The organism is Enterobacter sp. SST3, from assembly GCF_000286655.1.
In the GTDB taxonomy this organism is placed as follows: Bacteria; Pseudomonadota; Gammaproteobacteria; order Enterobacterales; family Enterobacteriaceae; genus Enterobacter; species Enterobacter roggenkampii.
The window spans coordinates 1-50994 of record NZ_ALNS01000035.1; the positions used below are offsets into that span (position 1 = coordinate 1).

Consider the following 50994-nt stretch of genomic DNA (forward strand, 5'->3'; position numbering starts at 1 on the left):
AGCGCCACCCGGCAAGAAAGGCGATGACGTTATTTATGATTAGCGGTAATCCTCCGCATCCACATCATACCCCGACGGCTCCCAGCGGATCGCCAGCAGCGAGGCCAGGCCGATAAATGGCGCCAGCGCAATCACCCAGAACACGGCGGTATCCAGCGAGGCGACCAGCAGCGGGAACAGGAACAGCGACAGCGTCGAGCTGCTGCGCATCAGCGTCTGGTTAAGGCCAACGCCGACGCCGCGCAGCGAGGTCGGGTAGCTCAGTGAGGCAAACGTCATGGTATGCGCGCCCGGGCCGAAGCCCTGGCCGAACAGGAAGAGCGCCAGCATTGCCACGGCAAGCACGCCTTCGGTGGCGCCTTCCGGACGACCAATCAGCCCCAGGCCCAGCAGCGCGACCAGCTGGCAGGCGTAACCCGCCAGCGACATCCGCCATGCGCCGAAGCGCGGCACGTAGCGTACCGCCAGCAGTCCGCCGACGAAGGCAAACAGCAGGTTAAGCGCCAGAGAAATCAGGATGGTGGTCAGCATCGACTGGACAAAGAAGCTGGAGATGATCACCGGCAGACCAAACGCCACCGCGTTATAGGCGAACGAAGAGACGACGGACAGCAGCGTGGCGAGCGTCGTGCGGCGTAAGTAGACGCCGCGGAACAGGTTCAGATAGTTGGACCATTTCGCTTTATTCACGACGGGAGCTGGCTGGCTGAGCGCATCCTGCGGCACGTGGGCATTGATGTTATACGACTGACGCAAAATAGACGCCGCCTCCTTCAGGTTGCCCTGATTTGCCGCCCAGACCGGCGATTCGCTCATGTAGCGGCTGCGGATGGCGATAATCACCAGCGCGGGTACCGCGCCGAAGCCAAGGATCAGGCGCCACAGCCAGTCGCTGTGGCTTTCCGGCAGCACGGCGTAGAAGAAGAGCACCAGCAGGTAGGAGATACTGATGGCGGCATACCAGGTGGGGCACCACATGGCGACGCTGGAGGCCTTATTGCCGGGGCCTTTTAGCCTGGCGAACTCGCTTAAAAATGCCATCGCCACGGGAAGGTCGATCCCGACGCCAAGCCCCATGACAAAGCGGGCACCCGCCAGCACATATTCGTTCGGGGCCAGCGCACAGGCGATGGCGGCCACCACGAAGAAGAGCATGTCGGCCATAAAGACGCGATAGCGCCCGATTTTATCCGTGAGATAACCGCCGAGCAGCGCCCCGACAATCGCGCCAAACGTAATGGCGGACGCCACCATGCCGGTACCGGCGGGCGTCAGGTTAAATTCGCGGGTGATATCTTTTATGCCGAAGGCCAGCGCGCCCAGATCGTAGGCATCGAGGAAAATCCCGCCCAGCGCGATACCGATCACGATGCGAGCATTGGCCCGGCCCTGAGAACCATCATTAACGAGGCGTGAAACATCCGATGCGCTGCGCACCCACTGGATGTCGCCATCGGAACGTTTTCCTGCCGTTGAAAGGGGAGTTGTTTCTGTGATTTCTGCCATTTTCTTCTTATATGGTTGTATTGTGTCATTAACAGTTACCACAGGCAGAAGGTGACCAAAATCACATTTGGCTATAAGGCATAACTAACCTTACGGAGCGTCTTTTTTCTTCCTCTTGAGCTTCGTCCAGATTTTGGTCTCCTGACGACGCCACAGGCGCTGAATATTGTCGTGATGACGCAGCAGGATAAGGCAGGAGAGCATCGATACCGGGAAGGTGAACTGAGGTTTGAACCACCAGACGTAGAACGGGGCAATCAGCGCGCTGACGATCGCGCCCAGCGACGAATAGCCGCTCAGCAGAATGGTGAGCAGCCAGGTGCCAGCCATCACGCCGGTTAAATCCCAGCCGATAGGCGCAATGGCACCAAAGGCGGTTGCCACGCCTTTGCCGCCTTTAAAACCGAAGAATACGGGCCAGATGTGGCCGACACAGGCAGCAATGGCAATGAGCCCCAGCCAGAACGGCGTGACGCCCAGCGCATACGCGCCCCAGACGGGTAGCATCCCTTTCAGAACATCAAAAATCAAAACCGCTACGGCTGCTCCCTTGCCGCCAATTCGTAGTACGTTGGTCGCTCCCGGATTCCCGGAACCACTTTCACGCGGGTCAGGTAACCCGGCGATGCGGCAGACCAGAATGGCGCTGGAGATTGAGCCGCAAAGATAGGCGAGGAGGATCATTCCAGGCGCGATTGCACTCATAACGCTGTTCCGTTTTGAAAATGTATCTGTATTCTCAGCATCTGTGGATAATACGCATAATTCGCCGGAAGTGGTATCCGGTTTAGCCAAAAAGCAGGCAGGTCGTGATGGATATTGTATTTATAGAGCAACTTTCGGTAATCACCACTATTGGTGTTTACGACTGGGAACAGACCATCGAGCAGAAGCTGGTGTTCGATATCGAAATGGGCTGGGATAACCGCAAGTCGGCAAAAAGCGATGACGTGAACGACTGTCTCAGCTACGCCGACATCAGTGAAACGGTCATCGGCCACGTGGAAGGGCAACGTTTTGCGCTGGTCGAACGGGTGGCGGAAGAGGTCGCAGAATTGCTGCTGAAAAAATTCAACTCACCGTGGGTGCGCATCAAGCTGAGCAAACCGGGCGCGGTGGCGCGCGCGGCCAACGTGGGCGTCATTATCGAGCGTGGCACAAATCTGAAAGGGAAGATTTAACGTCATAATAGCTAAACCATTTTAGGTTATACCGGTCTTAAAGCTGTATCTTTCACGGTAGCCGTTGGGGCGACCGTTTTTTTATATTTTTTTAGGGGTTTATAGATGAGCGATATGCACTCGCTGCTGGTGGCGGCAATACTGGGTGTGGTCGAAGGATTGACGGAGTTTTTACCGGTTTCCAGTACCGGCCATATGATCATTGTTGGTCATCTGCTGGGCTTTGAAGGCGATACTGCAAAAACGTTTGAAGTGGTGATCCAGCTGGGTTCGATTCTGGCGGTGGTGGTGATGTTCTGGCGCCGTCTGTTTGGCCTGATCGGTATCCATTTTGGCCGTCCGCCGCAGCACGAAGGGATGAGTAAAGGCCGCCTGTCGCTGATCCATATTCTGCTCGGGATGATCCCGGCGGTGGTGCTGGGGCTGGTTTTCCACGACGCCATCAAATCGCTGTTTAACCCGATTAACGTGATGTACGCGCTGGTGGTGGGCGGCTTTCTGCTGATCGCCGCGGAAGTGCTGAAGCCAAAAACGCCGCGCGCGGAAGGGCTGGACGATATGACGTATCGTCAGGCGTTTATCATTGGCTGCTTCCAGTGTCTGGCGCTGTGGCCGGGCTTCTCCCGTTCAGGCGCAACCATCTCCGGTGGGATGCTGATGGGCGTAAGCCGTTACGCCGCGTCAGAGTTCTCGTTCCTGCTGGCGGTGCCGATGATGATGGGGGCCACCGCGCTTGACCTCTATAAAAGCATCGGTTTCCTCACCACGGGCGACATTCCGATGTTCGCCGTCGGCTTCATCACCGCGTTTATCGTGGCGCTGATTGCCATCAAAACCTTCCTGCAGCTGATTAAGCGTATCTCGTTCATTCCGTTCGCGATCTACCGCTTTATCGTCGCGGCTGCGGTTTACGTGGTCTTCTTCTGACCGACTGCCCTCAGTCTTTTGGCTGAGGGCAATGCTTTTCCTTCCACTCTGATACCGCCTGAATCCGCCGTTTCGTCAGTTCTTCGCGAATGTCCGGGCCTTTGAATCCCGCCTCGACAACGTCCTTCGTCGGCACCGCTTTGGCTACCTCCCAGGCTTTACGCAGTAAACGTCCCTGCGGGTAGTCACAGGCTTCAAACCCGGTACGCCCGCGCACGTCAGCCTCGCTGGTGAGCGCGATCTGCTCCACGCGCTGGGGTTTGCGCCAGGCGTCGATGTTATCGAACAGCTTAACGATGGTGGCCGGTTTCAGGATCGGGAAGGTGTGGATCAGGTCGTGGAATTCGGCCACCAGTTTCGCCAGATCGCGGATTTCGTTCGGCACGCGCAGGCGCTGGCACAGCCCTTCGACCAGCTTCACCCCTGCCGGACCGTGCCCGTGGTGCCGAGGCCAGAGCTCTTTTGGCGTTAAGCCTTTGCCGAGATCGTGGCACAGGGTGGAAAAGCGCACGTCCACGTCAGGGCTGAGCATGGCCGCCATGCTCAGGGTCATCAGCGTGTGCACGCCGGTGTCAATCTCCGGATGCCATTTCGCCGGAGCCGGTACGCCAAACAGCGCGTCTATTTCCGGGAACAGCACCTTCAGGGCGCCGCAGTCGCGCAGCACCTGGAAAAAGACCTGCGGGTTACGCGTGGTGAGCGCATTCTCGGTCTCTTTCCAGACGCGCTCTGGCGTCAGGTGTTCAAGCTCGCCCGCCTCGGTCATGGCGGTCATCAGCGCCATGGTCTCATCGGCAATGCGGAAGCTGAGATGGGCGTAACGCGCGGCAAAACGCGCCACGCGCAGCACGCGGAGCGGATCTTCAGAAAACGCAGGGGAGACGTGACGTAAGAGACGGTTGCGCAGATCGTCCTGGCCGCCATAAGCGTCAATAATCTGGCCGTGCTCGTCCTGCGCCAGCGCGTTAATGGTCAGATCGCGACGCAGGAGATCGTCCTCCAGCGTGACGTCCGGCGCGGCGTAGCAGGTAAAGCCCGTATAGCCCGAACCTGATTTCCGCTCGGTACGCGCCAGGGCGTACTCTTCGCGGCTTTTCGGGTGTAAAAAGACGGGAAAATCGCGGCCTACCTGCTGGTAGCCCGCGTCGAGCATCTCTTCCGGGGTGGCGCCAACCACCACCCAGTCTTTATCTTTGACCGGCAGACCTAACAACGCATCACGTACCGCACCACCGACCAGATAACTCTTCACGCCTGACACTCCCGTTTTCTCTTTTCCAGAATGATACGTAAGTCTGGCAGAGAAGACGAATTAGTTCATCCAGCGATCTTTACGTTTACGGCTTGGGATCAGGTGCGGCAGAACCAGACCCAGCACCAGACCGACGCCCAGCACGCCGCCGCCATACATAAACCACTGCATGATGATGGTGCGCTGTTTGTCATCGAGCTGCAGGTTGGCGGCATTCACTTTCTTCTGCGCGACAATCAGCTCGTTTTTCAGCTTCTGGTTCTCTTCTTTCAGGCCGTTAATCACCCCGTCGCTCTGCGCCACTTTCTGCTGCATCTCGGCGGTACGCTGGTTCCAGGTTCCGTCGATATTGTTCAGCTTGTCGGTCAGGGTTTTCACCTGATTTTCCAGATCCGGTACGCGGGTGCGCAGGCTTGGCACGGTGCTCAGCTCTTTCAGCGGGATCCAGGACGTGCGACCAGAACTGTCGCGAACCTGACCGTAGTTGGTGTCCGCGTTGGTCTGTAACAGGGTGACTTCCTCGCCGGCATTTACCGTGCCCACGAGGCGATAATTATCTCCGGGGCCACTGCGTACCCAGGTGTTCAGTTCGTCAGAAACGTAACGCTTCTCTTCAGCGTGCACTGCGGTTGCGGCGCTAAAAGCGAGTAAAGTAAGTCCAATCAGGCGTAATTTAAGCATCATTAGTCGTTATTTTCATAAATAGTGGAACGATAGTAGTGGCAACAGTGTCTCTACGCAAAGCATTCATCAGCAATCAGAATCATCTGTGTCACGACTCTACACATTTACGCCCGTCAAATTGCTCATTGCATGGCAATTTGGCGCAAAATACTATGTACTGACAAACAAATGGCGAGGAAGTTCGCCCTCATTGACGCGTCTGTGACGCCCGCAAAAGTACAAGGCTATGGCTCAGGAAATCGAATTAAAATTTATCGTCGAAAAAGACAGCGTTGACGCACTCCGCCAGCATCTGCATACGCTCTCCGGCGAACACCATGCACCGGTACAACTGCTTAATATCTATTACGAAACGCCGGATAACTGGCTACGCCGCCACGATATGGGGCTGCGCATCCGTGGCGCGAGTGGGCGCTACGAGATGACGATGAAAATTGCCGGCCGCGTGGTCGGCGGGTTACATCAGCGTCCGGAATACAATATCGACATCAGTCAGCCAGAACTTGAGCTGGAACGTTTTCCGGCGGAAGTCTGGCCGGAAGGCGAGCTGCCTGCCACGCTGGCGGAGCAGGTGCAGCCGCTGTTCAGCACCGATTTCTGGCGCGAGAAATGGCTGGTGACGGAAGGTAAAAGCCGCATCGAAATCGCCCTCGATCTGGGTGAGGTGAAGGCGGGTGAGTACCAGGAGCCGATCTGCGAACTGGAGCTTGAGCTGCTGGAAGGGGACGCAAATGACGTGCTGAAGCTGGCGCGCAGGCTGGTGAACCAGTCTGGATTGCGCCAGGGGAGCCTGAGCAAAGCCGCGCGGGGTTACCATCTGGCCGCCGGAAATGCGCCGCGCGTGCTGAAAGAGACGACCATTTTGCGCGTTGCGCCGAAAGCCAGCGTTGAGCTGGGGCTGGAAGCCGCGCTGGAGCTGGCGCTTTCTCAGTGGCAGTACCATGAAGAGCTGTGGGTGCGAAATGTGAAAAACGCCAAATCCCACGTGCTGGCGGCCATTGCCCTGGTGCGCCATACCCTGACGCTCTTCGGCGGTATTGTTCCTCGCAAAGCGAGCGCTCACTTACGTGATCTCCTGACGCAAACCGAAACGCTGATGCTCTCGGACGTATCTGCGCAGACGGCGATCTACAGTCCGCAAGCCGCTTCGGCAAAACTGGCGCTGACCGAGTTTCTGGTGACGCGCGGCTGGCGCGCCTTCCTGGATGCGAAAGCCGAGGCCAAAATCGCGGAAAACTTTAAGCGTTTCGCAGACATTCATCTTTCCCGTCATGCCGCTGAACTGAAGAGCACCTTTGCGTATCCGCTCGGTGATAAGTATGGCGATCAGCTTCCCCGTCTTTCGCGCAACATCGACAGCATGCTGCTCCTTTCCGGTGCCTACGACGGGCCACAGGCGCAGGCGTGGCTGGAAAACTGGCAGGGGCTGAAGAATGCCATCGAAACCCGTCAGCATATTGAAATTGAGCATTTCCGTAATGAGGCCATTTCGCAGGAGCCGTACTGGCTGCACAGCGGAAAACGTTAACTCTGGCAAGGAACCCCTAGAATGCCGCTTTCTTCACCGTTACAGCAGCAGTGGCAGACCGTTTGCGAACGTCTGCCTGAGTCATTACCGGCGTCATCGTTAAGCGAGCAGGCGAAAAGCGTGCTCGTCTTCAGTGATTTTGTGCAGGAAAGCATTGCCGTCTACCCGGACTGGCTGGCGGAGCTTGAGAACGCACCGCCGCAGGCGAACGAGTGGCGGCACTATGCCGGCTGGCTGCAGGCCGCGCTTGAAGACGTCACGGATGAGGCGACGCTGATGCGCGTCCTGCGTCAGTTCCGCCGTCGTGTGATGGTGCGCATTGCCTGGGCGCAGGCGCTGGAACTGGTGAGTGAAGAGAGTACGTTGCAGCAGTTAAGCGAGCTGGCGCAGACGTTGATTGTCGCCGCGCGCGACTGGCTCTACGCCGCCTGCTGTAAAGAGTGGGGCACGCCGTGCAGCGAGGAAGGGGTTCCTCAGCCGCTGTTGATTCTGGGGATGGGCAAGCTGGGCGGTTGCGAGCTGAACTTCTCCTCCGATATCGACCTGATTTTCGCCTGGCCTGAGAACGGCTCCACGCGCGGCGGCCGTCGCGAGCTGGACAACGCCCAGTTCTTTACCCGCCTCGGTCAGCGTCTGATTAAGGCGCTGGATCAGCCGACGCAGGACGGCTTTGTTTACCGTGTGGACATGCGCCTGCGTCCGTTCGGCGATAGCGGGCCGCTGGTGCTGAGCTTTGCCGCGCTGGAGGATTATTACCAGGAGCAGGGGCGCGACTGGGAGCGTTACGCGATGGTCAAAGCGCGGATCATGGGTGACAGCGATGACGCCTACGCCAACGAGCTGCGCGCCATGCTGCGCCCGTTCGTGTTCCGTCGCTATATTGACTTCAGCGTCATCCAGTCCCTGCGCAATATGAAAGGGATGATCGCCCGTGAGGTTCGCCGTCGCGGGCTGAAGGACAACATCAAGCTCGGCGCGGGCGGCATTCGCGAAATCGAATTTATCGTCCAGGTCTTCCAGCTGATTCGCGGCGGACGCGAACCGTCGCTACAGTCCCGCTCGCTGCTGCCGACGCTGAGCGCTATTGAGCAGCTTCACCTGCTGCCGGACGGCGACGCGCAAACCCTGCGCGAGGCCTATCTTTTCCTGCGCCGTCTGGAAAACCTGCTGCAAAGCATCAATGACGAACAGACTCAGACCCTGCCGGCGGATGACCTTAACCGGGCGCGTCTGGCCTGGGGGATGCGCGTGGCTGACTGGTCAACGCTGACCGAACGGCTCGATGCCCATATGGCAGGCGTGCGCCGCATCTTCAACGAGCTGATCGGTGATGACGAAAGCGAATCGCAGGACGATGCCCTTTCCGAGCACTGGCGCGAGCTGTGGCAGGACGCGCTCCAGGAAGATGACACCACGCCGGTGCTGTCGCACCTAACCGACGACGCGCGCCATCGCGTGGTGGCGCTGATTGCCGATTTCCGTCTTGAGCTGAACAAGCGCGCCATTGGCCCGCGCGGCCGTCAGGTGCTGGATTACCTGATGCCGCACCTGCTGAGCGAGGTCTGCTCGCGGGCGGATGCGCCGGTGCCGCTGTCGCGCATGATGCCGCTGCTGAGCGGGATCATCACGCGCACCACGTACCTTGAGCTTTTGAGCGAGTTTCCGGGGGCGCTGAAGCACCTGATTTCCCTCTGCGCCGCCTCCCCGATGGTGGCCAACAAGCTGGCGCGCTACCCGCTGCTGCTGGATGAGCTGCTCGACCCAAACACCCTGTATCAACCCACGGCGACGGATGCCTACCGTGACGAGCTGCGTCAGTATCTGCTGCGCGTGCCGGAAGAGGACGAAGAGCAGCAGCTGGAGGCGCTGCGACAGTTTAAGCAGGCCCAGATGCTGCGCGTGGCGGCGGCGGACATCGCTGGAACGCTGCCGGTGATGAAAGTGAGCGATCACTTAACCTGGCTCGCGGAGGCGATCATCGACGCGGTCGTGCAGCAGGCGTGGGTGCAGATGGTGGCCCGCTACGGCCAGCCGAAGCACCTTGCTGACCGTGAGGGGCGAGGGTTTGCCGTGGTCGGTTACGGCAAGCTCGGCGGCTGGGAGCTGGGATACAGCTCCGATCTGGATTTAATTTTCCTGCACGACTGCCCGGTTGACGTGATGACCGACGGCGAGCGTGAGATTGACGGGCGTCAGTTCTATCTGCGCCTGGCCCAGCGCATCATGCACCTGTTCAGCACCCGCACTTCGTCGGGCATTTTGTATGAAGTCGATGCGCGCCTGCGTCCGTCCGGTGCGGCGGGTATGCTGGTCACCTCAACGGAGTCCTTCGCCGATTATCAGAAGAATGAAGCCTGGACCTGGGAGCATCAGGCGCTGGTGCGCGCCCGCGTGGTGTATGGCGATCCGCAGCTCAAAACGCAGTTCGATGCCGTCCGTAAGGATGTGATGACCACCCCGCGCGAGGGCAGTACGCTGCAGACGGAAGTGCGCGAGATGCGCGAGAAAATGCGCGCGCACCTGGGTAATAAACACCGCGATCGCTTTGATATCAAAGCCGACGAGGGCGGGATTACCGATATTGAGTTCATTACCCAGTATCTGGTGCTGCTCCACGCGCACGACAAGCCGAAGCTGATCCGCTGGTCGGATAACGTGCGCATTCTGGAGCTGCTGGCGCAAAACGACATCATGGACGAGCAGGAGGCGCAGGCTTTAACCCGCGCCTACACCACGCTGCGCGACGAGCTGCATCACCTGGCGCTACAGGAGCAGCCCGGGCACGTGGCGCTGGACTGTTTTGTCGCAGAGCGCGCTCAGGTAACGGCCAGCTGGCAGAAGTGGCTGGTGGAACCGTGCGTAACAAATCAAGTGTGATATTATCGCGCGCAAATTGTGAATCTTTCTGGAGTCAGGAATGAAAGTAACACTGCCAGAGTTTGAACGTGCTGGAGTAATGGTTGTTGGGGATGTAATGCTGGATCGCTACTGGTATGGGCCGACCAGCCGCATCTCTCCGGAAGCACCGGTACCGGTGGTTAAGGTCGACACCATTGAAGAGCGTCCCGGCGGCGCGGCAAACGTGGCGATGAACATAGCCTCTCTGGGCGCGCACTCGCGTCTGGTTGGCCTGACCGGTATCGACGATGCGGCGCGCGCGCTGAGCAAGTCGCTGGCGGACGTGAACGTGAAGTGTGACTTCGTTTCTGTTCCGACCCACCCGACCATCACCAAGCTGCGCGTGCTGTCACGTAACCAGCAGCTGATCCGCCTCGACTTTGAAGAAGGGTTCGAAGGCGTTGATCCCGAGCCGCTGCACGAGCGCATTAACCAGGCGTTAGGCAATATCGGCGCGCTGGTGCTGTCCGACTACGCGAAAGGCGCGCTGGCCAGCGTGCAGACGATGATCCAGCTGGCGCGTAAGGCCAGCGTACCGGTGCTGATCGACCCGAAAGGCACCGACTTTGAGCGCTATCGCGGCGCAACCCTCCTGACGCCAAACCTCTCCGAGTTTGAAGCGGTGGCGGGCAAATGCAAAACCGAGGAAGAGCTGGTTGAGCGCGGCATGAAGATCATTGCTGACTTCGAATTATCTGCGCTGCTGGTGACCCGCTCCGAGCAGGGGATGACGCTGCTGCAGCCGGGCAAGGCACCACTGCATATGCCAACCCAGGCGCAGGAAGTGTATGACGTGACCGGTGCCGGTGATACGGTGATCGGCGTGCTGGCGGCGACGCTGGCGGCGGGGAACTCCCTGGAAGAAGCGTGCTACTTCGCCAACGCCGCGGCAGGTGTGGTCGTCGGTAAACTCGGTACCTCAACCGTGTCCCCAATCGAGCTGGAAAACGCGGTGCGCGGCCGTGCGGATACCGGCTTTGGCGTCATGACCGAAGAGGAACTGAAAGTGGCCGTTGCTGCCGCGCGCAAGCGCGGTGAAAAAGTGGTGATGACTAACGGCGTGTTCGACATCCTGCACGCGGGCCATGTCTCTTATCTGGCGAATGCGCGAAAGCTGGGCGATCGCCTGATTGTGGCGGTGAACAGCGATGCGTCCACGAAGCGCCTGAAGGGTGAAACGCGTCCGGTGAACCCGCTTGAGCAGCGTATGATCGTGCTCGGCGCGCTGGAAGCCGTGGACTGGGTGGTGTCGTTTGAAGAAGACACGCCGCAGCGCCTGATTGCCGGTATTCTGCCGGACCTGCTGGTGAAGGGGGGGGATTACAAGCCGGAGCAAATCGCGGGCAGCGAAGAGGTCTGGGCCAACGGCGGCGAGGTGATGGTGCTCAACTTTGAGGACGGGTGTTCAACCACCAACATCATCAAGAAGATCCAGAAAGACAGTCAGTAAAAAACGGGCCTATTGGCCCGTTTTTTTATGTCGGGTGGCGGCTGCGCCTTACCCGACCTACGCGTTCATTCAGGCCCGGTAAGGCGTAGCCGCCACCGGGCACAACAGGCCGCACTTACTCCTGGTTATCCACCGGCGGAATGGCTGGCGCTGGCTTCACTTCTTCCGGCGCATTGCGGTTTTCCAGCTCGGTCAGACGCTGTTCCAGCAGTGCCAGCTTCTCGCGGGTGCGCAGCAGAACCTGGGTCTGCACGTCAAACTCTTCGCGGCTGACGAGATCAAGGCGAACCAACTGCGCCTGCAGCGTCTGGCGGATTTTCTTCTCAACGTCATCACCAAATTCACGAATGCCTTTTGGCATAGACTCGTGAACCTGACGCGCAATTTGCTCAATTTTCTTCGGGTCAATCATTGTCGTTTCCCTTGATGAAAAGGTGTTAGTGTCCATTGTAGCGCGTCATGCCCGGGGTAAACAAAATTGTTTGATGCTTATGCATTGCCCAGGATAATCAATAGCGTTATAGTTATCTCGCTTATTCTCAGGGCGGGGCGAAATTCCCCACCGGCGGTAAATCAGCTTAACGCTGAAAGCCCGCGAGCGCTTTGGGTGAATTCTCAAAGGTCAGCAGATCCGGTGTAATTCCGGGGCCGACGGTTAGAGTCCGGATGGGAGAGAGTAACGATCCAGTCGGGCATGGGCCCGCTCACGTTATCTTTTTGCCGCTTATACGGCGCTCCTAAGACTGCCCTGATTCTGGTAACCATAATGTTAATGAGGTTTTTTTTACCATGAATCAGACGCTACTTTCCTCTTTTGGCACTTCAACTCAACGTGTTGAACATGCACTGGATGCACTGCGCGAAGGCCGCGGTGTGATGGTGCTTGACGATGAAAACCGTGAAAACGAAGGCGACATGATTTTCGCCGCCGAAAACATGACCGTTGAACAGATGGCGCTGACCATCCGTCACGGCAGCGGCATCGTATGCCTGTGTATTACCGAAGATCGTCGTAAGCAGCTCGAGCTGCCGATGATGGTCGAAAACAACACCAGCGCCTTTGGTACCGGATTTACCGTGACCATTGAAGCGGCGCATGGCGTGACCACCGGTGTGTCTGCGGCTGACCGTCTGACCACCGTACGTGCCGCGATTGCTGATGATGCGAAGCCATCCGATCTGCATCGTCCAGGCCACGTCTTCCCACTGCGCGCGCAGGCGGGTGGCGTGCTGACCCGCGGCGGTCACACCGAAGCGACGATCGACCTGGTGACGCTGGCAGGCTTCAAACCTGCGGGCGTGCTGTGTGAACTGACCAACGACGACGGCACCATGGCGCGTGCGCCAGAGTGCATCACCTTCGCACGTCTGCACAACATGCCGGTGGTAACGATTGAAGATCTGATCGAGTATCGCCAGGCGCACGAGCGCAAAGCCAGCTGAAATGGCTGATGTGAAAAAGCCGGGGAAACCCGGCTTTTTTGTCTCTAGTGGTAGTTAATTTTGAACAGCACCACCGTTTCGAACGGGCCGGACTGGATCGCTTTTCCTTCGACCGGCGACAGCTCTGCGGTGTATTGCTGCTCATGCTCAAGCGTGCTGCCCGTAAAATCCACGTATTCGTTGTAGTGGTTAAAGGTGTAGGGCTCGGTTCCGTTAATGATCCTCAGCTTCAGGCCATTGCCTATCAGCAGTGCGGTATCGTTGGCGGTAAGCGCTTCATTTGTATAGAACGACGAGTCCATTTTGAAGCCATCTGAACATTGGGCATCCTGCACTTTCGTCGTCTTCACCGAAAAGGTCCGTTTACGCGTCTGTTGATTCACGATATCGCGTGCGCTAAAGGTGCCGAAATCAATCTCCTGGTTCTCAGGGTAAATACTGAACGTTGCCCCGCAGTCCAGAACGGTAATATTTTGCAGCCCGTTGATGTGATATTTGAGGTTTTTCGCATCCGACATCTGGTTCACGCCGCCTTTTCCGTCAAACTGGACAACGATGTAATCGCTCAGCGAGCTGACGTAGCCGTGAGGCGGCATGGCTTTAATTTTTACGTATAAGCGCAGACGAGCAATGAAGGTTCGTGAAGTGTGGATATCATCCGGGTTACCGGAACAGATACGATTTTCCCATCCCATTTGTCGGATCTGCTCGGGGGTATAAATCGTGATGTTTTGGTTGTCCAGACACTGTCGGGTATCGACGCCGTTAGGCTGGCCTTTTGCATCGTAGTCTATCCCTTCATAGGTTACGCCCAGTTCATAATAGGGATCGGAGGTTGAAGGATAAGGATTCACCCAGCCAAAAATATCCTCCGGTTGAAAGCTGCTTGTGACATTGTGGTTGCATGTCACCGGGATTTTGATGTCATCCGATTCCCAAATTTTCTCACCTGCCTGTGCATTACTGGGGATAGCAAACGGCGAGATCGTTTTAGTTTCTTCTACGGGGCCGCCCGAACCGCCCAGGTAGCAGTCGAGCGCCAGCGCTTCTCTTAAAGGCATCACTGAGAGCAGCACTATGAACAATACGTTAGCGAGATTGCGCATCTTTTTCGATCTTCCGTTCGGTGAGCGAGCACTGCGCCGTTCCCGCGCACTGTACGTCGACCTTTTTCAGCGCGCCGTAATCGTCGATATAACCGATGCTGTAATAGTTACCGTGGTAGTCACCGGTAGAGGTTGTTGCTGTCGCGAAAGGCGCAAGCATCAGGCTGTCGAAGCCTGGCAGCATGGTTCTGGCATTCTTACTGAGCCACGCCAGCGTGATGTAGTACGGCGTCGGGTTATGTATGGTCAGCCCATTCGCAGTGGCTGAAACTTCCATCCGCATTTCCGCCTGCTCGCCGGGTTTTTTGGTAATCGCTTTAGGGCGCCAGAACAGCTTGATCCTGCTCTGCATCGCCACCTGCATGACGCTGCGTTCATCGCTGGCGCTGGTGCTTTTCGGCGGCACTTCGCGCAGGTTGAAATAAAACAGGGATTCTCTGTCTTTCGGTAACTGACTGGTGGCCGCTTGCTTAACGATCCTGACCTGTGATGCGGAACCCGCTTCAATGCGTTGAATCGGAGGCAGCGCCATGAAATGGCTGTCTTCTTTACGGCCTTTCTCATCTTCAATCCAGGAGAGCGCCAGATAGGGCAGCGCTTTACTCTGGTTTTCAATCTTCAGGCTGCTGGCCTTGTCGCTTTCCGGAAAGACAATGCGCGTGCGGTCCAGGTTTACGGCCGCGTGAGTGGTGAATGCTGTGCCGACCAGCATCAGGCACAGGCTTTTGAGTAAGGTTAATTTCATCATGATTTCTTACTGACATGGCAGTATCAACTGCATACTGTTTTCAAGGTGTGAAGGTAACGTGAAGCGGCACTGCTGATTGTCTCCCCACGTCACGCGAAACTGTTGTTGTGGCTCTACGGCGCCGAGCCAGACGTGGCCGTCATCGGCGACCATGGCAATCTGCCGATCGTCTTCCAGCTGGCGAACAACGGCGCCCAGCGGCGGCGTGCCAGAGGCAGTTCGTAAGATGCCTGCGATATCATTGCCTGCACGCGTCGCGATCTGACGGTACCCGATGGCACCTTCCGTCCAGGTTGAGGTGACGACGCGGGTGTCAACGTCTACGCCATCGGGCAGGTTGTTCATATTGACCTGCACGCTGGAAGGCGAATAGCTGGAGATGGACGGTAAAACGCCAATCCCGAAGCGATTGGTTTCATCCCGCGACATGTTCAGCGGGATGTTGCCTACGCCATCGGTACTGACCATCACGCGCGGCTCGTTACCGTAGCTGCGGCGGTGCAGCGCAGCGCCTTTAGCCGTCGAGGTGAATGAACCGGTCCAACTGGCACTCAGGGAATTGTATTCGTTAGCCTTAACGCTCCCGGAGAGATTCAGGTCGCCATAAGGAGAATAATGTTGATAGTTGCCGCTCACCTGCGCGCCGGCATCTGACTTCTCGCTTTCGGTACCTGCCGAAACGCCCCAGGTGTTGTTGCGGTCTGATGTGTCATACCACGATACGTTCTGGCTCAGACTGTCGCTGTTGCGCAGGTCGTAATTCAGACGATGATCGGGATCGAGCGGTACGCTCAGTGAGAGATAGAACTGCGTATCGTCGTCTTCGTCTTCATAGTGGGTTTTACTCCATGACACGGTGACGCCCAGATTTTTCCAGCGACCGATATCAAAGTTATAGCCTGCGGTCACGCTGCCCGTCGTGGAGGAGGAATCGTTCCACCAGGTTTGACGCAGCATGTTCACATAGAGGTTGAGCGATAGCGCCGAAATGTACTGGCTTGCCGTCACGCTGAGCGTCTGTTTTTCTGACTGCCGATCGTTATTGTCATCATCCAGAAAACGGGCGTAGCTGAGAAACTGCGGATCGGAATAGCGATAACTGGCGAGCGTAAGCTGGCTGCCGGTGGTATCGAAACGCTTACTGTAGTTGAAACGGTAGCTGTAACCTGTCTGGCTATTCTGATTGGGCAACTGGCTGGTCGCCTGCGTCACATCAAAAGAGAGCGCGCCCAGGTACTCCATGTTTTGACCTATTCCGGCGGCAACGGACCGGTAGCGATGGCCATCGGCGAGCGTACCGCCGTAGAGGGAGGTTTGTGACAGCATCCCCCAGGAGAATTCGCCGCTCATAAACGCGTTATCTTCAACGTCATGCGAGGCGTCTTTGCGTGCTTTTCCTGCCGCCAGCTTATAGCGAACCTGACCTTTTCGGGTTAAAAAAGGCACCGATTCCGCAGAAACCTGGAAGGTGCTTACGCGCCCATCTTCTTCTGTCACTTTGACGTCCAGCGTACCCTGTACAGACTGGTTTAGATCCTGAATAACAAACGGCCCTGGCGGAACGTTGCTTTGGTAAATGACACGGTCAGCCAGGCTAACCGTTACCGTGGCGTTAGTTTGCGCGAGGCCGGTAATTTGTGGCGCGTAGCCGCGCAGCGACCATGGCAGCATGCGCTCATCGCTAATCAGGGAGGCTCCGGTATAGGTGAAGGCATCAAAAATAGCGGACTGGAAATCCGTTTCTCCCAGTGTGAGTTTGGCTCCGAGCGAGGGGAGAGGACGGAACATATAGATGCGTGAAAAGCGCCCGTCATTCTCTGAACCTGCGTCGGTATGGGTTTGAGTATACTGATAATCACTGCGCAGTCGCCACGCGCCCATATTCGCGCCGGCAGTGCCATAAGTGTTGACGTTATCCGTGCTGCTGCCATCGTTCGGCTGGTAATGACTGGCAAAAAGATTGTAATCCAGTAGTACGCCCGGCACACCGTTGTCCCAGGTTGAAGGGGGCATCCAGTCTGCGGCACGGTACTGTAACCAGGCCTGAGGTATCGTGACCTTCAGCGTCTGGCTGGATTGCTCAAAATTAAATTTAATATCCGGTTTTGATGCAAAGTCGACGCACCCGTCTTTTTCCGCCAATGCGCTACGGATATTGTCCTGCAGAGCAAATGTATCGGCCAGTTCAGGTGGAATACAGACTTGTACGCTCTTGTCTATCTCCTGCCAGCGGAGCTGCCAGCCATTTGCCAGCGGGATATCATTAATTGAAACGGTAACAAAATAGTCGCCTGGTGTGATCGATATTTGATCTTTAATAAGAGATAAATCAACGCTGCCACGCTGATCTTTATCGATGGCATTGATGTTAAATTCAGTGGCGGAGGCAAGTTCCGCCATAAACAGGGACGTCATAATAATTATGCATTGTAATTTATATGTCATCGCCCTGTTACTCTAATAAATACATTCAACGCCGGCTGACATTAAATGCCAGCCGGTTTAATTTGAAACATGGCGTAGTTATTTATACGCCAGAATATAGTTGGCTGTGGCTTCCACCTGGCCAGCAGTCGCCGTTTTACCCGTTACCACTTCCATTAATGCTTTGAAGTGCAGCGTTTGAGTCGTTGAGCCTGCCAGCAGAGCAACCTCATTAGCAGCACCCAGCGTGATGTTGGCTTCGGCGTTATTCAGAAGACGAACGCCCACGTTCTGTGCACCACTTGCATAGGTATTGGTCATCAGACTGGTGTCGGTCGCGTCTGTCGCTGAGCTGGTAAACGTGACATCGACTTTGGTCACTGGTGTGTCAGTCTCGTCGGCCGGATCGTCAAGCTGGCAGTTTTCCAGATTGATATCAACCGGAACTGCGGAAGACTTCTTGTTGGCATTGATCACGGCTGTGGTCACTTCACCGAGATCGACTTTTTTATCAACGCTGTCTGGTGCAATGCTGCAAGGCGCATCAATCACAACGCCTTTGAATTTGATTTTTCCCGACCCCTGCTCGGCAGCAAAGGCGGAACCCGATACTGCGGCAGCGATAGTTACAGCTAATAGAATTTTTTTACCCATATACATGAAAATATCCTTTTTCAAACGAATTCATACTCTGAATATAAGTTTCAAAACGCAAATGGAGTATATGGGAGGACGAAGGGGAGATGCGATTACTGCATCTTAAAGCTATTTTAAGATTATATTAATATATAATTAATGTTGATTGTAAGCATCGGCTAACATTCATAATATATGCAGTAACTCAGATAATGGACTGATAAAGTTTCATCATTCTATTTCTATGAGCTATATATTTTGCAAGGGCTTTGTAGGCAACAAAATAACGTATCATTTCTATCTATATCTTAACGTTTCGAAAGTCTGCCTCCGTATTATACGGAGGCAGACTAATCCTAACCGATACCTGCAGATTGCAATAACACCAGGCTTAAGCCCATGACCGACATTCCGCACAGCACGCCATAGCTGGGGTTGTTATTGGGATCGATCTCTTTCGCCAGCGGCATTAATTCATCGACGGAAAGCGCCACCATAATCCCGGCAACTGTGGCCATAATGGCGGCCATCACGACAGGGGAGACCAGGCTTCCGAGAATCAACCAGGCCAGGACACCGCCGAGGATTTCAGCCATCCCGGAAATTCCTGCCCAGAATACCGCGGTACGTTTCGAGCCCGTGGCGGCATACACCGGTCCGGCGACCGCCAGTCCTTCAGGAATATTGTGTAAGGCCACCGCCAGCGCGATGCCAAAGCCCATTTCCAGATTGCTGCTGGCCGTCACGTAGGTCGCGACCCCTTCCGGGAAGTTATGCAGGCTAATTCCCAGCGTGAGCAGAACCGCCGTTCGCTTAATATTCCGCGGCACAGGCGTTACGTTTTTCTGCATTAAATCCTGGGGATGCGCGTGGGGTAGCATCCGGTCGAGGGCAAAGTAACCCAGCAGGCCAACGACAAACATGCCGTAGCCCAGCAGGGGAGACATCCCGTCGGTGCCCAGCGCAGCAGGGAGCATCTCCATCAGGGAGATAAGCAGCATGATCCCGGCAGCAAAGCCCAGCGAGAAGGCCAGCACGCGGTTTGACGGCTTCTGACCAAGCACGCCGAGGATTGCGCCGATAAAGGTCGCGGCGCCCGCCAGTATGGTCAGGATCAGAGGGACTGACATGGATTGCTCCTTATGATAATGATTATCATTAATATAAATGATTCATTTCTGGCAAAGCGAGGGGCGAACCCCGGCTTTACACATTCCTTACATTCAAAATTCCTGATGATGATCTTCACGCTTATCAGCGTTCATATTTGTCCGATTGCGCGTAATGTAGCACCATTAAATTGACACCTTCTGTAAGGATATCATCATGACTTCATCCCGTATGCCAGCCCTGTTTTTAGGCCACGGCAGCCCAATGAACGTTCTGGAAGATAACGTCTATACCCGCGCATGGCGTCATCTGGGCGAGACGCTGCCGCGTCCAAAAGCGATTGTGGTGGTATCTGCGCACTGGTTCACCCGCGGCACGGGCGTGACCGCCATGGAAGCGCCAAAGACCATTCACGATTTTGGCGGCTTCCCGCAGGCGCTGTATGACACGCATTATCCGGCCCCCGGCTCGCCTGAGCTGGCACAAAGGCTGGTGGAACTGCTGGCGCCTGTTCCGGTTGCGCTGGATAAAGAAGCCTGGGGCTTTGACCATGGCTCATGGGGCGTGCTGATCAAAATGTATCCTGATGCGGATATCCCGATGGTGCAGCTGAGCATCGACAGCACCAAACCGGCTGCCTGGCATCTGGAGATGGGGCGCAAGCTGGCGACGCTTCGTGATGAAGGCATCATGCTGGTGGCAAGCGGCAACGTGGTGCACAACCTGCGTACGGCGCGCTGGCATGGCGAAAACACGCCATACCCGTGGGCGACCGCTTTTAACGACTACGTTAAAGCGAACCTGACCTGGCAAGGCCCGGCTGAGGCGCATCCGCTGGTGAACTATCTGGATCACGAAGGCGGTTCGCTCTCTAACCCGACGCCGGAGCATTTCCTGCCGCTGCTGTACGTGCTTGGCGCATGGGACGGTGAGGAGCCGGTTACGATCCCGGTCGATGGATTAGAGATGGGAAGTCTGAGTATGCTGTCGGTGCAGGTAGGGTGAAAATATGCCCGGTGGCGCTACGCTTACCGGGCCTACAAAACCGTAGGCCGGGTCAGGCGAAGCCGCCACCCGGCAGATCTTACTCCACAAAAATATGCGGGTAGAACCGCGACAGATCCTGCGTGATCAGCGCGCGATCTTCGCGAATGCCAATTCCGGCAGGTTGATCGTTAATGAGCCAGCTGCCAATTAGCGTATAGCTGTCGCCAAATTTCGGCAGTTGATAGAACGCCTGGACGATCATCCCTTCCTCGCCGTAAGGCCCTTCAACCGCTTCCAGCGTTTTACCGTTTTCGATGATCGACACGTTCGCGCCTTCGCGGGAGAAGATCGGCTTAACGACGTATTTCTCCATCTGCGGGTAATCATCTTCCGCAAAGTACGCTGGCAGTAGGTTAGGGTGATTCGGGAACATCTCCCACAGCATCGGCAGTAGGGCCTTGTTGGAGATAATGCTCTTCCAGGCCGGTTCCAGCCAGCGCACGCCCGCATCTTCCAGCTTGGTGGAGAACATCTCGCGCAGCATGTACTCCCACGGGTAGAGCTTGAACAGGTTGCTGATGACCTGATCCTGCATGTCCGTAAACTGACCTTTTTCACCCAGGCCGATATCCTCGATATAGAGGAACTCGGTCGCCACTTCCGCTTCGGCGGCGCAGTCCTGCAGATACTGAACCGTGCCACGATCTTCTTCCGTGTCGCGGCAGCAGGCGAGATGCAGCAGGTTGAAGCCAAACTGCTCGCGCAGCTCGGCAAAGCGCTCGATCAGCTTCTCCTGCAGGCTGTTGAACTGGTCGCTGCCTTCCGGCATGTTTCCGGCGTTCATCTGGTCTTCCAGCCAGATCCACTGGAAGAATGCCGCTTCATAGAGGGAGGTTGGCGTATCGGCGTTGTTTTCTAAAAGCTTCGGTTCACCCACGCCGTCCCACGCCAGATCCAGGCGAGAGTAAAGCGAAGGCTGATTCGTTTTCCACGACTGGCGGACAAAGCTCCAGGTGTGCTTTGGAATGCGGAACTTGGCCATCAGCTCGTCGCTGTCGATGACTTTTTCCACCACCTTGAGGCACATCTGGTGCAGCTCAGCCGTGACCTCTTCCAGCTTCTCAACCTGGGCCAGGGTGAGCTTGTAGTAAGCGTCTTCACACCAGTACGGCTCGCCGTACATGGTGTGGAAGTTAAAGCCGTACTCGGTGGCTTTTTCGCGCCAGTCCGGGCGCTCGGTAATACTGACTCGTTCCATGATCAGCCGCCCATTGAGCGAGTAGAGGTGCCTGATGCACTGCGCTGCATGCTGGTCTGTTTCGCCACAGACTCACCGAACCCGCCGCGGGTGATGGTGCTGGTGGTCGCAGGCTTCGGCGCCATCGCGGTTTTCGGTACGGTTACGGTGCGGCCCGGAGTCGCTGCGCCGTAGCCTTTACCGCTGGCATCGGTATATTGACCGTAAGCCGGGCTGGCCGGGTTTTTCGAGCTAAACAGCGGCTGCTGCTGGTAGCCCGCACCGCCGCCCATCAGACGGCCCATCATGTAGCCTGCCATCAGCGGCATCCAGAAGCTGCCGCTGGACTGCGCCTGTGCCTGATTTTCAGGTGCCGTGCCTGCCTGAGCCGGTGCCTGCTGGCACTGACCTTCACCAAATTCCGCTACGCAGTCTTCGCGTGAGGCATATTTCGGCGCGGTGCGTTCCGCTTCTTTCAGCGCGTTGGTGTAGGCCGTTTTACATTCGGCCGCTTTGCCGGTTGCGGCGGAGCAGTCGTCCGCGTTTTGATACAGCGAAACCGTTTCATCGTTTTTCTCACAGCCTGCCAGCATAAAGACAGCGGTAACCGCCAGCGCAACAGGGGTGAGGTGACGTGCGTTCCAGCTCTTGCGGAACGACGCGTGATTGATCGTTTTTGTCCGTTTCATGTTTGTCTTCCAGGACCCAGTGGTAATAACGCTCAGGATAGAGGATGAGTGGTTGAAAATGAAGCGAAGAGGGGCGGAATCAGGGGGATCTTTACGTTGGCTTACGTTCGGATGTGATTTTGCGCCGGGTGGCGCTGCGCTTACCCGGCCTACGATTCAGTAGGCCCGATAAGCGAAGCGCCATCGGGCAATGCTTAGTTACGGAACGGATTGTTGCCCTTGCTGGCAGGCGCTGTGGTGCGCGCGGCAGCAGGCTGTGCAGCAGGGGTAGTGCCGTTAGCGTTGAAGTTATCAACCGCGGCAACCTGCTCCGGGTTCTCCGGTGCAACGCTGTCCGGAGAGGTAGAGACCGGTTTGCCCAGTGCGCTGTTCAGCATCTGCAGGTCTTGCTCGTTCAGCGTACCCAGAGCCTGCTTAATGTTCAGCTGGTTAATCAGGTACTGATAACGCGCGCTGGAGAGCTGCTGCTTCGCGTTGTACAGCGTGGTGGTGGCGTCGAGCACGTCAACGATAGTACGTGTACCGACCGAGTAACCCGCTTCCATCGCGTCCAGGGAGCTCTGTGCAGACACAACGGCCTGTTTATAGGCGTTGATGCTGCTGATTGAGGCGTTCACGTTGTTGAAGGATGAACGTACGGTCTGCACCACGTTACGATGGGCGCTTTCCAGCTGCTCGCTCGCGCCAACAAAGTTGTACTGCGCCTGTTTCACCTGGGAGTTGACCTGACCGCCCTGATACAGCGGCAGGGAGAAGCTCAGGCCCACCTTGTTCTGGCCCATATTGCTGTCGTCATACTGGGCAGAATTGGTTTTAGAGCCACTGTAGGTGGTGTCAGAAACGCCGGTAGAGGCGCTCAGGCTCAGGGTTGGCAGATGGCCGTCCTGCGCCTGACGAATCTGCTCGCGGGCCAGGTCCTGGCTCAGACGCGCCTGCAGCAACGTCAGGTTGCGGTTTTCCGCCTCTTTCAGCAGGGCGTTAACGGCCTGCGGCTTATCCGTTTTGAAGCTGTCGACGTTCAGGGAGGCCAGCTCAGGATAGTAGTTCCCGGTGACCTGACGCAGGGATTCCAGCGCGTTGTCGAGGTTATTACGCGCGGTCACTTCGTTGGCCAGCACGGTGTCGTACTGTGAACGGGCGTTTTGCACGTCGGTGATCGCCACCAGACCCACGTTGAAGCGCTGGGTGGTTTGATCTAACTGACGGTAAATGGCCTGTTTCTGCGCTTCGGTGTAGGAGAGCGCGTCAATGGCGCTCAGCACGTTGAAGTACGCCGTAGCTGTGTTCAGGATCAGCGTCTGCTGGTCGGTCTGATAGGTCACATCCTGGATGCCCGCGCTCTTTTCCTGCAGGGTCAGGGCACGCCATTTGGACATATCAAACAGCGTCTGTGTTAATTGCAGTGAGGCACTGGTAGCATTGGAGTTTACGCCGTTAGCGTCGCGGAAACCGTTGCTGTAGGTATAATCTGCACCTAACCCTAACTGTGGCAGCAAGGGGCTACGCGCTTCGTTAATCTTTTCAAACGCAGCATCACGATCGGCCGCTGATTTACGTAAATCAGGGTTGCCCAGACGTGCCTGCTGGTAGACCTGTAACAGGTTTTCCGCCTGGCTCATTGCACTGAAGCCCGTCAGGCTCAGGCCGATAAGGATGGGGAGCAATTTCTTCATTTGCATTCCTTGTTGTGAAGCAGTATTAGCGCTGATCTAATTAAAAAATAATTGCCGATTCTAACAGAATCATCCACACCAAAAGGTTGGCGTTACGTGCCATCTGGCGGTAATTTGCACCAATCTATCATATAGCCTTACAAACGGCAGCCAAACAGCCTTGAAATTCACAATTTCATCACCATTGCTACCAGGACTCGACTCATGCAAAAACCAGAAAAGTTGCCCGTGACATTCGCCAAAAACGATGTAGAAATTATTGCACGAGAAACGCTTTATAGCGGTTTTTTTTCAATGGATCTTTACCGTTTCAGGCATCGCCTGTTTAACGGTGAAATGAGCGGCGAAATCAGACGCGAAATTTTTGAGCGCGGGCATGCGGCAGTCTTGCTACCCTTTGACCCAGTGCGTGACGAAGTCGTGCTGGTGGAGCAGATCCGCATCGCCGCTTATGACGTCAGTGAGAGCCCGTGGCTCCTGGAGATGGTGGCCGGGATGATCGAAGAAGGCGAGACGGTTGAAGACGTCGCCCGGCGCGAGGCGCTGGAAGAGGCGGGGCTGGTGGTGGGCCGCACCAAACCGGTGTTGAGCTATCTGGCGAGTCCGGGTGGCACCAGCGAACGCTTATCCATTATGGTGGGCGAAGTGGACGCCACGACCGCAGAAGGGATTCACGGTCTGGCTGATGAAAACGAAGATATTCGGGTTCATGTGGTGAGCCGGGAACAGGCTTATCAGTGGGTAGAAGAGGGGAAAATCGACAACGCAGCGTCTGTCATCGCCCTGCAATGGCTGCAGCTGCATTATCAGACATTACGAAACGAGTGGAAAAAATGAAGCGCTATACGCCTGACTTCCCAGAAATGATGCGCCTGTGCGAAACGAATTTTGCACAATTGCGCCGCCTGCTGCCGAGAAACGACGCACCCGGCGAAACGGTAAGCTATCAGGTGAGCAACGCGCAGTATCGATTAACGATAACAGAATCAACGCGCTACACTACGCTGGTGGAGATTGAGCAAACGGCACCCAGCATTAGCTACTGGAGCCTGCCGTCGATGACGGTACGCCTCTATCACGACGCGATGGTCGCTGAAGTGTGTTCAAGCCAGCAGATCTTTCGCTTCAAGGCGCGGTATGATTACCCGAATAAAAAGTTGCATCAACGCGACGAAAAGCATCAAATTAACCAGTTTTTAGCCGACTGGCTAAGGTATTGTTTAGCACATGGAGCAATGGCGATTCCGGTTTGTTAGCGTCATAAACCTACCTAAGGACACCATTTGGAAAGCCTGTTGAACCTGACTGTTGCTGGTGGGGCGCCAGTCAGGATATTACAAATCACCGATACCCACCTTTTTGCCGAAAAGCATGAAACGCTGCTGGGGGTGAATACCTGGGAGAGTTATCAGGCGGTACTGAGCGCCATTCACGCTGAAAACCGTGCATGCGATCTGATTGTCGCAACGGGCGATCTGGCGCAGGACCAATCTTCCGCGGCCTACCAGCATTTTGCTGAAGGCATCGCGAGCTTTAGCGCGCCCTGCGTCTGGCTGCCGGGTAACCACGATTTTCAGCCCGCCATGTACAGTTCTCTCCAGGATGCGGGGATTTCTCCGGCGAAATGTGTTTTTGCGGGTGAACAGTGGCAGATCCTGCTGCTGGACAGCCAGGTGTTTGGCGTCCCGCACGGTGAGTTAAGCGAGTTTCAGCTCGACTGGCTTGAGACCAAACTGGCGGCTGAACCTGAACGTCACACGCTGCTGTTGCTTCATCATCATCCTCTGCCGGCGGGCTGCAGCTGGCTCGATCAGCACAGCCTGCGCAACTCCGCGGCGCTGGATCGCGTGCTGGCGAAGTTCCCGCGGGTGAAAAATCTGCTGTGTGGGCATATTCACCAGGAACAGGATCTCGACTGGAACGGACGCCGCATGCTGGCGACGCCGTCGACCTGCGTTCAGTTTAAGCCGCACTGCGCCAACTTTACGCTGGATACCATCGCGCCAGGCTGGCGCTGGCTGGAACTGCATCCCGACGGCACGCTGACCACGGAAGTCTGCCGTTTGACCGGCGCACAGTTCCGCCCGGACACCGCTTCAGAAGGCTATTGATGTCTACGCTCCTTTATCTGCACGGATTCAACAGTTCGCCGCGCTCCGCAAAAGCGACACAGTTTCGCCAGTGGCTGAGCGAGCATCACCCTGACGTTGAGATGATTATCCCACAGCTGCCGCCTTACCCGGCAGAAGCCGCGGAAATGCTGGAATCCATCGTGCTTGCGCACGGCGGCGAAACCTTTGGTGTGGTCGGTTCATCGCTGGGGGGATATTACGCCACCTGGCTCTCGCAATGCTTTATGCTGCCCGCCGTGGTGGTTAATCCGGCGGTACGGCCATTTGAGCTGCTGCGGGACTTTCTTGGCGAAAACGAGAACCCCTACACCGGCCAGCAATATGTGCTAGAGTCACGCCATATTTACGATCTCAAAGTTATGCAGGTCGACCCGCTCGAGGCGCCGGATCTCATCTGGCTGCTGCAGCAGACGGGTGATGAAGTGCTGGATTACCGCCAGGCAGTGGCGTATTACGCCTCCTGCCGCCAGACTATAGAAGAGGGCGGAAACCATGCTTTCACGGGCTTTGAGAATCATTTCACCCAGATTGTCGATTTTCTTGGACTGCACAGCCACTGACAATCAATGCGAATTGCTAGTTTAAATCATGACGCAAACCTATAACGCTGATGCCATTGAGGTCCTCACCGGGCTTGAGCCGGTTCGCCGCCGCCCGGGGATGTACACCGATACGACGCGCCCAAACCATCTGGGCCAGGAAGTTATTGATAACAGTGTGGACGAAGCGCTGGCAGGCCATGCCAAACGCGTTGACGTCATCCTGCATGCCGATCAGTCGCTGGAAGTCATTGACGACGGGCGCGGCATGCCGGTGGATATCCACCCGGAAGAGGGCGTCCCGGCCGTTGAGCTGATCCTCTGTCGTCTGCATGCGGGCGGTAAGTTCTCCAACAAAAACTACCAGTTCTCCGGTGGCCTGCACGGCGTGGGGATTTCCGTCGTCAACGCCCTGTCCAAACGCGTGGAAGTGAACGTCCGTCGCGATGGTCAGGTCTACAACATCGCGTTTGAAAACGGCGAGAAGGTGCAGGATCTGCAGGTTGTCGGCACGTGCGGCAAACGCAACACCGGCACCAGCGTCCACTTCTGGCCTGACGAGAGTTTCTTCGACAGCCCGCGCTTTTCCGTATCCCGCCTGACGCACCTGCTGAAAGCCAAAGCGGTGCTTTGCCCGGGCGTGGAAATCACCTTTAAAGATCACGTTAACAATACCGAGCAAACCTGGTGCTACGCCGATGGCCTGAACGACTACCTGTGCGAAGCGGTAAACGGCCTGCCAACGCTGCCGGAAAAACCGTTCGTCGGCAACTTTAGCGGCGATACCGAAGCGGTGGACTGGGCGCTGCTGTGGCTGCCGGAAGGCGGCGAGCTGCTGACCGAAAGCTACGTTAACCTGATCCCCACCATGCTCGGCGGGACCCACGTCAACGGCCTGCGTCAGGGGCTGCTGGACGCGATGCGCGAATTCTGTGAATACCGTAATATCCTGCCGCGAGGCGTGAAGCTGTCGGCGGAAGATATCTGGGACCGCTGCGCCTACGTGCTCTCCGTGAAAATGCAGGATCCGCAGTTTGCCGGTCAGACCAAAGAACGTCTGTCGTCACGCCAGTGCGCGGCGTTTGTCTCCGGCGTGGTAAAAGATGCGTTTACCCTGTGGCTGAACCAGAACGTTCAGGCGGCAGAAATGCTGGCCGAAATGGCGATCTCCAGCGCCCAGCGTCGTCTGCGCGCCGCGAAGAAAGTGGTGCGTAAAAAGCTGACCAGCGGCCCAGCGCTGCCGGGCAAGCTGGCGGACTGTACCGCGCAGGATCTCAACCGCACCGAGCTGTTCCTGGTGGAAGGGGACTCGGCGGGCGGGTCGGCCAAGCAGGCGCGCGATCGTGAATACCAGGCGATCATGCCGCTCAAGGGTAAGATCCTGAACACCTGGGAAGTGTCTTCAGACGAAGTGCTGGCCTCGCAGGAAGTCCACGATATTTCGGTCGCGATCGGCATCGATCCGGACAGCGACGATCTGAGCCAGCTGCGCTACGGCAAGATCTGCATTCTTGCGGATGCGGACTCCGACGGTCTGCACATCGCCACGCTGCTGTGCGCGCTGTTTGTGAAGCACTTCCGCACGCTGGTGAAAAACGGTCACGTCTACGTGGCGCTGCCGCCGCTGTACCGTATCGACCTCGGCAAAGAGGTTTACTACGCGCTGACGGAAGAAGAAAAAGCGGGCGTGCTGGAACAGCTGAAGCGTAAGAAGGGCAAGCCTAACGTGCAGCGCTTTAAGGGGCTGGGCGAGATGAACCCGATGCAGCTGCGCGAAACGACGCTGGATCCGAACACGCGCCGTCTGGTGCAGCTGACGATCAGCGATGAAGACGAACAGCAGACCAACGCCATGATGGATATGCTCCTTGCCAAGAAACGTTCGGAAGACCGTCGTAACTGGCTGCAGGAGAAAGGTGATATGGCGGATATTGAGGCTTGATGCCCTCACCCTAACCCTCTCCCGCAGGGAGAGGGAATGGATCGTAGGCCCGGTAAGCGCTAGCGCCACCGGGCTTTTTTACATCAAAACTCCATCTTCACCGTAAACTGCACTTCGCGAGGGTCGCCAATCTGGTTGCCCAGGTTGTTGGTCGCAATGGACGAGGTGTAGTAGGTCTTATCAAACAGGTTCTTCACGTTGACCTGCAGCGTCACCGGATACTGCAGCTTCATCTTATAGGCCGCAAAGGCATCCGCCACAAAATAGCCCGGCAGATAATAATCCGCGCCGTTGGTCGCTGAACGACGGCTCACGCCGTGTCCGCCGCCGCCCAACGTCAGGGTATTCCCCGCAAACGCATTATGAATGTCGTACGTCAGGAACAGGGAGCCGGTATGGCGCGGCACGTTCGGCAGCGGTTTGCCCGCGTAGTCCGGGTCTTCCAGCACCTTCGCGTCGGTATAGCCGTAGCTGGCGATAATATTGGTGTTCTCGGTCAGCGATCCGGCAAGATCCACCTCCACGCCCTGGGAGCGCACGCGGCCCGCGGTTTTGGCGATGGTTTCACCTCCCACGCTTTCGTTGTACAGCACGTTGCGTTTGTGGATATCAAACAGCGCGATATTGGCGGTAACGCCGTCGAACAGGTCGAACTTCGCGCCCACTTCGTAGGCGTTTGAGGTTTCCGGCGGCAGGTCGCCAATGTAACTTGCAATGGACGACTGCGGCATAAACGTCTGCGAGTAGTTGGCAAACAGCGAGACGGATGGCGTGAGCTTGTAAACCAGCCCCAGCTTTGGCGTCCACTGTTCGTCGCGGCTGTCGGTGTTGACGTTGAACGGACGACCTTTGCCCGCGTACTGGGTGTAATACTGATAGCGCATCCCGGCGACGGCGATCCACTTATCCGTCAGGTACAGGGCATCCTGCGCGTAGGCCGAATAACTCTCCTGCTTGAGCGTCTGGTCGCTGTCTGCGGCGGAGACGGTTGTACACTTGTTGAGTTTGCCGTAAACCGGATGGTAGATGTTGAAACCTTTGACGTTCTTACAGCGCATCATGTCCGTACGCAGCAAATCGTAATTCTCATACGACACGCCGGTCAGGATCTCATTGTAAAAGCCTGCAATATCCACATTCCCCTGCAGGTCCGCGCGGGTGCTGTGCATGCGCTGTGTCGAGCCCTGGGTCGCATCCACCCGGCGGGTCAGGGTGCCGGTTTTTGCATCGTAGGCCATCACGCGGGCCTGGTTGTCGCTGTATTTATCCTGGCTGTAGCTGTAGTCGAACTTCGCGGTCCACTGGCTGTTGAGGCGGTATTCCGCGTTGAGCTGCGCCAGATCGGACTGACCATCGGTCACGTTAAACGGCTCGTCAAAGCGGGTTTTGCGATCGACATCAACGGCCTTTTTGGTGTTGAGATCGAAGATCGTTCCGCGATCGAACGGCGTTTTATAGTCGCGATGCGAATAGAGCACGGTCACGGTGGCATCATCGCCGAACCAGGTGAGGGATGGGGCGATAAAGGTGCTGCGTTCGTTGCCAAAATTACGCCAGTAATCTTCGTCCTGATACTCACCCGTGAGGCGATACGCCAGACGCGTGCCGTCGATCGGGCCGGTCACATCGACCTGTCCGGTGCCGCCGCCAAAGCTGGAGGAGGTGGCGGACAGAGAACCACCGAAGGTTCTCTCCGGGCGTTTGGTGACGACGTTAATCAGGCCGCCCGGATCGAGAATGCCATACAGCGTTGAGGCCGGGCCTTTAAGCACCTCCACGCGCTCGGTGGCGGCGTTAAAGCTGCGCGGCAGGACGGTGCGCAGGCCGTTGGTCATGATCGAGCCGTCCCGGTTCGCGCCAAACCCGCGGCGCACGAAGGCATCCTGCGTACCGCCGAGGGTATTCGTCTGGACCACGTTGCTAACGTTATAGAGCGCCTCATCCAGCGTGGTGGCGTGCTGATCCTCCAGCACTTTATCGCTGACCGTATTCACCACCTGCGGGATATCCAGCATCGGCATGTTGGTCAGTGTTGCGGTGGAGGTGTTCAGCGGCTGGTAGCCGTTGGTGGCTTCCGCCGGCGTATTTGGATCGGCAGTGACGGTAAGCGTTTCGCCGTCTTTAGCCGCGGTGGTGTCCGCCGCCTGGGCCAGCGGCGCCATAAACAGCAGTGAAAAGAGCGCGCGCCCTTTTACCCCAGAGAGTGAAGGTGTGAACGTAGCCATTACATCTGTTATCCCAAAATATCCGTGAATCACCTTCACGGAAGAATGTGTGAGTCATTGCCCTTTTATGCTCTGCTCGTTAGCCAGAACCGGCATCGAACATGTAATTGAGAATCATTCAATCATGCGGGAATGTAGTAGTAAATGAAAAATGATAAAAATCGGCTACATGCATGAAACGCAACGGGAAAGTACAAGGGTAATGAATTATTTAATTGAAAAATAATGATTTGTTAATTTTTTGGTCTGCACGGTAACGCTCCGTTACCCCTGGTTTTTTCAGGGTGTTTCTTCGCTTGACTACTACATGGCGTGGCGTCAAACTCTCAAAAGAGAATGATTTTTATTTATATTTGTTGCGCTTTTTTTATTACGTTGGCGTTCACGTGGCTCACAACACAAAACAACCGGGACTGGTTCTGGAGAACCTCTCTGCGGGCTATCAGAAAAAAATCATCGTTGATGATATCTCCCTTGCCATCCCTCAGCAGAAAATGACGGTGCTGGTAGGGGCGAACGGCTGTGGGAAATCCACGCTGTTGAGCACTATCGCGCGGCTGCTGCAGCCGCTTGGGGGAACCGCGCTGCTGGACGGTAAAGCCATTCACGAGCAGCCGACCAAAGCCGTCGCCCGCCAGCTTGGTATTCTCCCGCAGTCCCCGCTGCTCCCGGAAGGGTTAACCGTTTTTGAGCTGGTCTCGCGCGGCCGCTTTCCCTGGCAAAACGTTATGCGCCAGTGGAGCGACGAGGACGAACTGGCGGTGGAAGAGGCCCTGCGCCTGACCGGCACGGCAGCGTTTGCCCATATGCCGGTGGAAAGCTTATCCGGCGGCCAGCGTCAGCGCTGCTGGATCGCCATGGCGCTGGCGCAGCAAACGCCGTATATCCTGCTGGATGAACCCACCACGTTCCTCGATCTTCGCTACCAGGTGGAGATCCTGGAACTGCTGCACGCCCTGACCCGCCAGCACGGGCGTACCGTCGTGGTGGTGCTGCACGATCTCAACTTTGCCGTGAACTACGGTGATTCCCTGGTCTTTTTACGCCAGGGAAAAGTCGAGGGGGTGTTACATGAAGGCGACGCCTGCACGCCGGAGCTGATCAAAGCGGTGTTTGATGTGGACGTGCATATGTCCATCAACCCCTTGACCGGCAAACCGTTCTTTATGCCGTTTCGCCAGAGCATTCAGAAGCCATGATGCGCATCTCTCTGGCTTTCCTGATTTTCACCCTGCTGTTGGCGATGGGGGCGATTGCTCATCTGGGGATCGGTGCACGCTTTATCGCCCCGCAAACGGTAGTGGAGGCATTCTTTCACTTCGACCCGCGCAATTTCGACCATAACATCATCATCAGACTGCGGCTGCTGCGCCTCTGCGCCGCAATGGTTACCGGCGCCGCGCTCGGCGTGGCGGGCGTGCTGCTGCAGTCCGTGATCCGCAACCCGCTCGGCGAGCCGCATATTCTGGGGCTCAACGCCGGGGCAGCGCTCGCGGTGGTGATCGCCAGCGCGCTTGGGCTTTCGCTGCCGTTTGGTCGCCCGCTGATTGCCGCCGCCGGTGCCGCCGCGCTGTTTCTGCTGGTGCTGATGTTCTCCTCGACCGGTCGCACCGGGCTCACGCCGATGAAGGTCACCCTGTGCGGCGTGGCGATGTCGGCGTTTGCCTCGTCGATTACCGCCGCGGTGTTAATCCTGGATGAACAGACGCTACTCTCTCTGCGTACCTGGCTGGCGGGTGATATCGCCGGGATCAACGCGCAGATGCTCCAGAGCGCCCTGTGGGCTGCAGCCGCTGGTTTTGTTCTTGCTATCGGGCTGTCGCCCTCGCTCAACATGCTGGCGCTGGGCGACAGAATGGCGCAGGGGCTTGGCGTGTCGCTGCTGAAAACCCGCCTCCTTGCCCTGCTGGCCATTGCGCTGCTCTGCGGCGCGGCCGTCTCCATCGCCGGACCGATTGGCTTTATCGGCCTTGTGGTGCCGCAGCTCATTCGCCGTCTGGTGTCGGTCGATTTACGCGTGATGGTGCCGCTGTCGGCCCTCTGCGGTGCGCTGGTGTTGCTGCTGGCGGATATCGCTGCCCGCACGCTGTTTACCCCCTGGGAGCTGGCAACCGGCATCATGACGGCCCTGGTCGGCGCGCCCGTGTTCATCCTTATGGCCTCGAGGATGTTCAAATGAACCGGGCCGGGCTCCGCGCGATCCGTGTTGGTCGTTTATCGGTGCTGGTTCGTCCGAAGGCGCTGGCGTACCTGTCGCTTTTCGCGCTGATGGCGCTAGGCCTGCTGGGCTTTGGCCTGACGCACGGTTCTCTGCCCATTCCCGCCTCTGCCATCGGGCGGGCGCTGTTTTCGCCTGAAACTTTGACGGCGGAGACGCGCTACGTCGTGATGGATATCCGCCTGCCGCGCCTGCTGATGGCGGTGCTGTGCGGCGCGATGCTCGGGATGGCGGGGGCGGCGATGCAGTCCATCACCCGCAACGGTCTGGCTGACCCGGGGCTTATCGGTGTGAAGGAGGGCTGTAGCGCGGCGGTACTGCTGCTGATTTTTCAGTTCCCGGCGCTGAGCCTGGCCTGGCGTCCGCTGGTTGGCATGGCCGGTGGGCTGCTCACCGCGCTGCTGGTGATCGTCCTCGCGCGCGATATCTCGCGCCCGCGGTTCATTCTGATCGGCATCGGCGTGTCGTGGGCGTTTGCCGCGGCGATGGGCGTTTTTATCACCACCGCCGACGTGCGCGACGTGCAGACGGCGATGCTGTGGCTGGCGGGCAGCCTGCACGCGGCAAACTGGACGCTGGTGGGGCTGGCCGCGCTCTGGGCTGCCCCCGCGTTTGCGCTGCTGCTCTTTACCGCGCGGGCAGCGGACGTGGCGCTGCTCGGCAATCAGGCCGCCGCGGGCCTTGGCGTGCGCACAACCCGGCTGGCACTGCTGCGGGTTCTCGCCCCGGTAGTGCTGACGGCGGCCTGCGTCTCCTGCGTGGGCAGCATTGGCTTCGTGGGGCTGATTGCCCCACATATGGCGCGCCTGCTGCTGCGCGGTGGTCAGACCGCGCTCCTGACGGGAAGCGCCGTGCTGGGCGCGCTGCTGGTGCTGCTGGCGGATAACGTCGGACGTCTGGCATTCCTCCCGCTGCAGCTGCCGGCGGGAATTGTCATTTCATTGATTGGCGGACCGTTTTTCCTGCTGCTGCTCTGGCAGCGCCGGGACAGATTTTAGGGGATTATGATGCGCGTACTGTTTTCGATGCTGTTGCTGGTGGGATTCGCGGTGAGCGCGGCGGAGCCGACGCAGACCTTTACTGACGATCTGAACCGAAAGGTGGTGGTGCCGGTGCACCCGAAACGGATTGTCTCCTTACACGATCTGGATATTACCATTCCGCTGATTGAGCTTGGCGTGCCGCCGGTGGCGAGCCATGGCCGCACGCGGCCGGACGGCAGCCATTTTCTGCGCTCCAGCGGCATGTTAACCGGCGTCGACTTCGATAATTCCGATATCAAATTTATCGGCACGGCGGATATTGACATCGAAGCTATCGCCGCCGCCAAACCTGACCTGATCGTTACCGAGCCGACCCGCAACACGCCGGTGGAACAATTAGCGAAAATTGCCCCGACGGTGAGCATCGATCATCTCGACGGCGGCGCGCCGGAAATCTACCGCAAGCTGGCTCAACTGACAGGAACGCAGGCGCGGCTCAAGGTTCTGGAGCGGCGATATCAGGAGCAAATCAAGGCGCTGAAGGCGACCATCGACACGCGCAAAATCACCGTATCGGTGATTCAGGCCAATCAGGGGAAAATCAACGCCATGCACAGCTACCACTCGCTGGGCCGCGTTCTGCGCGACGCCGGATTCAAATTCCCGCCACTGATTGAGTCCATCCCGGAAGGGGGGCGCATCGACGTCAGCGCCGAGCGCCTGCCGGAGCTGGATGCCGATTTCGTCTTTGCTACCTGGCGCGGGGATACGGGCGGTAAACCGCAGGACGAGCTGGCAGCGATGGAGGCGGTGATGCCGGGCTGGTGTCAGTTCCTGACTGCCTGCCGGAGCGGGCATTACGTGCTGATCTCGCGTGAAGAGGCGATCTCGAATTCGTTCGCGTCTTTAGGGCTGATGGCCGCGCAGGTGCAGTCGCAGATTGCCGGGCGTCCGCTGCCGGAGGCCTCACGGTGATCCGCAAAGAGAAGGGGCGCGTGGATGTCTATGGCGACCGCTTTCGCGCGCGGGCGCATCAGCTGACGCCGCGTCTGCTGCAGGTCGCACGCTATATCCATGACAACCGCGAGGCGGTGATGGAGCAGACCGCCATGGAGATTGCCGCCGTACTGAAAACCTCGGATGCCACGGTGGTCCGCGCCATACAGGCGCTGGGGTTCGCCGGGCTGCGCGATCTCAAGCAGACGCTGGAGCAGTGGTTTGGCCCGGTGGTCACCTCCAGCGAAAAGATGTCCACCACGGTGAACACGCTCGCCAGCGACGTCAACGCGAGCATTGATTTCGTGCTGGAGGGACATCAGCACACCTGCGAGGTGTTATCCGAGCCCCACAACCGCTACGCGATGGCGCAGGCGGTCTCACTGCTGGCGCAGGCAAGGCAGGTCGCCATATTTGGCATTGGCGCCTCCGGTATTCTGGCCGAGTACACCGCCAGGCTGTTCAGCCGTATGGGGTTACCCGCCACGCCGCTCAACCGTACCGGGATCGGGCTTGCCGAACAGCTGATTGCGCTTCAGCGCGGTGACGTGCTGGTGATGATGGCGCAGAAATCCGCGCACCGGGAAGGGCAAACCACCCTGCGTGAAGCTAAACGTCTGGGCATTCCCACCATCCTGCTGACCAACGCCCTCGATTCGCGTTTCAGTAAGGAGGCCAGCGTGGTGATCCACGTCCCGCGCGGCGGTGAAAAGGGTAAAATCCCGCTCCACGGCACGGTGCTGCTCTGTCTGGAGATGATCATTTTATCCGTCGCCGCCACCGAACCGCAGCGCGCCATCAAGTCGATGAAGCGCATCAACGAACTCCATCGCGGGTTAAAGCCGGGGAAGAAAAGCAGCTAAAAACAACAAAGCCCGGTGGCGCTAGCGCTTACCGGGCCTACGGTTCAGGTTTTGTAGGCCGGGTAAACGCAGTGCCACCCGGCAAATTCCACGAACCTAAACCCCTTGCTCCAGAATGCGGATGTGGGTTTCCAGCACGTCGCCCTTCACCGCGTCGCTCCACGCTTTCATGTGCGCGGTCTGCAGATGCGCTTCAAGATGCGCGACGGTTTCCCACTGCTCAACCATGATGATCGAGTCCGGCGCGGTCGCCTGGAAGCTGGCGTCAGTGGCGGCATCCACCATCGGCGCGTAGCCGTGGCAGCCTTCTTCTTTCAGTACGGTCGGGATAATTTTCGCGAACTGATCCAGCACCGCCTGGCGGTGATGTTGACCTGGACGAGTACGGATTTCTGCGATAACGGTAAGCATGTTTACTACTCCTTTAATTCCAGGCTACCAGTTAAGCAAAAATTTCCGCGAGATGCTTGCGATATTCTGCGATATAGCGCGGGACATCAGGCATTTTAATCACGTCGTTAACGATAAAGGTCGGCAGCGGATCCATGCCCAGGAACTGATTCGCCTTGTGGAACGGCAGATAAGCACCGTCTACGCCCACGCCTTCGAAGAACTGATCTTTCTCGGTGAAGGCTTCCAGCGGCGCGTTCCAGGTCAGTGACAGCATATATTTTTTGCCCTGAATCAGGCCGCCTGAACCGTATTTTTTGGACGCGTCAGAGCGGGTGCGGCCATCGCTGGCATACAGCGAACCGTGACCTTCGGTGAATACGTCGTCCATGTACTTTTTCACGGTCCACGGCGCGCCCATCCACCAGCCTGGCATCTGCCAGATCACCACGTCAGCCCACAGGAAGTTTTGCACTTCGGCCTTCACGTCGTAGTCGCTGTCCGCGCGCACGACCTTAACATCATGCCCGGCGTCGCGCAGGAAACCGTCCGCGACCTCGGTCAGGGTGTCATTCAGCTGGCCTTTAGAGTGCGCAAATTCTTTTGCACCGTTAATAATCAGAATGTTGCTCATTTTTTGTCCTCGACGATGAGAGTATGCCGGGTATTCTACGCGCGAGGACGGAGCGGAAAAATGAGCAAAATGTGCAAAGTCTTTTGCTGGAGATGCAATAATCCGTTACCAGCTGACCTTCACCTCAAAGCCGCCTTCCGCCGCATTGCTCAGCGAGACGTGCATCCCGTGCAGCGCGGCAATGCGCCTGACGATAGAAAGCCCCAGCCCGCTGCCCGTGGCGTTCTGGCCCGGTGGACGATAAAAACGCTCGCCGATGCGCGCCAGCACCTCGGGGTCAACGCCGGGACCGTTGTCGCGCACGCTAAAGCTACGCGCGTCCAGCGTAACGTCCACTACGCTGCCGCGTGGGCTGTAGCGGATGGCGTTGTCCAGCAGGTTGCGCACCAGCAGGCTGAGCAGCAGGGGCTGCCCCTGACGTTTGACCTGCGGGGCATGGTTGATGAGGCGAATATCAATCCCTGCCTGCTGCGCCGGATGCCAGATATCCAGCACCGCCGACTGAAGTAAATCGGCAAGCGTGATCGGTTCGACATCGTCAAGGTTATCCAGCGAGTCCAGACGCGACAGGGTGAGGAGCTGATCCACCAGCCGCGAAGCGCGGTCGATTCCCGCATGCAGCTGTGCCAGCGCTTTTTCCCGCGCCTGCGGATCGTCCTGCGAGAGCTGCGCCACGTCAGTTTGCACCTTCAGGGCCGCCAGCGGGCTGCGCAGCTCGTGAGCCGCATCAGAGGTAAAGCGGCGCTCGCGCGTCATCATCTCCTGGGTACGTGCGAAGAGGTGATTCAGCGAGTCGAGCAGGGGGCGCACTTCCGTGGGCACACCCTGAAGCACAAGCGCATCGGTCGCATCCGGCGAGCGGGAGCGCAGGGTCTGCGCCAGCTTTTTGAGCGGCCTCAGCTCCCGGATCAGGAGGAGAACCAGCAAAAGCAGCATCACCGGCAGCGCCACCAGCCAGGGCGTGAGCTGCGAGCTGACCACGTCCAGCGCCATATCCTGGCGGTACTCCCACTCCTGACCGACAACCACGCGGTATTTCCCGTCGGGTGAGGTCAGCCACAGGAAACGCCATTCGTCGTTGTCGTCCTGGAGCTGCCCGTTAGCAAACCCGTCGCGGCGATAGTGGTACGGAATATCGCGCCCGTTCTCGCCGTCGTTCAGCAGCATTTTGCCCTCGACGCTGTAAATGGCGAAAGCCAGCGCGTCGTCATCGAGACGGCCATGCTTCACTTTTTTTGGGATCTCGCGCATCCGCTCGGGGGCGCGGATCTCGTCCAGATCCATCGTCAGCAGCCGTTTGGCAAACAGCATCTGCTGCGTGTCAAAGAGCTTATCCAGCTTGTGGGTGGTCTGCTGCCAGGCCACCAGGCTGGCGGCAAACCATGCCGTCAGGGAGAGCGCTAAAAAGAGGAGCGTCAGGCGCAGCTTCAGGCTCAGGCGTTGCGTCAGCTTCATGCGTCACCCAGGGTATAGCCGATGCCGTGCACGGTGCGGATAAACTCGCTGCCAAGCTTGCGGCGCAGATGATGAACGTGGACTTCTACCGCGTTGCTGGAGACGTCGTCGTCCCAGGTATACAGTTTTTCCTCAATCGTCTTGCGAGGGAGCACGCGGCCTGCATTGCGCATCAGCAGTTCCAGCAGCGCGAACTCTTTCGGCTTCAGCGTCAGCAGTTCACCGTCCAGCGTGGCGACGAGACGGGTCGGATCGAGCGTGACCTTGCCGTGGCGTAGCTCGCTATGCGTCTGGCCGTGGCTGCGGCGGACCAGCGCCTCGAGGCGGGCACCCACTTCAATCAGCGCGAACGGCTTGCAGAGATAATCATCCGCGCCAAGACGCAGCCCTTCCACGCGCTGGTTAAGCGCATCCCGCGCGGTCAGGATCAATACCGGCTCGCTGCGCCCGCTTTCGCGCCACGCGCGCAGGATGTCCAGACCGTCGATTTGCGGCAGCGTCAGATCCAGCACCACGGCATCATAGGGCGCAGACGCGAGCGCGGCCTGACCGGTTTTGCCGTCGGTAAACCAGTCCACGCTAAAGCCCATTTTGCTTAAACCCGCCCTGATACCGTCGCCGATTAGCGTGTCGTCTTCTACCAGTAAAATGCGCATATTCCCTCCTTGATGCCGTCAGTAAACCCTCTGTAAGCGCCTGCTGTACAGCAATAATAAATAAATTTTTCCCTTAAGAAGTTGTTAAGGATTACCCTGTTTAATGGACTGCGAAACCAGATTAAAGGGAGAGTTAATATGAAAAAATTCGCTGCCATTGCCGCCATCATGATGATGGCCACTGCCCCCGTTTTTGCTGCGCAGGGCGGATTTAACGGCCCGTCCGCCACGCAAACCCAGACCCAGACGCAGGCAGGCGGTTTTGTCGATAACGACGCCAACCTCACCACCGCGGTGAAGGTGAAAGAGATGAAGGACGACAGCTGGGTGAAGCTGCGCGGGAACATCACCCAGCGCCTGTCCGATGACCGCTACACCTTCCGCGATGAGACCGGCACGGTGAACGTGGAAATTGACCACAAGCGCTGGAACGGCGTGACCGTCACCCCGCAGGATAAAGTGGAAATCCAGGGCAAGGTCGATAAAGAGTGGAACGATTTTGAAATCGACGTGAAGCAGGTCATTAAGCTGAACAAATAACCCGAAAAGGGCCGCATAAGCGGCCCTTTTTCTTTGTGACTCAACTCGTCAGATAGGGTAGTATCTGCGGCAATATTGCCTGAAACCCTTCGGTTTCTGAGTTGAGGAATCACACGTAATGAGCGATATGGCAGAGCGCCTCGCGCTACATGAATTCACGGAAAACGCCTACCTGAACTACTCCATGTACGTCATCATGGACAGGGCGTTGCCGTTTATCGGGGATGGCCTGAAGCCCGTTCAGCGCCGCATCGTGTATGCGATGTCCGAACTGGGGCTGAACGCCACCGCCAAGTTCAAGAAATCCGCCCGTACCGTCGGTGACGTGCTGGGTAAATACCATCCGCACGGCGACAGCGCCTGCTATGAAGCAATGGTGCTGATGGCGCAGCCGTTCTCTTACCGTTACCCGCTGGTGGATGGTCAGGGGAACTGGGGGGCGCCGGACGACCCAAAATCCTTCGCGGCGATGCGATATACCGAGTCCCGCCTCTCTAAATATGCCGAAGTGCTGCTGGGCGAGCTGGGCCAGGGGACCGTTGACTGGGTACCGAACTTCGACGGTACGCTGCAGGAGCCGAAGATGCTGCCCGCGCGTCTGCCGAACATCCTGCTGAACGGCACCACCGGGATTGCGGTCGGTATGGCGACGGACATTCCGCCGCACAACCTGCGTGAAGTGGCGAAAGCCGCCATCACCCTGATTGAGCAGCCGAAAACCTCGCTCGACGATCTGCTGGATATCGTGCAGGGCCCGGACTTCCCGACCGAAGCTGAGATCATCACTTCTCGTGCGGAAATCCGCAAAATCTACCAGAACGGTCGCGGCTCCGTGCGCATGCGCGCAGTGTGGAATAAAGAAGACGGCGCCGTGGTGATCACCGCGCTGCCGCATCAGGTATCCGGTGCCAAAGTGCTGGAGCAGATCGCCTCCCAGATGCGCAATAAAAAGCTGCCGATGGTGGACGACCTGCGTGACGAATCTGACCACGAGAACCCGACCCGTCTGGTGATCGTGCCGCGTTCTAACCGCGTGGACATGGAGCAGGTGATGAACCACCTGTTCGCCACCACCGATCTGGAAAAAAGCTACCGCATTAACCTGAACATGATCGGCCTCGACGGACGCCCGGCGGTGAAAAACCTGCTGGAGATCCTTACCGAATGGCTGACGTTCCGCCGCGATACGGTACGCCGTCGTCTGAACCATCGTCTGGAGAAAGTGCTTAAGCGCCTGCATATCCTCGAAGGTTTGCTGGTGGCGTTCCTCAATATCGACGAGGTGATTGAGATCATCCGTACCGAGGACGAGCCGAAGCCCGCCCTGATGTCGCGCTTTGGCATCAGCGAAACCCAGGCCGAAGCGATCCTCGAGCTGAAGCTGCGCCATCTCGCCAAACTGGAAGAGATGAAGATCCGCGGCGAGCAGAACGAGCTGGAAAAAGAGCGCGATCAGCTGCAGGCGATCCTCGCGTCCGAACGCAAGATGAATACCCTCCTGAAGAAAGAGCTGCAGGCTGATGCCGACGCGTTTGGTGACGACCGTCGTTCTCCGCTGCACGAGCGCGAAGAAGCGAAGGCGATGAACGAGCACGACATGCAGCCGTCCGAGCCGGTGACCATTGTCCTGTCGCAGAGCGGCTGGGTGCGCAGCGCCAAAGGCCACGATATCGACGCGCCGGGGCTCAGCTACAAAGCGGGCGACAGCTTTAAAGCGGCGGTGAAAGGCAAGAGCAACCAGCCGGTGGCGTTTATCGACTCCACCGGTCGCAGCTATGCCATTGACCCGATCACGCTGCCTTCCGCGCGCGGGCAGGGTGAACCGCTGACCGGCAAGCTGACGCTGCCGCCGGGCGCGACGGTTGACCATATGCTGATGGAAGCCGATGACCAGAAGCTGCTGCTGGCGTCTGACGCGGGCTACGGTTTTATCTGTACCTTCAACGATCTGGTTTCCCGCAACCGTGCCGGTAAGGCGCTGATTAGCCTGCCGGACAACGCTCACGTAATGGCACCGCTGGTGATTGAGAACGAAAGCGACATGCTGCTGGCGATCACCACCGCCGGACGTATGCTGATGTTCCCGGTCAGCGATCTGCCGGAGCTGTCAAAAGGCAAGGGCAACAAGATCATCAACATCCCGTCGGCGGAGGCCGCGAAAGGCGAAGATGGCCTGGCGCACCTCTTCCTGCTGCCGCCGCAGAGCACGCTGACCATTCACGTCGGCAAGCGCAAAATCAAGCTTCGTCCGGAAGAGCTGCAGAAGGTGGTGGGCGAGCGCGGTCGCCGCGGCTCGCTGATGCGCGGTCTGCAGCGTATCGATCGCGTGGAGATTGACTCTCCTGCACGCAGCGCTGCGGGTGACAGCGAAGAGTAATGTCGTGATATCCCCCCTCTGTCCGGAGGGGGAATTTCAATAAAATTTCCCGTAAAATCGTTGTTAATTCGTGCGTTGCGATTAACAATACGCGCTCGTAATAAAGTCCTTACCTGGCCACAGGTGAAGTATAATTGTCAGCTGTTGGGGCTTCAGAGGTCGCTATGCTATATATTGTTCGTCTTATTCTTACCGTTATCTACTGCATTCTGGTCTGTATTTTCGGCTCTATTTACTGCCTGTTCAGCCCGCGTAATCCGAAGCATGTCGCCACCTTTGGCCATATGTTCGGGCGTCTTGCGCCGCTGTTTGGTCTGAAAGTTGAAAAACGTCTGCCGGAAGGGGCGGAGAATTTCGGTAACGCCATCTATATCGCCAACCATCAGAACAACTACGATATGGTGACGGCCTCTAATATCGTGCTTCCACCGACCGTGACGGTGGGCAAAAAAAGCCTGCTGTGGATCCCGTTTTTTGGTCAGCTGTACTGGCTTACCGGTAACCTGCTGATTGACCGTAATAACCGTGCAAAAGCGCACGGCACCATTGCAGAAGTGGTGAATCATTTTAAAAAGCGCAGGATCTCAATCTGGATGTTCCCGGAAGGGACGCGCAGCCGCGGCCGCGGCCTGCTGCCGTTTAAAACCGGTGCGTTTCATGCCGCAATTGCGGCAGGTGTTCCAATTATTCCTGTGTGCGTTTCCAATACTTCGAATAAGATTAATCTTAACCGCCTGAATAACGGGCTGGTGATTGTCGAAATGCTGCCACCCGTCGATACCAGCAAATACGGTAAAGATCAGGTGCGCGAGCTGGCAGCGCACTGCCGTGATCTGATGGCTGAGCATATTGCGCTGCTCGACAAAGAAGTCGCAGAGAGAGAAGCCGCCGGTAAGATCTAACCCGGCGTTGAAGGGAAAACGAATTCCCGCGTTGTTAGTCGTTTCAGATGGAGCTTATATGTCACTCAGTCGGCGTCAGTTTATTCAGGCTTCGGGGATCGCCCTTTGTGCGGGTGCGATGCCGCTGACAGCCAGCGCCGCCGGGCAGCAACAGCCGCTGCCTATTCCGCCACTCATTGAATCCCGTCGCGGCCAGCCGCTTTTCCTGACGCTGCAGCGCAGCCACTGGTCCTTTACCCAGGGGACGCGTGCGCCGGTCTGGGGCATTAACGGACGTTACCTTGGGCCGACCATACGCGTGTGGAATGGCGATGACGTAAAGCTCATCTACAGTAACCGTACCCCTGAAAATGTCGCCATGACCATCAGCGGCCTGCAGGTGCCTGGCCCGCTGATTGGCGGCGCGGCGCGCATGATGTCGCCCAGCGCCGACTGGGCGCCCGTTCTGCCGATTCGCCAGAGCGCGGCAACCCTGTGGTATCACGCCAACACCCCTAACCGCACGGCGCAGCAGGTCTATAACGGCCTGGCCGGCATGTGGCTGGTGGAAGATGAAGTCAGCAAATCCCTGCCGATCCCGAACCACTACGGCGTGGATGACTTCCCGATTATCATCCAGGACAAACGTCTGGATAATTTCGGTACGCCGGAATACAGCGAACCGGGGAGCGGTGGCTTCGTTGGCGATACGCTGCTGGTTAACGGCGCGCAGAGCCCGTATGTCGAAGTGTCCCGTGGCTGGGTGCGCCTGCGCCTGCTCAACGCGTCTAACTCGCGCCGCTATCAGCTGCAGATGAGCGATGGCCGTCCGCTGCACGTCATCTCCGGCGATCAGGGTTTTTTACCGGCACCGGTGTCCGTCAAACAGCTGGCGCTCGCGCCGGGTGAGCGTCGCGAAATTCTCATTGATATGACCAACGGGGATGAAGTCTCTGTGACCTGCGGCGAAGCGGCAAGCATTGTTGACCGTATTCGCGGGTTCTTTGAACCGTCGAGCATTCTTGTCTCGACCCTGGTGCTGACCCTGCGTCCAACCGGCCTGCTGCCGCTGGTGACCGATAGCCTGCCCATGCGCCTGCTGCCGCAGGAGATCATGAGCGGCTCCCCGGTGCGCAGCCGTGATATCAGCCTGGGCGACGATCCGGGCATCAACGGTGCGCTGTGGGACGTCAACCGCATCGACATCACCGCGCAACAGGGCACCTGGGAGCGCTGGACGGTGCGTTCAGATATGCCGCAGTCGTTCCATATTGAAGGGGTAAGCTTCCTGATCCGCAACGTTAACGGCGCGATGCCGTTCCCGGAAGATCGCGGCTGGAAAGATACCGTCTGGGTGGACGGTCAGGTTGAACTGCTCGTCTACTACGGTCAGCCTTCGTGGCCGCACTTCCCGTTCCTGTTCCACAGCCAGACGCTGGAGATGATGGACAGGGGGTCCGTAGGGCAAATGCTGATCAACCCCGCGCCATAACCTCTGACATTCCCGGTTCGCCGGGAATGGTTTATGCCCGCCAGAAAAAGCGCGAGAACAGAATCAGCACCGGGTAAATTTCCAGACGCCCTAAGATCATTGCCGCACACATCAACAGCTTAGCCCCTTCTGTTAACGTGCCGAACGTCGACGCCGTCTCGCCAAATCCCAGCCCCATGTTGTTGATACAGGCGGCGACCGTCGCGAATGACGTAAACAGATCGTAGCCCATCAGATTAAGCGCCCAGACAAAAAAGCCCGTGATCATCACGTAGAGAAAGAAGAAGCTCCAGACCGAGCGCAGGACGCGTTCATTCACCACGCTTTTGCCCACCTTAATGCTCAGCAGCGCGCGCGGATGCGCCAGCTGGTTCATCTCCTGAATACTCTGCTTGAACATAATCAAAAAACGCAGGGCTTTGATCCCGCCGCAGGTCGAGCCTACGCAGCCGCCAAAAAAGCTGGCGCTCAACAACAGGAAGATGGTGTGGGTGGGCCATTGGGCGTAGTCGGCGGTCGACAGGCCGTTATCGGTCATCATCGAACTGGCAAGGAAGAAGGCGTGCACCAGGCTATCCGTGGGGCTGTACATGCCTGCATGCCAGACCTGCCAGGCGGTGATGAGGATAATCGCCGCAGCGGCGCTCAGGAAGAATTTAACCTCCGGGCTGCGACGAATCGGCTTCAGGGTGCGTCGGACAATGGCGACGTACCAGAGGGTGAAGTTAAACGCGGAGAGCAGCGAAAACGCCCCGGCAACCAGCTCGATTGCGTGGCTGTCATAAAAACCAATGCTCTCGCTGCGGGTGGAGAAGCCGCCCAGTGACACGGTCGAAAGCCCGTGACAGACGGCGTCAAAAAAGGACATTCCCGCCAGCCAGTAGGCCAGAGTGCAGGCCACGCCCAGCGCGAAGTAGGTCACCCACAGCGTGCGCGCGGTATCGGCAAGGCGGGGCGTCAGACGCTCCTCCTTGAACGGCCCCGGCATCTCTGACTGATAGAGCTTCATGCCGCCAATGCCCAGCAGCGGCAGGACCGCGACGGCCAGCACGATGACGCCTAACCCGCCAATGAAATTCAGCTGAGCGCGGTAATAGAGGTACGACTTAGGCAGGGCGCTGACGTCCCCGATCACCGTCGCTCCGGTAGTGGTGATCCCGGAAACCCCTTCAAAGAGCGCGTCAGCAAAGGAGAGCTGAAGCCCGTCATCCATCCAGAGCGGCATGGCGCTAATCAACGAAAACAGCAGCCAGAACAGCACGATAATCACGAAACCGTCGCGGGTGCGCAGCTGGATGCCGGCGTGGCGGGTTGCCCGCCAGGTTAAGCCTCCGAGACTAAAAAAGGTTAAAAAAGTGGTCAGGAAGGCAAAGTAGGTCCGCTCTTTGTTCAGCAGGGCGATAACCATCGGCGGCAGCATGGAAAGGCTGTACAGCAGCACAAGGAAACCGCAGAGGTGCAGGACAACCCGCAGCTGGGAGACATGTAACGAATCGTTGGGCTTCACAACTGAGCTCCGCACAAACACGCATTCCGGGGCAAATCACCGGAAAATAGAGTGAATATTATGATCCAAAATTATCAGGGCGGCGTATTTTAACGACTTCCGTGAATATCTGCCTGCTTCCTGCATCCTTTTCTTCAAATCTGGCAGATGAACAGCGTATAATCCCGCTCCTTTTGTTTATTTTTTCTTCGGAAGCATTATGAGCGCAATTTCCCTGATCCAGCCGGATCGTGACCTCTTCTCCTGACCCCAGTACTGGGCGGCCTGCTTTGGACCGGCGCCGTTCCTGCCGATGTCCCGGGAAGAGATGGACCAACTGGGCTGGGACAGCTGCGACATCATTCTGGTCACGGGCGATGCCTACGTTGACCACCCGAGCTTCGGCATGGCCATCTGTGGCCGCATGCTTGAGGCGCAGGGCTTCCGCGTGGGGATCATCTCCCAGCCTGACTGGAACAGCAAAGACGACTTTATGCGTCTGGGTAAACCGAACCTGTTCTTCGGCGTGACCGCGGGCAACATGGACTCGATGATCAACCGCTATACCGCCGACCGTAAGCTGCGCCATGACGACGCCTACACGCCGGATAACGTGGCGGGCAAACGTCCGGACCGCGCAACCCTCGTCTACACCCAGCGCTGCAAAGAAGCCTGGAAAGACGTGCCGGTGATCCTGGGCGGCATCGAGGCGAGCCTGCGCCGTACCGCACACTACGACTACTGGTCAGATACCGTGCGCCGCTCGGTGCTGGTGGATTCCAAGGCCGACATGCTGATTTACGGAAACGGCGAGCGTCCGCTGGTGGAAGTGGCGCACCGCCTGTCGCAGGGCGAGCCGGTGAGCAGCATCCGCGACGTGCGCAATACTGCGATCATGGTGAAAGAGGCGCTGCCGGGCTGGCGCGGGGTAGATTCCCGCATCATCGATATGCCTGGCAAAATCGACCCGATCCCACATCCGTACGGCGACGATCTGCCGTGTGCCGATAACAAACCGGTAGAGCCAAAGAAGGCGGAAGCGAAGGCGATCGTCGTGCAGCCGCCGCGCCCGAAGCCGTGGGAAAAGACCTACGTACTGCTGCCCTCCTACGAGAAGGTGAAAGCCGACAAGGTGCTCTACGCGCACGCGTCCCGTATTCTGCACCATGAAACCAACCCGGGCTGCGCCCGCGCGCTGATGCAGAAGCACGGCGAGCGCTTTATCTGGATCAACCCGCCGGCGATCCCGCTCTCCACCGAAGAGATGGACAGCGTCTTTGCGCTGCCGTACAAGCGCGTGCCGCACCCGGCGTACGGCAACGCCCGCATCCCGGCGTATGAGATGATCCGCTTCTCGATCAACATCATGCGCGGCTGCTTCGGTGGCTGTTCCTTCTGCTCCATTACCGAGCACGAAGGGCGCATTATTCAGAGCCGCTCTGAAGATTCGATCATCAATGAGATCGAAGCCATTCGCGACTCCGTGCCGGGCTTTACCGGCGTGATTTCCGATCTTGGCGGCCCAACCGCCAACATGTATATGCTGCGCTGCAAATCACCGCGCGCGGAGCAGACCTGTCGTCGCCTCTCCTGCGTCTATCCGAGCATTTGCGAGCACATGGATACCAACCACGAGCCGACGATCAACCTTTACCGCCGCGCGCGCGATCTGAAGGGCATCAAGAAGATCCTCATCGCGTCCGGGGTGCGTTATGACATCGCCGTGGAAGATCCGCGCTACATCAAAGAGCTGGCGACGCACCACGTTGGTGGCTATCTGAAGATTGCGCCGGAGCACACCGAAGAAGGCCCGCTGTCGAAGATGATGAAGCCGGGCATGGGCAGCTACGATCGCTTTAAGCAGCTGTTCGACACCTACTCGAAGCAGGCGGGCAAAGAGCAGTATCTGATCCCGTACTTCATCTCCGCCCACCCGGGCACGCGTGATGAGGACATGGTGAACCTGGCGCTGTGGCTGAAGCAGCGCCGCTTCCGCCTGGATCAGGTGCAGAACTTCTATCCGTCACCGCTCGCCAACTCGACGACCATGTACTACACCGGCAAGAACCCGCTGAGTAAGATTGGCTATAAGAGTGAAGACGTGGTGGTGCCGAAAGGGGATAAACAGCGTCGTCTGCACAAAGCGCTGCTGCGCTACCACGATCCGGCCAACTGGCCGCTGATCCGCCAGGCGCTGGAAGAGATGGGCAAAAAGCACCTGATCGGCTCGCGCCGCGACTGTCTGGTACCGGCCCCGACGCTGGAGGAGATGCGCGAAGCGCGTCGCCAGAATCGCAATACGCGCCCGGCGCTGACCAAGCACACGCCGATTGTGCATCAGCGTTCGAACGGTGGAGCGGGAACGAAGAAGAACGTAAAACGTAAGATCGGTTAAACCTGTAACAAAGCCCGGTGGCGCTAGCGCTTACCGGGCCTACAGGCCAGCGCGTAGGCCGGGTAAGGCGCAGCCGCCACCCGGCTTTTTTACGCGACTATCCGCCAAACTGATCCGGGTCTGGCCCAAGCCGCTTGCCCTTATCCAGCTTCGCAATTTCCCCCAGCTCATCTTTGTCCAGACGGAAATCCCAGACGTCGAAATTCTCGGCGATGCGCGATGGCGTGACCGATTTCGGGATCACCACCAGGCCGTTGTCCAGATGCCAGCGAATGACGATCTGCGCCGGGGTTTTGCCGTATTTATCCGCCAGGTCGCGGATAATTTTCTGATCGAATACCCCTTCACCACCCTGAGCCAGCGGGCTCCAGGATTCGGTCTGAATCTTATGCGTGGCGTTCCAGGCGTGAAGCTGGCGCTGCTGCAACAGCGGGTGCAGTTCGATCTGGTTAATCACAGGCGCGACGCCCGTCTCGTCAATCAGCCGCTGCAGGTGATGAACCTGGAAGTTACAGACGCCGATGCTTTTCACCAGCCCCGCTTTTTGCAGTTCAATCATCCCTTTCCAGGCATCAACGTAATGGTCGATGGCCGGAACCGGCCAGTGCATGAGATACAGGTCGACGAAATCGAGCTGGAGCTTCTCCAGACTCTCCTGCAGGGCTTCGCGGGGACGCTTTTGATCGTCATTCCACAGTTTCGTGGTGATGAATAACTCATCGCGGGGAACACCGGCGCTGGCCAGTGCGGTCCCCACGCCGTCCTCGTTTTTGTACGCGGCGGCGGTGTCAATCGACCGATAGCCGACTTCCAGGGCTTTATGAATGGCGGAGACGACCTCGTCGTTACCGGCTTTCCATACACCTAGCCCCAGCTGGGGCATCACGTTGCCGTCCTGCAGCTTGATTACGGTTTGGTTTGCCATTTTTCCTCCTTCAGGTGCGCATCGCCGGAGGGATACTCCGGCGATGGGGTGTGCATTAAGTCTGGACGAAATGTCAAAAAACGAAAGTCGGGGGGACAAAAACGCTTAGCGTGCCGCCTCGTAAATACGGCGGCTGACGTCCAGGGTGATGTCGCCGTGCTCGCCCAGATGGGTCATGCCATGCTCTTCGAGTTTCGCCAGCAGGGCAGGGATAGAGCTGCCGTCCAGACCGTAGCCAGACAGACGCGTTGGCACGCCCAGACCTTCAAAGAAGCTGCGGGTCGCTTCGATGGCGGCATCAATACGCGCATCGTCAGAACCCTCGGTGATGTTCCACACGCGCTCAGCGTACTGCAGCAGTTTGGCGCGTTTGGTATCACGTTTTTCATTCCACAGCGCAGGCAGCACAACGGCCAGCGTCTGCGCATGATCCAGACCGTGCATCGCCGTCAGTTCGTGGCCCAGCATGTGGGTCGCCCAGTCCTGCGGCACGCCAGCACCGATCAGGCCATTCAGCGCCTGGGTGGCGGCCCACATCACGTTGGCGCGAACGTCATAGTTTTCCGGCTCTTTCAGCGCTTTCGGACCTTCTTCAATCAGCGTCAGCAGAATGCCTTCCGCAAAACGATCCTGGATTTTGGCATTCACCGGATACGTGACGTACTGCTCAACGGTATGAACAAAGGCATCGACCACGCCGTTCGCGACCTGACGCGCAGGCAGGGTGTAGGTGTAGACCGGATCCAGAATGGCGAAGACAGGCTGAACGTGTTCGTTCATGAAGGCCTGCTTATCACCGGTAGTTTTACGGGAGATGACCGCGCCCTTGTTGGATTCAGAACCGGTGGCCGGGAGGGTCAGCACGGAGCCCATCGGGATAGCGCTTTTGATGTCGCTCCCGCGGGTTTCCAGAATGTGCCACGGATCGATGCCGTCAGCATAGTGCGCTGCCGCCGCGATGAATTTGGTGCCGTCCAGCACGGAGCCGCCGCCGACCGCCAGCAGGAAGGTGATGTTTTCTTCGCGGGCGATTTTCACCGCGTTCATCAGCGTTTCGTAGGACGGGTTTGGCTCAATGCCGCCGAACTCACGCACGTCCAGACCGTCCAGCGCGCTGTAAACCTGATCCAGCACGCCGGTTTTTTTCACGCTGCCGCCACCGTAGGTGATCAGCACGCGGGCGTCAGCAGGGATCTGTGCGCGCAGGTCAGCGATAGCGTCTTTACCAAACAGAATGCGGGTTGGGGTGTGAAGATTAAAGTTGTTCATTGCTCGTTCCCTTTAGTGGGTGAAAAACCGTGGTGCGCAGAGGGCGACCTGATGCTGCACATTGTGGCTGTCCGGGGCTACGCCCTCAATGCACATTCCTGCCGATGTCTTGCCCATTTCTACAGAGCGCTGGAGAAAGCGCGGAAAACAACGCACACTGTCAACGTCGAAAACCGCACCCGGAGTAACGCAAGATGAACCGTGAGGCTATCTGCCAGCAGCTCACTGCGCAGATTAAGAGATTGATAGATAATGAAAATCGTGCCAGCGATCTGCTGCCGGACATTCGCCTGCTCTACGGCACGCAGCCCGGAACGCGCACGCCGGTCATGTACCAGCCGGGCATCGTTTTTCTCTTTTCAGGCCATAAAATTGGCTATATCAACGAGCGCGTGTTCCGCTACGACACCAATGAATATCTGCTGCTGACAGTACCTTTACCCTTCGAATGTGAAACCTTCGCGACAGAGGCGGTTCCGCTGGCGGGGATCCGCGTCAATGTTGATATCCTCCAGCTGCAGGAGTTGCTGATGGAGATTGGCGAAGACGAACTCTTCCAGCCTTCGATGGCCTCAAGCGGGATCAACTCGGCAACGCTGTCGGAAGAGATCCTCTGCGCCATTGAGCGTCTGCTGGACGTCATGGAGAGGCCGCTGGACGCGCGCATACTGGGCAAGCAGATTATCCGAGAAATTCTGTACCACGTGCTGCTGGGCCCGGGCGGCGGCGCGTTACTTGCCCTGGTGAGCCGACAGACCCACTTCAGCCTGATAAGCCGCGTGCTCAAGCGTATCGAAAGCCAGTACACGGAGAACCTCAGCGTCGACCAGCTGGCGGCGGAAGCGAACATGAGCGTCTCGGCGTTTCACCATAACTTTAAATCGGTAACTAGCACCTCGCCGCTGCAGTACCTCAAAACCTACCGGCTGCATAAGGCGCGGATGCTGATGATCCACGACGGCATGAAGGCCAGCGCGGCGGCGATGCGGGTGGGCTATGAAAGTGCCTCGCAGTTCAGTCGGGAGTTTAAGCGCTATTTCGGCGTCACGCCGGGAGAGGATGCGTCACGTATAAGAACGATGCAGGGAGCCTGAGGGGAAACGTAGGCCGGGTAAGG

General features: G+C 57.8%; 43 protein-coding genes, 1 pseudogene and 1 riboswitch. Of the genes and pseudogenes, 23 read left to right on the forward strand and 21 right to left on the reverse strand.

Annotated features, from left to right (window positions below; genetic code table 11):
* Positions 1–39: 39 nt before the first annotated feature.
* Together B498_RS03075 and plsY are read right to left on the reverse strand one after the other, a co-directional pair.
* A complete protein-coding gene (locus tag B498_RS03075; RefSeq protein ID WP_008502954.1) occupies positions 40–1506 on the reverse strand; it encodes an MFS transporter in 1467 nt (488 codons plus the stop codon).
* A 90-nt stretch (positions 1507–1596) separates the two neighbouring features.
* Positions 1597–2211 carry a glycerol-3-phosphate 1-O-acyltransferase PlsY gene (gene plsY / locus B498_RS03070; RefSeq protein ID WP_008502955.1) on the reverse strand — a complete coding sequence of 205 codons (615 nt, stop codon included), beginning with the start codon at positions 2209–2211 and terminating at the stop codon, positions 1597–1599.
* Positions 2212–2318: 107 nt separating this feature from the next.
* On the opposite strand from plsY, the gene folB reads away from it, so the two are divergent.
* Entirely contained in the window at positions 2319–2687 is a 369-nt protein-coding gene (gene folB / locus B498_RS03065) for a bifunctional dihydroneopterin aldolase/7,8-dihydroneopterin epimerase (RefSeq protein WP_008502956.1), read from the forward strand.
* 105 nt (positions 2688–2792) lie between these two features.
* The gene (gene bacA / locus B498_RS03060) at positions 2793–3614 is read left to right on the forward strand and encodes an undecaprenyl-diphosphate phosphatase (protein WP_008502957.1); all 822 of its coding nucleotides are present in this window, start codon (positions 2793–2795) and stop codon (positions 3612–3614) included.
* Positions 3615–3624: 10 nt separating this feature from the next.
* Here the strand turns inward: bacA and B498_RS03055 are convergent, their stop codons facing one another.
* Both B498_RS03055 and B498_RS03050 read right to left on the reverse strand, forming a co-directional pair.
* Positions 3625–4866: a multifunctional CCA addition/repair protein gene (locus B498_RS03055; RefSeq protein ID WP_008502958.1), complete on the reverse strand. Its 1242-nt coding sequence runs from the start codon at positions 4864–4866 to the stop codon at positions 3625–3627.
* Positions 4867–4926: 60 nt separating this feature from the next.
* The gene (locus tag B498_RS03050) at positions 4927–5547 is read right to left on the reverse strand and encodes a TIGR04211 family SH3 domain-containing protein (RefSeq protein ID WP_025912514.1); all 621 of its coding nucleotides are present in this window, start codon (positions 5545–5547) and stop codon (positions 4927–4929) included.
* Positions 5548–5776: 229 nt separating this feature from the next.
* On the opposite strand from B498_RS03050, the gene B498_RS03045 reads away from it, so the two are divergent.
* From B498_RS03045 to hldE, 3 genes are read left to right on the forward strand one after another with little or no spacing between them, the layout of a single operon-like run.
* The gene (locus B498_RS03045) at positions 5777–7078 is read left to right on the forward strand and encodes an inorganic triphosphatase (RefSeq protein ID WP_008502960.1); all 1302 of its coding nucleotides are present in this window, start codon (positions 5777–5779) and stop codon (positions 7076–7078) included.
* 21 nt (positions 7079–7099) lie between these two features.
* Complete coding sequence (gene glnE / locus B498_RS03040) at positions 7100–9955, forward strand: bifunctional [glutamate--ammonia ligase]-adenylyl-L-tyrosine phosphorylase/[glutamate--ammonia-ligase] adenylyltransferase (RefSeq protein WP_008502961.1); 2856 nt, start codon at positions 7100–7102, stop codon at positions 9953–9955.
* 40 nt (positions 9956–9995) lie between these two features.
* Positions 9996–11426 (forward strand): bifunctional D-glycero-beta-D-manno-heptose-7-phosphate kinase/D-glycero-beta-D-manno-heptose 1-phosphate adenylyltransferase HldE, encoded by a 1431-nt coding sequence (gene hldE / locus B498_RS03035; protein WP_008502962.1) that lies wholly within the window; start codon positions 9996–9998, stop codon positions 11424–11426.
* Positions 11427–11541: 115 nt separating this feature from the next.
* Here the strand turns inward: hldE and ubiK are convergent, their stop codons facing one another.
* Positions 11542–11838: a ubiquinone biosynthesis accessory factor UbiK gene (gene ubiK, locus B498_RS03030; protein WP_008502963.1), complete on the reverse strand. Its 297-nt coding sequence runs from the start codon at positions 11836–11838 to the stop codon at positions 11542–11544.
* A gap of 119 nt (positions 11839–11957) precedes the next feature.
* Positions 11958–12108, forward strand: a riboswitch (FMN riboswitch).
* Between the two features lie 107 nt (positions 12109–12215).
* Here ubiK and ribB point away from each other — a divergent pair.
* On the forward strand, positions 12216–12869 hold the full coding sequence (gene ribB / locus B498_RS03025; protein ID WP_008502964.1) for a 3,4-dihydroxy-2-butanone-4-phosphate synthase: 654 nt from the start codon (positions 12216–12218) through the stop codon (positions 12867–12869).
* Between the two features lie 44 nt (positions 12870–12913).
* Here the strand turns inward: ribB and B498_RS03020 are convergent, their stop codons facing one another.
* From B498_RS03020 to zupT, 5 genes are all read right to left on the reverse strand, one after another.
* Positions 12914–13975, reverse strand: coding sequence for a type 1 fimbrial protein (locus B498_RS03020; RefSeq protein WP_008502965.1), 1062 nt, complete (start codon positions 13973–13975; stop codon positions 12914–12916).
* Positions 13959–14720, reverse strand: a complete 762-nt coding sequence (locus B498_RS03015; RefSeq protein WP_032623071.1) for a molecular chaperone — start codon at positions 14718–14720, stop codon at positions 13959–13961. The genes B498_RS03020 and B498_RS03015 overlap by 17 nt, the downstream gene beginning before the upstream one ends.
* Before the next feature lie 9 nt (positions 14721–14729).
* Complete coding sequence (locus B498_RS03010) at positions 14730–17168, reverse strand: fimbria/pilus outer membrane usher protein (RefSeq protein WP_008502967.1); 2439 nt, start codon at positions 17166–17168, stop codon at positions 14730–14732.
* A gap of 78 nt (positions 17169–17246) precedes the next feature.
* Positions 17247–17807 carry a fimbrial protein gene (locus B498_RS03005; RefSeq protein ID WP_008502968.1) on the reverse strand — a complete coding sequence of 187 codons (561 nt, stop codon included), beginning with the start codon at positions 17805–17807 and terminating at the stop codon, positions 17247–17249.
* 332 nt (positions 17808–18139) lie between these two features.
* Positions 18140–18913 carry a zinc transporter ZupT gene (gene zupT / locus B498_RS03000; RefSeq protein WP_008502969.1) on the reverse strand — a complete coding sequence of 258 codons (774 nt, stop codon included), beginning with the start codon at positions 18911–18913 and terminating at the stop codon, positions 18140–18142.
* A 196-nt stretch (positions 18914–19109) separates the two neighbouring features.
* Here zupT and ygiD point away from each other — a divergent pair, with 196 nt between their 5' ends.
* On the forward strand, positions 19110–19898 hold the full coding sequence (gene ygiD / locus B498_RS02995) for a 4,5-DOPA dioxygenase extradiol (RefSeq protein WP_008502970.1): 789 nt from the start codon (positions 19110–19112) through the stop codon (positions 19896–19898).
* A 79-nt stretch (positions 19899–19977) separates the two neighbouring features.
* Here ygiD and B498_RS02990 read toward each other — a convergent pair whose 3' ends face one another.
* From B498_RS02990 to tolC, 3 genes are all read right to left on the reverse strand, one after another.
* Positions 19978–21138 (reverse strand): glutathionylspermidine synthase family protein, encoded by a 1161-nt coding sequence (locus tag B498_RS02990; RefSeq protein ID WP_008502971.1) that lies wholly within the window; start codon positions 21136–21138, stop codon positions 19978–19980.
* 2 nt (positions 21139–21140) lie between these two features.
* Positions 21141–21806 carry a DUF1190 family protein gene (locus B498_RS02985; RefSeq protein ID WP_008502972.1) on the reverse strand — a complete coding sequence of 222 codons (666 nt, stop codon included), beginning with the start codon at positions 21804–21806 and terminating at the stop codon, positions 21141–21143.
* A 194-nt stretch (positions 21807–22000) separates the two neighbouring features.
* Entirely contained in the window at positions 22001–23479 is a 1479-nt protein-coding gene (gene tolC, locus B498_RS02980; RefSeq protein WP_008502973.1) for an outer membrane channel protein TolC, read from the reverse strand.
* Positions 23480–23683: 204 nt separating this feature from the next.
* On the opposite strand from tolC, the gene nudF reads away from it, so the two are divergent.
* The 5 genes from nudF to parE are packed head-to-tail and all read left to right on the forward strand — an operon-like array spanning position 23684 to position 28092.
* A complete protein-coding gene (gene nudF / locus B498_RS02975; RefSeq protein ID WP_008502974.1) occupies positions 23684–24316 on the forward strand; it encodes an ADP-ribose diphosphatase in 633 nt (210 codons plus the stop codon).
* Positions 24313–24735: a DUF1249 family protein gene (locus tag B498_RS02970; RefSeq protein WP_003862516.1), complete on the forward strand. Its 423-nt coding sequence runs from the start codon at positions 24313–24315 to the stop codon at positions 24733–24735. Before nudF ends, B498_RS02970 begins: the two co-directional genes overlap by 4 nt.
* Before the next feature lie 27 nt (positions 24736–24762).
* A complete protein-coding gene (gene cpdA, locus B498_RS02965; RefSeq protein WP_008502975.1) occupies positions 24763–25590 on the forward strand; it encodes a 3',5'-cyclic-AMP phosphodiesterase in 828 nt (275 codons plus the stop codon).
* Positions 25590–26171: an esterase YqiA gene (gene yqiA, locus B498_RS02960; protein ID WP_008502976.1), complete on the forward strand. Its 582-nt coding sequence runs from the start codon at positions 25590–25592 to the stop codon at positions 26169–26171. Before cpdA ends, yqiA begins: the two co-directional genes overlap by 1 nt.
* A gap of 28 nt (positions 26172–26199) precedes the next feature.
* Entirely contained in the window at positions 26200–28092 is a 1893-nt protein-coding gene (parE, locus tag B498_RS02955; RefSeq protein WP_008502977.1) for a DNA topoisomerase IV subunit B, read from the forward strand.
* Positions 28093–28175: 83 nt separating this feature from the next.
* Here parE and B498_RS02950 read toward each other — a convergent pair whose 3' ends face one another.
* On the reverse strand, positions 28176–30317 hold the full coding sequence (locus B498_RS02950; protein WP_008502978.1) for a TonB-dependent siderophore receptor: 2142 nt from the start codon (positions 30315–30317) through the stop codon (positions 28176–28178).
* A gap of 386 nt (positions 30318–30703) precedes the next feature.
* On the opposite strand from B498_RS02950, the gene B498_RS02945 reads away from it, so the two are divergent.
* The 5 genes from B498_RS02945 to B498_RS02925 are packed head-to-tail and all read left to right on the forward strand — an operon-like array spanning position 30704 to position 35377.
* On the forward strand, positions 30704–31516 hold the full coding sequence (locus B498_RS02945; protein WP_008502979.1) for an ABC transporter ATP-binding protein: 813 nt from the start codon (positions 30704–30706) through the stop codon (positions 31514–31516).
* Entirely contained in the window at positions 31513–32496 is a 984-nt protein-coding gene (locus B498_RS02940; RefSeq protein ID WP_008502980.1) for a FecCD family ABC transporter permease, read from the forward strand. Before B498_RS02945 ends, B498_RS02940 begins: the two co-directional genes overlap by 4 nt.
* Positions 32493–33533, forward strand: coding sequence for a FecCD family ABC transporter permease (locus B498_RS02935; protein WP_008502981.1), 1041 nt, complete (start codon positions 32493–32495; stop codon positions 33531–33533). Before B498_RS02940 ends, B498_RS02935 begins: the two co-directional genes overlap by 4 nt.
* Before the next feature lie 9 nt (positions 33534–33542).
* A complete protein-coding gene (locus B498_RS02930) occupies positions 33543–34493 on the forward strand; it encodes an iron-siderophore ABC transporter substrate-binding protein (protein WP_032623074.1) in 951 nt (316 codons plus the stop codon).
* Positions 34490–35377 (forward strand): MurR/RpiR family transcriptional regulator, encoded by an 888-nt coding sequence (locus B498_RS02925; RefSeq protein ID WP_008502983.1) that lies wholly within the window; start codon positions 34490–34492, stop codon positions 35375–35377. Before B498_RS02930 ends, B498_RS02925 begins: the two co-directional genes overlap by 4 nt.
* A gap of 96 nt (positions 35378–35473) precedes the next feature.
* Here the strand turns inward: B498_RS02925 and B498_RS02920 are convergent, their stop codons facing one another.
* The 4 genes from B498_RS02920 to qseB all read right to left on the reverse strand — a co-directional run bounded on the left by B498_RS02920 (position 35474) and on the right by qseB (position 38512).
* Positions 35474–35788: a putative quinol monooxygenase gene (locus B498_RS02920; RefSeq protein WP_008502984.1), complete on the reverse strand. Its 315-nt coding sequence runs from the start codon at positions 35786–35788 to the stop codon at positions 35474–35476.
* Positions 35789–35819: 31 nt separating this feature from the next.
* Complete coding sequence (locus B498_RS02915; RefSeq protein ID WP_008502985.1) at positions 35820–36401, reverse strand: NAD(P)H-dependent oxidoreductase; 582 nt, start codon at positions 36399–36401, stop codon at positions 35820–35822.
* 105 nt (positions 36402–36506) lie between these two features.
* Entirely contained in the window at positions 36507–37856 is a 1350-nt protein-coding gene (qseC, locus tag B498_RS02910; protein WP_008502986.1) for a quorum sensing histidine kinase QseC, read from the reverse strand.
* On the reverse strand, positions 37853–38512 hold the full coding sequence (qseB, locus tag B498_RS02905; protein WP_008502987.1) for a quorum sensing response regulator transcription factor QseB: 660 nt from the start codon (positions 38510–38512) through the stop codon (positions 37853–37855). The genes qseC and qseB overlap by 4 nt, the downstream gene beginning before the upstream one ends.
* 138 nt (positions 38513–38650) lie before the next feature.
* On the opposite strand from qseB, the gene B498_RS02900 reads away from it, so the two are divergent.
* From B498_RS02900 to ftsP, 4 genes are all read left to right on the forward strand, one after another.
* Positions 38651–39052 carry a YgiW/YdeI family stress tolerance OB fold protein gene (locus B498_RS02900; protein ID WP_008502988.1) on the forward strand — a complete coding sequence of 134 codons (402 nt, stop codon included), beginning with the start codon at positions 38651–38653 and terminating at the stop codon, positions 39050–39052.
* 118 nt (positions 39053–39170) lie between these two features.
* A complete protein-coding gene (gene parC, locus B498_RS02895; protein ID WP_008502989.1) occupies positions 39171–41429 on the forward strand; it encodes a DNA topoisomerase IV subunit A in 2259 nt (752 codons plus the stop codon).
* A 164-nt stretch (positions 41430–41593) separates the two neighbouring features.
* Entirely contained in the window at positions 41594–42331 is a 738-nt protein-coding gene (plsC, locus tag B498_RS02890) for a 1-acylglycerol-3-phosphate O-acyltransferase (RefSeq protein ID WP_008502990.1), read from the forward strand.
* Positions 42332–42389: 58 nt separating this feature from the next.
* Positions 42390–43802, forward strand: coding sequence for a cell division protein FtsP (gene ftsP, locus B498_RS02885; protein ID WP_008502991.1), 1413 nt, complete (start codon positions 42390–42392; stop codon positions 43800–43802).
* A gap of 31 nt (positions 43803–43833) precedes the next feature.
* Here the strand turns inward: ftsP and B498_RS02880 are convergent, their stop codons facing one another.
* Entirely contained in the window at positions 43834–45309 is a 1476-nt protein-coding gene (locus B498_RS02880) for a TrkH family potassium uptake protein (protein ID WP_008502992.1), read from the reverse strand.
* A gap of 199 nt (positions 45310–45508) precedes the next feature.
* On the opposite strand from B498_RS02880, the pseudogene B498_RS02875 reads away from it, so the two are divergent.
* Positions 45509–47683 (forward strand): annotated as a pseudogene (locus tag B498_RS02875) (YgiQ family radical SAM protein).
* A gap of 97 nt (positions 47684–47780) precedes the next feature.
* Here B498_RS02875 and dkgA read toward each other — a convergent pair.
* Entirely contained in the window at positions 47781–48608 is an 828-nt protein-coding gene (gene dkgA, locus B498_RS02870; RefSeq protein ID WP_008502994.1) for a 2,5-didehydrogluconate reductase DkgA, read from the reverse strand.
* Between the two features lie 105 nt (positions 48609–48713).
* Entirely contained in the window at positions 48714–49877 is a 1164-nt protein-coding gene (gene yqhD / locus B498_RS02865; protein ID WP_008502995.1) for an alcohol dehydrogenase, read from the reverse strand.
* 194 nt (positions 49878–50071) lie between these two features.
* On the opposite strand from yqhD, the gene B498_RS02860 reads away from it, so the two are divergent.
* A complete protein-coding gene (locus B498_RS02860; protein WP_008502996.1) occupies positions 50072–50971 on the forward strand; it encodes an AraC family transcriptional regulator in 900 nt (299 codons plus the stop codon).
* Positions 50972–50994: the final 23 nt, after the last annotated feature.

What these genes read in the sequence shown, in the direction of transcription:
- folB (WP_008502956.1), top strand. Translation starts at nt 2,319, where the DNA reads ATGGATATTGTATTTATAGAGCAACTTTCGGTAATCACCACTATTGGT.
- hldE (WP_008502962.1), top strand. Translation starts at nt 9,996, where the DNA reads ATGAAAGTAACACTGCCAGAGTTTGAACGTGCTGGAGTAATGGTTGTT.
- zupT (WP_008502969.1), bottom strand. Translation starts at nt 18,913, where the DNA reads ATGTCAGTCCCTCTGATCCTGACCATACTGGCGGGCGCCGCGACCTTT.
- ftsP (WP_008502991.1), top strand. Translation starts at nt 42,390, where the DNA reads ATGTCACTCAGTCGGCGTCAGTTTATTCAGGCTTCGGGGATCGCCCTT.
- B498_RS03045 (WP_008502960.1), top strand. Translation starts at nt 5,777, where the DNA reads ATGGCTCAGGAAATCGAATTAAAATTTATCGTCGAAAAAGACAGCGTT.
- B498_RS02900 (WP_008502988.1), top strand. Translation starts at nt 38,651, where the DNA reads ATGAAAAAATTCGCTGCCATTGCCGCCATCATGATGATGGCCACTGCC.
- B498_RS02935 (WP_008502981.1), top strand. Translation starts at nt 32,493, where the DNA reads ATGAACCGGGCCGGGCTCCGCGCGATCCGTGTTGGTCGTTTATCGGTG.
- B498_RS03005 (WP_008502968.1), bottom strand. Translation starts at nt 17,807, where the DNA reads ATGTATATGGGTAAAAAAATTCTATTAGCTGTAACTATCGCTGCCGCA.
- B498_RS03050 (WP_025912514.1), bottom strand. Translation starts at nt 5,547, where the DNA reads ATGCTTAAATTACGCCTGATTGGACTTACTTTACTCGCTTTTAGCGCC.
- plsC (WP_008502990.1), top strand. Translation starts at nt 41,594, where the DNA reads ATGCTATATATTGTTCGTCTTATTCTTACCGTTATCTACTGCATTCTG.
- dkgA (WP_008502994.1), bottom strand. Translation starts at nt 48,608, where the DNA reads ATGGCAAACCAAACCGTAATCAAGCTGCAGGACGGCAACGTGATGCCC.
- B498_RS02990 (WP_008502971.1), bottom strand. Translation starts at nt 21,138, where the DNA reads ATGGAACGAGTCAGTATTACCGAGCGCCCGGACTGGCGCGAAAAAGCC.
- B498_RS02930 (WP_032623074.1), top strand. Translation starts at nt 33,543, where the DNA reads ATGCGCGTACTGTTTTCGATGCTGTTGCTGGTGGGATTCGCGGTGAGC.
- B498_RS03010 (WP_008502967.1), bottom strand. Translation starts at nt 17,168, where the DNA reads ATGACATATAAATTACAATGCATAATTATTATGACGTCCCTGTTTATG.
- B498_RS02940 (WP_008502980.1), top strand. Translation starts at nt 31,513, where the DNA reads ATGATGCGCATCTCTCTGGCTTTCCTGATTTTCACCCTGCTGTTGGCG.
- ribB (WP_008502964.1), top strand. Translation starts at nt 12,216, where the DNA reads ATGAATCAGACGCTACTTTCCTCTTTTGGCACTTCAACTCAACGTGTT.
- B498_RS02920 (WP_008502984.1), bottom strand. Translation starts at nt 35,788, where the DNA reads ATGCTTACCGTTATCGCAGAAATCCGTACTCGTCCAGGTCAACATCAC.
- ubiK (WP_008502963.1), bottom strand. Translation starts at nt 11,838, where the DNA reads ATGATTGACCCGAAGAAAATTGAGCAAATTGCGCGTCAGGTTCACGAG.
- B498_RS02915 (WP_008502985.1), bottom strand. Translation starts at nt 36,401, where the DNA reads ATGAGCAACATTCTGATTATTAACGGTGCAAAAGAATTTGCGCACTCT.
- B498_RS02970 (WP_003862516.1), top strand. Translation starts at nt 24,313, where the DNA reads ATGAAGCGCTATACGCCTGACTTCCCAGAAATGATGCGCCTGTGCGAA.
- B498_RS02860 (WP_008502996.1), top strand. Translation starts at nt 50,072, where the DNA reads ATGAACCGTGAGGCTATCTGCCAGCAGCTCACTGCGCAGATTAAGAGA.
- B498_RS02985 (WP_008502972.1), bottom strand. Translation starts at nt 21,806, where the DNA reads ATGAAACGGACAAAAACGATCAATCACGCGTCGTTCCGCAAGAGCTGG.
- nudF (WP_008502974.1), top strand. Translation starts at nt 23,684, where the DNA reads ATGCAAAAACCAGAAAAGTTGCCCGTGACATTCGCCAAAAACGATGTA.
- B498_RS03020 (WP_008502965.1), bottom strand. Translation starts at nt 13,975, where the DNA reads ATGCGCAATCTCGCTAACGTATTGTTCATAGTGCTGCTCTCAGTGATG.
- yqiA (WP_008502976.1), top strand. Translation starts at nt 25,590, where the DNA reads ATGTCTACGCTCCTTTATCTGCACGGATTCAACAGTTCGCCGCGCTCC.
- B498_RS03015 (WP_032623071.1), bottom strand. Translation starts at nt 14,720, where the DNA reads ATGAAATTAACCTTACTCAAAAGCCTGTGCCTGATGCTGGTCGGCACA.
- qseC (WP_008502986.1), bottom strand. Translation starts at nt 37,856, where the DNA reads ATGAAGCTGACGCAACGCCTGAGCCTGAAGCTGCGCCTGACGCTCCTC.
- tolC (WP_008502973.1), bottom strand. Translation starts at nt 23,479, where the DNA reads ATGAAGAAATTGCTCCCCATCCTTATCGGCCTGAGCCTGACGGGCTTC.
- bacA (WP_008502957.1), top strand. Translation starts at nt 2,793, where the DNA reads ATGAGCGATATGCACTCGCTGCTGGTGGCGGCAATACTGGGTGTGGTC.
- qseB (WP_008502987.1), bottom strand. Translation starts at nt 38,512, where the DNA reads ATGCGCATTTTACTGGTAGAAGACGACACGCTAATCGGCGACGGTATC.
- plsY (WP_008502955.1), bottom strand. Translation starts at nt 2,211, where the DNA reads ATGAGTGCAATCGCGCCTGGAATGATCCTCCTCGCCTATCTTTGCGGC.
- B498_RS02950 (WP_008502978.1), bottom strand. Translation starts at nt 30,317, where the DNA reads ATGGCTACGTTCACACCTTCACTCTCTGGGGTAAAAGGGCGCGCGCTC.
- parE (WP_008502977.1), top strand. Translation starts at nt 26,200, where the DNA reads ATGACGCAAACCTATAACGCTGATGCCATTGAGGTCCTCACCGGGCTT.
- yqhD (WP_008502995.1), bottom strand. Translation starts at nt 49,877, where the DNA reads ATGAACAACTTTAATCTTCACACCCCAACCCGCATTCTGTTTGGTAAA.
- B498_RS03075 (WP_008502954.1), bottom strand. Translation starts at nt 1,506, where the DNA reads ATGGCAGAAATCACAGAAACAACTCCCCTTTCAACGGCAGGAAAACGT.
- ygiD (WP_008502970.1), top strand. Translation starts at nt 19,110, where the DNA reads ATGACTTCATCCCGTATGCCAGCCCTGTTTTTAGGCCACGGCAGCCCA.
- parC (WP_008502989.1), top strand. Translation starts at nt 39,171, where the DNA reads ATGAGCGATATGGCAGAGCGCCTCGCGCTACATGAATTCACGGAAAAC.
- glnE (WP_008502961.1), top strand. Translation starts at nt 7,100, where the DNA reads ATGCCGCTTTCTTCACCGTTACAGCAGCAGTGGCAGACCGTTTGCGAA.